We start from the raw sequence: 51,423 nt of genomic DNA, 5'->3' as shown, positions 1-51,423 counted from the left end.
GCAAAGCTGCTGAATGCACGGTGTTCAGTAACCAGAACTCGTGTGGACTCAGGCACGGTGCGGATCTGGGCACCGGTCCAGGTGCCGAGGGCATCGAGCACGCTGCGGGCGGCCTGGCTGCGCTGCTTCACGCCGGCGGCGGCCGGGGCGGGCAACACGGCCACCAGGCGACCCTCCACCACTGACACCATGGCGGCGACCTGGCTGCTGTTGTGCCAGACGTGCGGATCACGGCCGGGGCTTTCCGGCACAGCCAGCTCCGCCACCGCCACCCGCGGAGCCGAGATCTTCACCCGTTGCAGGGCAGGGGTAAGTCCATAGCCATTGACCAGCACCAACTTGGCCTCGGCCAGGGCCTGGCGATCCCGGGGGCGCAGGACCGCCTGATGGGGATCGGCGCCGGCCGGGATCAGGCAGAGCACCCTGACCTGCTCGGCAGCGAGGGTGCGGGTGAGGTCACACAGCACACCATCAGCGGCTACCACCATCGGAGCCGGGGCAGCAGCGGCAGGGGGCAGGCAAGCAAGCAGGGCGACGAGAGCCGTCGCCGGCGCACCCAGCAGCCCCGGGCGACACACCCGACTGACAAAAACTACGGACATCAGCACCCTGCAGCACAAAGTGAATGATAACGATTCTCATTCATTGCCAGGCACAATGGGTGCCACATGGGGCGCCGGCCCCGCTGTTTCTTGGCTCCGCCCGTGGATGCGCCCTTGCTTCAGGCTCGCCAGCTCGCCTTTGGCTACGCCAAAACCGCCGTTCTGCGGTCCATCAACCTGGATGTCACGAACGGTTCATGCACCCTGATACGGGGTGACAACGGGGCTGGCAAATCAACCCTGCTGCAGCTGCTGCAAGGCAAATTGCAGCCCACCGCAGGCTGGGTGCGCCTATGCGGCCGCCCCCTTAAAGGCCAGCGGAGGCGACTGGCCCTGGTGCCCCAGGCCCCAAGCCTGCGCTGGCATTACCCAATCACCCTGGCCGGCCTGGTGGGCCTGGGCTGCGGCGGCCACCCCCAACGCAGCCACACCGCCCTGGAGCAGGTGGGTCTGGCCGCCTTGGCAAAAGCCCCGATCGCAAGCCTCTCGGGCGGCCAGCGACAGCGGGCCCTGATTGCCCGCGCCCTGGCCCGTCAGGCGGCCGTGCTGCTGCTCGATGAACCCTTTGCCTGCCTTGACAACCGCAGCCGCGAGCAGCTCGGCGCCCTGATCCAGGCGCTGGCGGCTGATGGAACGGCGGTGGTTCTTACCGCCCACGGGGATCTACCAAGCAGCCTGGAACAGGTGCCGCAAATGCACCTGGAGCACGGCCAGCTGGGGCCTGGGGATCGGCTATGAACGTGTTGATGGAGCCCTGGTGGCTGATTCCCTTCCTCCTGGCCGGGCTGTGTGGCCTGGTGTGCCCCCTGCTGGGCACGCTGTTGGTGGTGCAGCAACGAGTGCTCACTACGAATCTGATGGCCTACGCCGTATTGCCCGGCGTTGTGATAGCCAAGGCCCTGAGCTGGCCGGAGCTGCTGGGGGGCATGGGCGGGGCCATGGGTGCGGTGCTCCTGGCCGAGCTGCTGATGGCGGGCCGCCCCTCCGGCAGCGGCCAGGCGGAGGCCGTGCTCAACACCGTGTTGGCGGCCAGCCTCGGACTGGGGGTGCTCCTGGTCCAGGGCCTGGAATTGCCGGTGGATCTCGATGGCCTGCTGTTCGGCGATCTGCTGGTGGCAGGCCCGGCAGACCTGCTTCGCCTGCTAGCGGCCCTGGCCCTACTCCTTCTGGTGCTGCGGCTGCGCTTCCACCAGCTGCAGTGGCTGGGGCTCGACCCGGAGGGCGCCGCTGACATCGAACTGCCGCTGCGCGGCCTGCGGCTGACTATGGCCGCTCTCACGGCCCTGGTCGTAGTCAGTGCCACCGCCGCCGTGGGCCTAGCCCTGGTGATGGCGCTGATCTGCGCCCCTTCTCTGGCAGTTCTTTCACGCGCCCAGAGCTTGGCTCAGGCCCTACGCCTGGTAGCCGGGCTGGGCATGGTGGTAGGCGTCACCGGCTGCGGCCTAGCGCTGGGATTCAACCTGCCTCCCGGGCCCCTGATGGCTTGCTTCTGCTTGCCACTGCTGTGGCTGAAGCCAGCACCCCGCTCCTGGGACTGAGCTGGCTCACCAGCAGCGCCGCCAGAAAGCCCAGGAATTGCACAATCACCACACACGGACCGGAGGGCAGGTTGGTGAGGCCGGAGCCCAGTAGGCCCAGCAATGCACAGCCACCGCCCAAGGTGGCTGAGGCGAGGGCATAGAGCGGGAAGTGGCGGCTCACGAGCCGCCCACCGCAGGCCGGGATCACCACAAAGGCGCTGATCAGAAGCACCCCCACCGCTTTGATTGACACCGCCACCACCACCGCCAGCAGCACGATGAAGATCAGGCGGTGACGGTTAGCCCCCACCCCGAAGGCTCCGGCGAGATCGCTGTTGAGGGTGAGCAGCACCTGGGCACGCAGGCTCAAGGCGAGATAGCCCAATGCAATCAGCAGCAGCAGGCAGATCACCACCAGATCGCTCCAGCTGATGCCGAGGATGTCGCCGAACAGCAGCTGCTGGATGCCGCCGCGGTAGGTCTCCACCAGGCTCAGGGCCACCACCGCAAAGGCCAGGGAGGTGGAATACACGATGTTCAGCAGGGCGTCTGCCGGTAGGCCGCTGCGGGCCACCAGCTGGTTCACCAGCAGGGCGAACACCACTGCGAAAGGGATCAGCACCAGGGTGGGATTGACCCCCAGCAGGATTCCCAGGCTGATGCCCAGCAGGGCGGAATGACCGAGGGCATCGCTGAAGAACGAGAGCTGACGCAGCACTGCGAAGCTGCCCAGCAGCCCGCCCAGGGCGCCGGTAAGCAAGCCGCCGAGCAGGGCCCGCTGCATGAACGGCTGGCCAACAATTTCCAGCAAGCCTGCGGCATCAGCCATGGCCAGCAATCCCGGCATGGTTATGGCGGTAAGGCACCACATTGGGGCCGTAGAGCTCGGCCAGCCGCGCTGGGCTGAGGGCATGGTCGGGGGCACCGCTGCAGCGCAAGTGGCGATTCAGGCACAACACCTGATCACAGCTGCGGCGCACCATCTCCAGATCGTGCGACACCTGCAGCACGGTCCAGCCTTCCTGGCGGCGCAGATCTAGCAGCAGCTCCTGGAACTGCTCGCTGCTGGGAGCATCCAGACCCGCCTGCGCCTCATCGAGCACCAGCAACTGGCGGGGCCGCACCACACAGAAGGCCAGCAGCACCCGCTTGAGCTGACCGCCGGAGAGCTCGCTGAGCCGGCGTTCCACCAGGTCCTGGCAGCCAGTGCGCTGCAGGGCGCGCCGCATCGCCGCGGTGCGGCGCGCCCTGCCCAACCAGGCCAGGCTGAGGCCTGGTGCATCAGCGCCAAAGCCCACGAATTCGCCCACGGTGAGTGGAAAGCGGCCCTGCAACGCCAGGCTCTGGGGCAGATAAGCGATCTGCGCACGCACCGCACGGGGCAACTCGCCCGCCGGGCCGAGGGAGTGGCCCAGGATCCGCACGGCCCCTGCCGCCCTGGGCAGCAAACCCAACAAAGCAGCTACCAGGCTGCTCTTGCCAGCACCGTTGGGCCCCACCAGGGCCGTGTCGGTTTCGCGGGCGAGCTGAAAGCTCACCTGCTCCACAGCCAGCTGCTCGCCACGGCGAACGCTCAGGCCTTCAACCGACAGCACTGGGGCGCTGTCTGTCATTGGCCGAAGGCCTGGCGCAGATCAGCCACGTTGCGTCGCATCAGCTTCAGATAGGTCGAGGGATCGCGCGAGGCTTCCTCCGTGGCCGTCTCCATCGGATCAAACACCACCACCTTCACCCCTAGATCCTTAGCCAGGGCATTAAATGAGCGGTTGCCCTCCTGGGGTTCGCTCAGCAAGGCCTTGAGCTGGCTGGTCTTCACCTCGACCGCCACCCGCTGCAGATCGGCCGGGCTGGGATTCAGTTCCGGCACATCCACCAGGAACTCGGCCTTGAGGCCATAGCGCTCGGCGAAGTAGGGGGCGAAATCGTGGAAGGCGATGAAGGTTTTGCCGCTGTAGGGCTTCAGCTGGCCGGCGATCTCGCTGTTCAGTTGCCGCAGCTGGGTGATGTAAGCCGCTGCGTTGCGCTTGTAACCCTCTGCGCAGTTGGGGTCAGCCTTGATCAGCCCGTCACGGATGGTTTCCACCTGCTGCGCGGCCCGCAGTGGATCCAGCCAGATGTGGGGGTTCACCGCCCCATGGGCATGTCCATGGCCCTCGTCCTCTCCATGCTCATGGCCATGCTCATGGCCGTGTTCCGCTTCTTCTTCTGGCGAGTCGATGGTGGTGATGCCGCGGCTGGAGTCGATCACAGCCAGCTGGCTGTTGCCGGCGGAGGCCACCAGCTTGTCGAGGAAGCTCTCCATCTCCAGCCCATTTTTGACGAGCACGCGGGCCTGGCGCAGCGCCGCCAGATCTCCTGGCTTGGCCTGGAAATCGTGGGGGCCTGTGCTGGGAGGGATCAGGGCCGTGACCGTGGCGCAGTCGCCCGCCACGGCGCGGGTGAACAGGGTGATCGGCAGGAAGGTGGTCACTACCGGCAGCTTGGCGCCGCTGGAGGAACTCTCAGCCTTCTGCTGCGGCGCTCCGCAGGCCGCCAGAAGCAGCGAGAGGGTGATCGCCCCTGCGCGGGTCAACAGGACGTGGATGGGTGCCATCAGGAGAAACGACGGAGACAACGGGGAAGCTCGGGTGGCAGCGGGCCACAAAGGATGAGAATCATTCTCACCGTAGCGGTGAATGGCGGGCCTGTCGCAAGACCTCTCGCCATGGGGTTCCGCGCGCGCTCAGGCCGTCCTGCAGGGCATCCAAGAGCGCCAGGGCGCAGGCCAGGTCGTCCGGCTCTGGTGGCTGCTGCCACTGCCGGACCAGCGCTTCGGATGCCTGCATCAGCTTCGGCATCGGCTCCTGCATGGGGTTGGTGGCTGGATCCAGCCGGCGCTGTTGGGCGCGCTCGCTCAGGGCATCGGCCGGTGGAGCGAGTGCCGCCGGCCCACCGGCTGTTGGGGTGGCACCGGTCTCGTAGAAACAAGCTCTTGCCCCGGTATGGCAGGCCACATCGCCAACTTGCTCCACGCTCAGCAGGAGGGCATCGGCGTCACAGTCGTAGCGAAATCCCCGCAGCAGCTGGAGATGGCCGCTGGTGGCTCCTTTGTGCCACAACTCCTGGCGCGAGCGACTCCAGTAGTGCACCTGGCCGGTCTCAAACGTGGCCAGCAGCGAGGCCCGGTTCATCCACGCGAGCATCAGCACTGCACCATCGAGCCAGTCCTGGGTGATGGCAGGGATCAAGCCATCGCTGTTGAAGCGCAGGTGGTTGATGCAGGCGACGGGCCACTGTTCCCTGGTACTCATGGCCTGGCCTCCTCGCCTGGATCGAGGGGCCACATCACCCAAGCACCCTCCTCTCCACCAGCGGCCAGGGCCTGGCCGTCGGATCGCCAGGCCACGCTGGTGAGCGGCTGGCCATCGAGTTCGAGCACCTGCATCAAGGTCCCGGCTTCGCTCCACAGCGCCGCGGATCCATCCCGCGATGCCGTGACGATCGGGGCCTCGGCAGGGCCACAGGCCAGCGCCACGATCCGATCCAGATGAAAGGGCAGCAGCACGGCGTTCCAGGCCTTGAGGGCATCTCCCTGGCCCGACCACACGACGGCGGCCTCCGCCGCTGCCACCAGCAGCGCTTGCTCTCCACTGGGTAAGCGCGACAACGCGAGGGCGTGGATCTTGCCCGGCAGGTCACCGACGCCAAGCATGGGTTGCTGCAGATCTCGCCACAGCACCAGGCGCCGATCCACGAGGCCCGCCGCCAGCCAAGGCGGATCCACGCCCCACACCAGCTGGAGCACGGCCGAGCCCGTTGCCAGCTGCTGGGGGCGTTGTGTTTGCGCTGATCCCAGTGGCAGGCTCCAGATCCACACGCCCTGGCCGGTGCCCGCCGCCAGTTGATCGCCCGCTGGGCTCCAGCTCAGGGCCATCACCGCGCCGCCCGGGCTGCACAGCGGCGGCAACCAGACCTTGTCCTCGCTGTGCCAGATCCAGAGTTCTGATCCCCTGGCCACGGCCAACAGGGGGCCAGCCGGCTGCCAGGCCAGCTGATCGATCCATCCCCCGACTGCCGGCACGGTTACCTGCAGCGGCACCTCACCGTCCAGGCACCAAAGCGAAAGCGCGCCGGATTCGCCGCCAGCGGCCAGCCAGCGGCCACAGCTGGAGAATCCCAGGGCATCGAAGCCCTGAGCAGCAGTTTCACCGGCTTCGTGCAGGGGCCAATCCACGCCAGCGGTGAAATCAACGAGGATGAAGTCTCCAGATGAGCTGGCGACAGCCAATTGGGCTGCCCGGGGTCTCCAGGCCAAGCCAGTGACGCAGCCCTGAATCGTGCCGCGAAGCTGCTGGCTCACCGGCCCCTTGGTCGTCGGCTCCGCCAGACCTGAGCATTCAGTCATCACGGCTCATCGTGCTGTGCTCCAGCAATTGATTCAGTTGCCACCGACGGGCGTCGTGGGGATCGGGGGCCAGTTCGCCGACCAGCTCTCGGGCCAGGTTCTCGACCATCGGCGACCACTCCACCTGGCCGGTGCGCTCGAGCAGAACCTCCACCGAGAGCAGCCACGCCTGCAGCACCCGCAGATCGCTCAGAATCTGCTGCCGGCCCAAGATCCGCCGCTCCAGAGAGGGTGGCTCGCTGGCCAGTTGTTGCTCAACGGCCGTCGTCAGGCTCCGCATCGCCTGGATGCAGGCCCAGAGCTGCTCCTGCTGCCCCCTCAGGCTGGCCCCGCGGCGTAGCAAGCCATCGTGGAGCCGATCGAACCGTGCCTGCTCTTCGGCTGAGGGCTGCTGCTCCCAAGGGTCCTGTCCAGCAAAGTCCCGCGCATCCAAGGTCATCAGATCAGCAGTAGGTCAGACCCTCGCCGAAGGGGCAAGACTCGCACGAAGGAACGAGAATCGTTCTCATAGAGTACGACGCTGATTCCAGTCGGCCCAGGCGATGCAGCAAGCGATGCCCTCAAGCCAGGGCCAAGGCCCCAGCGCTGTTGCAGGAGCAGCGCCTGTGCTGACCGTGGCGGTGCGGGCCGCCGAACTGCGAGGCGGGCGGCGAACGGAACGGCAGCTCCTCTCCTTGGCCGTGGGCCAGGGCGTCCTGTCCCCCTGGCTTGAACGGGAATTGGCCTCCATGAAGCCCGGCACGCTGAGGCGCTGGCGCCTGGGGCCTCGCGAGCGGCCACCCATTCTGGCGGGCCATCCCTGGCTGTCTCGCAACGGCCTGATCTGGCTGGAGGTTGAAGTGCTGGAGGCTCGCCAGCCGTCGCTGCCGGGTCAGGGGCCCAGCGGCTGCGCTCTGATCAGCCAGAGCGACGTTCAGATGTTGTTTGAACGCTGGAACAAGGCGTTGCAGAGCGACGATCCAGAGCAGGTGGCGCGCCTTTATAGCCGTGATGCGGTGCTGCTTCCCACGCTCTCGGATGAACCACGCACAGACCACGACAGCATCGTGAATTACTTCAGTCACTTTTTAGAGAAGCGACCCCATGGCGAAATCAGCCAACGAGAAATCCTGATTGGCTGCAACATGCTTCAGGATGCGGGGCTCTACACCTTTCGTTTTGCCGATGGCAGCAGCGCGGAAGCGCGCTACAGCTTTATCTACGTTTTTGAGGACGGGGAGTGGAAGATCTCGCATCATCACTCCTCGTTGCAGCCCGAATCGGCTGACTGACACCCGCGACTGATGGTGACGTCACCCTTGCGTACGTGGCTGGGGCAGCTGCTGTTGCTGCTCATCCGTGGCTATCAGATCCTGATCAGCCCGCTGCTGGGGCCGAATTGCCGCTTCACCCCCAGCTGCTCTCAATACGCGATCGAAGCAATTGAGATCCATGGACCCTGGCGGGGCTGTTGGCTGGCGCTCTGCCGGCTGGGTCGCTGCCACCCGTTTCACCCGGGTGGCTACGACCCGGTACCACCTGGTGCGGATCAGCCAAAGCCGCTGCCGGAGGAACGTCGCTGACGCTCGCGCGCCGGCACCGCCACCGGCCACAACCACCAGCGTCCATGGGCATCGCCGGCGGCCAGATGCCGTCCATCCGCTCGCCAGGACAAAACATTGAAGCCGCTGCCCTGCCCCTCGATGGGCTGCATCAGCTGACCCCGCCCATCCCAGAGCGCCACAGTGCCGTCGCTGGAGGCACTGGCCAGCAGGGTGCTCCCTGGCGCAAAGGCCAGTGCATTGACGCGTTTTTCGTGCCAGAGCAACGGTTCGGGTTGCCAGGCCTTTGCAACCTGCTTCACCTGCGTCCACAGGATCACGGCCTCTGCGGCGGCACTGGCCAGCAGTGGGGCCAGGCGGCCGGGCTGCTCGCTCCAGGCCAGCTGACGCACCTTGGCGGGGAAACCGCTGAACTGCCAGGGCTGGCCATGGCAGCCCTGCGGCCACACCAGCAGGGAGCGATCCAGCATCCCGCAGGCCAGATGGTGCCCCGGCCCTGAAAAAGCCAGGGCAAGACCCGCAGATGCGATGGCATGGCGCAGCGGCGGATCCGACGGCGAGCTCAGACAAGGGTGCCACAGCACCACTTCACCGTGGCAACTAGCGGCTAGCTGTACCCCATCGGCGCTCCAGGCCAGGGTCTGGATCGTGCCGGGCAACGGCAACGGTGGCTCACGCCATTGGCGGTTGGCCCCATCCCAGAGCCGCAGCTCACGCCCGGCCGCCACCGCCAGCAACAGGCCACCCGGCTGCCAGGCCGCCGCATCAATCCAGCCGCCGCCCAACCGGATCGGATCCATGGCCAGCGGGCGCACCCCGGTGCCGCCCAGCTCCCAGAGCAGCAGCTCACCGTCCTGGCCGGCGGCCATCAGGAACTGGCCATCGCTGCTGAAGCCCAACACATCGAGGCTGCTGTCGCGCTCTCCCCGCAGCAGCTCCTCACAGCCGGCGCGGAAATCGAGCAACAGCAGTTCGCCGCCGGCGCTGGCGATCGCCAGAAACTCGCCATCCGCCGACCAGGCCAAGGCTGTGATCGGCTGCTGCAGATCGCCGCAGAGCCGTTCGCTCACCAGGGGTGCTGCCGGTGCCATCGCCAAGTCAGGCCACGCAAGCGTGGAAACCGGCTCGCAGGCCATCGGCATCGAGATCGCGGCCGATGATCACGAATTCAGTGCGGCGCCTTTCACCCGGCTTCCAGGGGCGATCGAAATCCCCGTCGATCAGCATGTGCACCGACTGCAGCACGTAGCGCTCGTCCTTGCCGTCCAGCTGGATGATGCCCTTCATCCGGAACAGATCCGGACCACGGCTGGCCACCAGATCGGAGATCCAGCGGCCCAGCTTCTCGAGGTCCATGGGACGCTCCTCCACCAGGGCCAGCGAACCGACCGCATCGTCGTGCTCATGGTCGTGCTCCTCGGCCAGAAAGCCCGGATCGAGGCTCAGGGCCCGCTCCAGCTCAAAGGCTTCCACCCCCAGCAGCTCCTGCATGGGCACATCAGCTTTCTCACTGGTGAGCAGCCGCGCTACCGGGTTGATGGCACGCACGCGGCGCTCGATCGCCGCTCGATCGGCGTCGCTCACCAGATCGGCCTTGTTGAGCACCAACACATCAGCGAAGGCCAGCTGCTCCTGCACCTCTTCTGTGTCCCAGTGCTGCTCGACGTGCTTGAGATCCACGAGCGTCACCACGGCATCCAGCCGCAGCTCATCGCGCAGATCCTCATCCACAAAGAAGGTCTGGATCACAGGCGCCGGATCGGCCAGGCCGGTGGTTTCGATCACCAGATGGTCGAAGCGGTCGCGCCGTTTCATCAGGTTGCCGATGATTCGGATCAGATCACCCCGGACGGTGCAGCAGATGCAGCCGTTGTTCATCTCGAAGATCTCTTCATCGGCATCCACCACCAGCTGGTTGTCGATGCCCACTTCGCCGAACTCGTTGACGATCACCGCCACCTTGAGGCCATGCTCATGGGTGAGGATCCGGTTCAGCAGGGTGGTCTTGCCGGCACCCAGGTAGCCGGTGAGCACGGTCACCGGCAGGCGCTCGGCGGCGGGAACGGGGCTGGAGAAGGCCATGGCCAGGCTGGGTCGGGCCCAAGAGTGAGAATGGTTGTCGTTCTAGCAGCGGCGGCAGCCCGGGTCAGTGCCGATGGCTTCCACGATTCCCCTCCCCAGACAGCAGCGTCTGCTCCAGCTGCTCCGGCTGGCGGAAGGCGAACTCAGCGCCCAGGAGCTGCATCAGCGGTTGAGGGATGCCCAACAAGGCACGGGGCTGGCCACCGTGTATCGGGGGCTCAAACTGCTGCAGCAGGCCGGCCTGGTGCGCTGCCGCAAGCTCTCCAGCGGCGAAACCGTCTACGCCCCGCTGGAACGTGACGAGCATCACCTGATCTGTGTGCAGTGCGGCTCCAGCCAGCCCTTGCCGCTCTGCCCCCTTGGCACTAGCAGCCTGGGCCTAAATGCGGTGCTGCTGCAGGGGTTTAGGCCGTTGTTTCACACCTTCGAAATCCACGGACTCTGCAGCCGCTGCCAGCAAGTCGAGGTTGGGCTGGATGGCTGACCTAGTGATTGTCGGCGCCGGTCCCCAGGCTCTCACCCTCTGCTGTCTGTTGCTGCAGAAGCGCCCCAGATGGCGGCGCCGACTGCGAATTGTTGATCCCAGCGGCACCTGGCTGACCCGCTGGCAACAGCAGATGGAGTGCTACGAGATCCCATGGCTGCGCTCACCCTCGCCCCATCACCCCCATCCGAACCCCCATGCCCTGAGGAACTTTGCGCACTTGCAGCAGCGCAACCGCCAGCTGGAGGGTCCCTATGGCCTCCCCCACACCGGTCTCTTTGGGGACTTCTGCCGCCAGGTCACCAGCGAGTACCAGCTGACGGATTGCATACGGGCCGCGAGCGTGGAGCGCATCCGGCTTCCCAAGGTGCGAGGCGGCCCGATGGAGCTGGCACTCAGCGATGGCACCACCATGGCCGCCGGCAGGTTGGTGATCGCCACGGGAAGTGGCACGCCTCAGATGCCCGCCTGGGTCGGGGCGATCGCAGGCGACCCTCCGCCAGACGCACTGCAGCACAGCGACAGGATCCATCTGCCTTCGCTGCACTCACTGCTGGGCCAACGGATCCTGATCGTGGGGGGCGGGCTCACCAGCGCCCATCTGGCTCTGGGCGCGCTGCGTCGAGGTGCGCGGGTGCATCTGCTCTGTCGGCGGATCTTGAAGCACAAGCCCTTCGATGCCGATCCAGGCTGGCTCGGGCCCAAATACCTCAAGGCCTTTCATGCCGAACCCTGCATGCGGCGGCGTCAGCGGCAGGTGCTGGAGGCCCGCGACGGTGGATCCATGACGCCGGAGACAGCCGCCCAGCTCAGGCAGGCCCAACGAGGAGGCGCGCTGCACCTCCACGACCACTGCGAGGTGAGTTCCGCCCGATGGTGCGCCAGTCACTGGACTGTGGTCTGCACCGATGGCCATGGTCTTGAGGTCGATCGGATCTGGCTCGCCACAGGGCACCGCCAAGGCGTCAGTCAGCACCCGCTTTTGCGACACTTGCAGCAGCAACAGCCGAACGAGCTGCTCGACGATTGGCCAGTTCTCGAGGCAGATTTGCGTTGGCCCGGGACACTGGTCCATGTCATGGGAGGTCTTAGTGCCTTGCAGATTGGGCCGGCGGCACGGAATCTCTTTGGCGGGCGTTTAGCGGCTCAGCGCATCTGCCAGGCGGTCATGAAAACCTGATGAATCAAGCACACACTCTGGCGCCAGCTTGTTGACCTCAAACAAGCTTTCAAACCCAAGGACTCAGGAGGAGTAAAGACCTACTCAGTCCTGCTAGGTGTTCAGCAGGTGAGCCAACTTTGCATCCATGGCAAATCAAGACAGGCACTCGCCAATGGAGCGGATGGGTTCTGAATTCCACTCTTCAAAGTAGCATTATCGCAGCGGCATCATTTCCCAAAGTCGGTTGTAATTTAGTCGGTGTCGCTGCCCATCACCAGGCCGCCGAGCACAAACCAGAGGATGTTGAGCAGAAAGGCCATGGCTGCAAATTGCCAGGCTTGGGGCAATCCTGCAGTCATGGCCCACAAGGGCCTCAGCGGCGCAGCGCCGGCTCAGGCTCTGGTGCGCTGGCTGAGCACTGCTGCTCAACTTCAAGGGCCGTGTCGATCTCATCGATGCGGCGCAGCAGTTTCGCCAGCACCGGCATCAGCTCCTCCTCGAGCAAGGTGAGTTCTTCCTCCCCGTAGGGGTGATCGATCCAGCAGCGAGGGATGGGCTGGTGCCGGTGCTTGTAGAGGATCCACTCCAGAGTCCTCTGGCAGGACTCCAGCAGGGAGAAGGGATCCTCCGGCGAATAGGAGAGTGCGGTGGTGACCATGGCAAGCAGCGCCGGTTGGCGCAGCGACGGGACGCACCAGAGCCCGCCCCGCTTGGCAAGGGCTGGCCGCCAGGCCAGCTCGCGCAGCCCTTGCCAGGGGCGGAGACTGGGGCAGCCTGTCGCGACATCGTTTGCGGTGCCGCAAGAGCTTGCAGCTGGCGGGACTTGAGCAGAGCTGCCCACAAGCAAGATCACTTCTAGAGTTCAGGCAGGTGAGGGCGCAGGATGACGTTCAACTTGGAAGTGGAGCAGGAAGAGGACGGACGCTGGTTGGCCGAGGTCGTTGAGCTACCGGGTGCCATGGCTTACGGATCGTCGGCAGCTGAGGCCATGGCCAAAGCAGAAGCCCTTGCTCTCAGGGCTCTGGCAGAACAGTTGGAGCACGGAGAAGCGGCTCCTCGCAACATCAACATTGCTGTTCCGACGGCAGCATGAGTGTCTGGCCAGCGGTCAAAGCCAAATTGGTCTTGGCTGCCCTCCGACGTCTTGGCTGGCAGCAAAGCGACAAAGCGGATCCCATCGAACCTTGAGCCGTGATGGGTGGGCCGATGTGGTGTTCGCCTTCCATGACAGCGATGAGATTGGTCCGCGATTGCTGGCGCGTATCGCCAGGAACACCGGTCTGAAACCGGACGACCTTTGACCAACCAGCGATCAGGACTCAGGGCCACCGCGGTTGCGCTTCAAGGCTGTCGCACTCAGGAGGGCCAGGGTTGTGGCCAGGGCATCTTCAAAGGTGTCTTTCAGCGCGCTGGAGAGATCGGCGCACAGGGGCCTGACCTTCTCGCCTCTGAGGCAGTTGCTGAGGGTGAGAAGGTTGAACAGCAGCTGGGTTGAGAACAACACCGCGAGCGCCCGCAGCAGAAAACGCTCCTTGTTGAACGGTGCAGGGCCGGCCATGGCAACAAGCGCCCTTGGCCCTATTGCCGTGGCGCTGACATACGCCAGCTCCCTTCAGAGAGCGCGCTTGAAAAGGGTTCAGGCGCCGTGCGTGGATGGTGGTTCTTGCGATGCCATGACGCCAGAGCTCGCAGCCTGCGTTCTCGAGGGGCTCTTGCTGCTCCACGAGGAACTCTCGGTCGATCCGGATGCACCTTGGTACGTGGGCACGCCGGATCAGACCCAGGTGCTGCATGACGAGCTCTGGCTGCTGGCTGGCGAGCAGGTGATCAGCAACAGCATTGACCTTGTCGAAGCCTGGTATGGGGCCGGCCGCTCAGCCTTGCTGCCCGTGCAGTGTTGCGGCGAACTGGTGAGCAGCAGGCACCAGCACGCGGCTTGATCGCGCCTTTCGCTGTTCTCAGAACCACTCCGCCACGGCCTCGGCTGCCGTGTTGACCCGGGCCTCGGGGGTGCGGCGCTCGAACTCCAGGCGGATCGAGCGCTGCTGCTCGCCATCGGCGGCAATGGCGCGGATCGGGTAGAGCTGCTGCCCATCGCGGAAGGGCACATGCATCCGGAAGGTGCCATCGGCTGAGAGCGGCACCTGCTCATCACCGATGAACAGGCTGGCGCTGGGTTCGGTGGCGCCGTAGACGATCAGCTCGGCATCCGCCACCAGCCAGAACGAGCGTTGCCGCACCACGCCACTGCCGGATTCGTTGCGGCCGCTGGCCCACAGGCCGGCGCCGGAGGCATTGAGCAGGCCGCTCTGATCGTTGATGAAGTCATGCTCATGCAGCACCTCGGAACCGATGCGGCGGCTGCGGGCGCTACCGGCTATGGCCCGCTGATACAGGCGCTCGTGCTCGACCCCGCCGCTGCTGATCGGCTCTGGGAGTGCCACCGGCAGGGTATCGAGCGAGAAGGGCACAAACACATCGGCCACCACGGCGCTGGGCTCATCGGCCGGCACCCGTGCCACCGCCGAGTGGGCCAGCGACAACCAACCGCCCCCGCTCAGGCGATAGCCGAGCTCCACGCGGTACTCGCGATCGCTGAGTGGCACAGGCAGATACCACTCCTTGCCTTGGGCATCGACGACAAGTTCCTGCAGGGCATGGGGATGGCTGGAGCCCTGGGGCAGACCGGTCACATCGGCCACCCGCAGGCAGAGCTGCCCGGCCCCAGCGGCTGCAGCGCGCTGGCGATCGGCGCTGCTGATCTCCCAGAACACATAGGCCCACTGCGGATCGCGCGGCAGAAACACCACCTGGGTGCTGGTCTCGGGCCTGGCCACGGCAGCCGGCCTGGTGCGATGCCCGTCTCCGCTGGGTTCTGTTGCTGGAGCGGAAGCCCCCGCGATGGATGCAATCAGATCGCTCTTGCTCAGTGCCGCGTAGCTCTTGAGGCCAAGGCGCTGGGCCAGCTCCCGCAGCTGCAGCACAGAGGTCTTGGCCAACTCAGCGACCGACAACGATTCACCAGCCATGCCAAGAACCTTTTCGAATTGTGAAGCCATGTTCACCCTGCGAGGGCGCGATCTGGCCTCATGTGTCAGCAGACCTGGACTCAGCGGGATCGCTGTGGGATCGCTCTGGGCTGTCCAGGCGCGCCGATTGCAGTGCCTGTAAACAGAACTGGAGCCTGCTTGCTGATCTCGTGGTCTACAAAGCCTTGCCGGCGGCTGTGATCTGTCAGTGGACACAAACAGTGGCCGGACGATTGCCGGCGTTGGATGGATTGACTCCTCCCTCAACGCGATGGTCGCCCCATGACTCAGACGACCTCTCGGGAACCCGCTGCGTTCTGCATCGGAGAGCTTGAGGCTCAGTACCCGCTGTATTGCAAAGCGCTGCGGATGCTCGTGCGCGATGGTTCCTCACTCATCAAGGTGAAGCGCACGGTCTGCTGGCAGCGGCTTGAGCTGTTGCACCACAGTCTGCCGAGGCAGTACCGGGATCCCGAACTCCTATATCTGCACCTGCGGCGCGAGTGGCTTGATCAAACAGCCCTCAGTGACAAGGCCGGCAGCGCAGAGCTTGCCAGCCCGCTACGGCAGATCAGAAGACCTGCACCCTGTTGATCAAGCTGAGACAGGGCAACTGAGCAGGGAGCTGCTGATGCTGCGCTGCAGCGTTACAGAGTGCCTGGCCAGCTCTGATGGGCGGCAGGCCGCAGCAGCTGAGAGGTGTCGGATTCCCATTGACGGGTGAGCAGCTGCAGGAGCCTCTGATCCAGATTGCGGCGGATCGCCTTTGGACCTGCGGTGACCTGACCTGCGGCGTTGCTCGATCGAGCATCCATGGCCGATTCCGCCCGTGGGGCGATCACGATGGCTGCCCTCATCGCCTGCTGATACCCCCGGATGGGGAGGAGCTGCGCACTGGCATCACCCTGACCCTGCCGTTGCTGTGGATCTGCTGCATGGTCCCTCTATCAGATCTCAGCAGAATGAGGGGGTGGGCACCTGATCCCAGTTGCTTTGGTCGTGGGCGGCGACAGAGCGATCTTCCTGGGCCAGCCGTTCCATGACCAGGGCCAGATCGTTGGCGGGCTGGCGAGGGGCTCCACACTTCCATCAGGGGGTCATCACCGGCCGTACCGCGGTTCAAGCAGAAGCGCTCAGGCTGGAATCAGGCTTTCAGCGCTGACGGATGGGCCCGTCGCGATCGGAGCGGTAGCGCAATTCGATGGCCGGCAACTGCTCAGCCAACAGCGCCAACACCTGCTCAAAGCAGGCCCGGCTCTGCGGGGCCCCTTTGCCCATGCCCTCGCGGCTGCTGAGCAGGCAGGTGATCTCGCCGTGGCCGCGAAACTCCAGCAGCAGCTGCACGCTGATGCCCTGCGGTGGCAACAGCTGTGCCATCGAGGCGTTGCGCTGGTCCAGCCAGGTCAGCTCAACTCCAAGCGTGTCGGCAAGGCGATTGAGCTGCTGTTGAAAGCTGGCAAGCTCCAGGCCTGGGCAATGCAGGTGGGCTTCATAGCGGGCCATGGCTGGACCCTACAGAAAACCCCTGGCCGTTTGGACCAGGGGTTCGCTGGAGCAGCCGGGCAAGGGAAGCGCTGGCGCTCAATGGGGCACCACTGCTGCTGGTGCTCTGCAGTCAATGTGACTGGCCTGAGCGATCAGCACGCATCGGCGCAACAAACGATCACTGCGCTGATCACTCCTCGTCGGCGCTGCCGGCCGGGATCAGCTTGATCTGCTTGCGGCCCAGCTTGATCTCGAACTCATCGCCGGGATTGAGATCCAGCAAGGCAGTGTAGGCCTTGCCGATCAGCAGATTGCCGTTGAACTGCACCCTTGTGTTGTAGCTCAGCTTGCGGCCACCTTTGCCGCGTCCCTTACCAGCGCCATCGCCAAAGCTCAGGCCCTTGGCTTCCAGCAGCGCCTCATAGAACGCGGTGAAATTCAGGCGCTCACTGCCGTCTTTCTTGCTGCTGACATAGCCGCACTCACGGACCATGTCCGACTTGGAAGTATCGCCCAGTTCTTTGACCTTGGCGAGCAGTTCAGATCCGCTTAGCGGCATGGATCCCCATCCAAAAACACCAGCGCAAGATAACGGCTCGGCCCAATCTGACCAGGGGGCTGGGGTTTGGTCTGTTGCTGGCTTCAGTGCAACGGATTCAAGGCCCGGCAGATGCTGTCATCGACGCTGGTGACGGCACCACTCCAGCCGGGGCAAACAAAAACGTTGTCTCGCCCAGACGCTCGGATTGGCCCTCGAGTGCATGGACCGCACCAGAGACGAAGTCGATGACCCGCTGCGGCTCGAGCTGATCGAGATGCAGCACCACCGTTCGCTGCTCGCGCACAGCCAGAGCGATGGAGCGGGCATCGTCAAAACCCCGGCAGTGGAACACTTCCAGCTCTTGAAAGCCTTGGGCAGAGCCGAGGTCCATGCAGCCAGCATGGCCGGCTTGACCTGGCTGTCCAGTGCCGGTTGAACGTGAACCGCTGCTGATCAAAGGCGTCTTTGCCAACGGCGCGGGTCCTGTCTTCCGTGCACGGCAAGAACAATGATTGCCGTTGACTCAATGCGGAAGTAAACGGCGTAAGGGAATCGCTGCAGGATGATTCGCCGAACGTGGGCATGGACAACGGGATATTTCAGGGGCTGCGCCTGCAGTCGCTCAATGGATTCAGCCAGAGCCTGAGCGAATTGAGCTCCCAATCCAGATTGCCGTCGTTCGTACCAGCCGCGGCACTCAATAGCCTCCTGCCTGGCTTCTGGCAGAAATCTGACCGGCAGGGTCATGCCAGATCGAGGTCTTGGCGCACGACCTCCCAGTCGAGCGCGTTCTCAGGATTCTGTTGATGCCTGGCCCAGCGCTGCTCAAGCTCAGCGCAGAAGGCTGCATCGACAGGCAGAGCCTCGTCCTGCTCAGCAGCATCCAGGCTCTGCCAGAGCGTCATGGCCAGTTCGAGCCGCTCAGGACCAGGCAGGGCCAGCAGCTCCTGGAGTGTGGTGGTGCCCATGCCCAAACCCTGCTGCACTGCCCATTGAGGCTACTCATGGCAGCTCGGCAATAGCAGCTGGCGGTAGGCGGCCTGGCCGCGCAGGTGCTCGATCACCCAGCAGGTGGCATCAGCCTTGGCCGCTAGGGCTGCCTTGTTGCCCTCTTCTGCCAAAGGGGCGGCTTCCAGCTCGGCCAAAGCTGAGGCACGTTGCTCAGGGTCATCGGTTTCCAGCTGCTCAGCCAACTGGCCGATCGCGGAGGTGAGTTCCTGGGCCTCGATGCCCAGCTGCCAGAGCGAGCCGGAGCGCTGCAGCGAGCAGGCAGGGCCTGCCGCTGGAGCTGCCGTGTCAAAGGCAGGCGCATAGATGGGAGTGAGAGCAGCCATGACGGGTGAGGTGAATGGAGGACGTGGGAACAGAACGCAGCGCCGATGGCGCCGAAAGCTTGTGCTGTGAACTCAGCAACGGGAAGCAGAGGGAACGACCCAAAGCCCGGCCGATGGACTGACCTCTGCAACGGAGATCGACGCCGGAGAGCGGGAGGCCATGCGGCGCGCCTGCTGCACAAGCGAGGCCGTGCCGGCGCCACCGGGGAACGCCACCACCAACACCGAGACCTGACGGCCGGGGGATGAGTGAACCAAGGCCCGGCCGTGGAGCTGCCACTGGGCTGGCATCACCAGAGAGGCCCAGCCCAGCTGATGAGCAGCCCGGCCAATGGCGGCATCAGCGCCGCGGGCGCCGCCGTGGAGCAGCAGATGCACCGGCCGGCCGCCAGTGCGGGCCAACAACTCAGCGGCGACCCGCTGATGGGGCCAGGCCAGATCACGGCCGCCACCGGCTGCGATCACCAGAGATCGAGCCGGCACAATCTCCGGCCTAGATGGAATAAGAAAAGCCATGGATTCAGTTGCCATAAGTGACAACTGATCGGGGCATCACAACCCCTCATCGATACGCAGCGGTGATGGCGAGACCAGGGGATGAGGTTGCCGCAGGCGATGGACTTGGGGCCTTTGGCGCAGCCCTTATTCTACCAGTACAAGTGCATTAATATTCCAGCTAATGCCAGCTAAATCAGAGGATCTGGCGGAATCTTTGCCGACAGATGCAGGCCAAAATCCGGCCGGCCGGACATAACCAAAGACCACGGCTTTCACTCGCATCTCAATCATCAGCCGGCCTTCTGGAATATCTGGCACCGCAGCCGCGGGCATGCCCCCATGCCTTCCATCCCTTCACACCCCAGGGCAGGGGCGGAGGGCGGCGGCGGCTGTCTGACCTCAGCCACGGCGCAGCTGTGGCAAGTTCAGGACAGCCGACGACGCCTGGAGCCCTCTCTGCGCTGTCTCGTAAGCCCCAGGGCACATCCAGGAACTCCACCAACAGCACCCCCCCCCCCCCCGGCGGGCGCCATGCTGCTTGCACAGGCCCTAGCGGGTGGCCTGCTCCATCCCGGCCCGGCCCCAGGACAGCTGTTCGGGTGTGACGAGCACCCGAGATCAGCCGCCGGCCATAAAGGCTTCTCTGGTGGCTTCCAAGGCCTGCAGGCGCTTGTGGCAGTTGCAGCTGCGCTCGTAACAGGGGTTGCCAGGCTTGTCGTGGTGCTGGAAATGATTAGGCGCTGGCCCGTGGTGGTGCTTGCTGGCCGTTAGGCGAAGTCAAAAGACTCCAGCAGCGCTCGCAGCAACGAGATCCGTTTCAGATCGCCAATGCGGGGCTGGGGAAGCCATCCACACCGCCGACTTGTCCGCCAGCTCAGACCAGAAAAGCCATCAAGATTTTCCAGGTATGTACCCGACGCGGAATGGGGATACCAAGAACTGGCAACTCGACCACTCCAGCGCACCAAAAGAAACTGGGCCAAACCAGGTTTTGCGCTCATTTTGCGCTCAACCCGGAGGGCCATTCGGTGAAAAGTCAGTCGGGGCGACAGGATTCGAACCTGCGACCTAGTGCTCCCAAAGCACCCGCGCTACCAAGCTGCGCCACGCCCCGTTCTCGGAGCTTAGGGGGCGACGGGATGGAGCAGAAGCGGCAAGGGCTCAACCGCCCAGGGAACGGATCGCATCCCAAAGACCGCCGCCAAGGGCAGGGGGCGCCACGCCTCTATCGAGAAACCACAGGCCACCGGCCAGAGCATTGAGCACGAGCACCAGCAACCAGACACCCCAGCCCTCGGGCAGTTTCACGGCGATTCCAAGGGCATCAGACCGCCATCTTCGCCGAGATGACGGCAGGCATTGACGCCGCAGCCAAATACGACTAGTACGGGTGTATTGCTATCTATCGCCATGCTCGTCGCCTCCCCCTACGCGATCTTCAGAGCCGATCACACCCTGCACGCCCAGGCAGGCCTAGGCGCCAACGCGGCTGTCGTCCAGCGCCGGGTCAGCAAGACCCTGGCACCCATCCAGCCTCCCGCCGCCTGGACAAGCCTGATCCAGGGGGATCTGTTCGACTCGCATCAGCCCCTCTGAAGCCGCGCTGCGCGGAGGAGACAGATCCCCGCTGCCTCGCTAGTGTTGAAACCAACACAGGGAGGATTCGGCTATGGCGATGCACTCCAGCAATGGCGACTCCACGGACATCGGCCGCTCCGTCATGAAGTGGGGGCGAGATGGGGAACTTTCAGCGCTCGACCTGCAATCGATCCTCGAGCGCCTCAGGGCCGTCGACGACCAGGCCGCCAACCTGATGGACTGTCCCCTCGATCTGCCGGGTTGAGCGGCATCCGCCTTTCTGGAATCAGGCGCTGAGGGCGATGGCGTCGATCTCCACCCGGGCGCCCTTCGGCAACGCTGCCACCTCGACGCAGGCCCTGGCCGGCGACACCCCATCGCCAAACATCTCCGCATAAATCGCATTCACCCGTGCGAAATCGCCCAGATCGGCCAGAAACACCGTGGTGCGCAGCACCTGCTGGGGGCTGCTGCCGCCGGCTTCCAGCACGGCCTTGAGGTTGGTGAGCACCTGGCGGGTCTCGGCCTCCACGTCACCACCGCCCACCATGGCCCCGGTGGACGGATCCAGGGCGATCTGGCCGGAGCAATACAGCACACCTGAAGCCTTCACGGCCTGGTTGTAAGGGCCCACGGGTGCCGGGGCTTGGGCGGTGATGACGGCTTCCAGCTGCATCGATCGACTCATGCCAGGTCAGGATGGTGGCCGAGCTTATGGCCATTGCCGGCCCTGCGCCGATCGCCAGTCCCCTCACCGAGCTAATTCCTGCTGAGTTGCCGCTGCGCGAGCACGTGCAGCTCAAAGACATCTGGCACCGCTACGCCAACGCCGCCCCCGACGAGTGGACCCTCCAGGGCATCGATCTGGCCCTTGGCCAGGGGGAGCTGGTGGGCCTGCTGGGCCCGTCGGGCTGTGGCAAGACCACCCTGCTGCGGCTGATCGCCGGCTTTGAGCGGCCCGAGCGCGGCTCGGTTTCGATCGATGGCCGCACCGTCGCCGGACCTGGCCGCTGGCTGCCGCCCGAGCGCCGCGGCGTTGGCATGGTGTTTCAGGACTACGCCCTGTTCCCCCACCTCGATGCCTGGCGCAATGCCTGCTTCGGGCTGCGGCGCGGCCAGGACAGCAGCCGGGCCAGCTGGTTGCTGGAGTTGCTCGGGCTCAAGGGGCTTGAAAGCCGCTATCCCCACGAACTCTCCGGGGGCCAACGCCAGCGCCTGGCCCTGGCCCGCGCCCTCGCTCCTGGGCCATCGGTGGTGCTGCTCGATGAACCCTTCTCCAACCTCGATGTGGAGGTGCGGCTGCGCCTGCGCAGCGAGCTGCCCGCTGTGCTCTCCCGCTGTGGCGCCAGCGGTCTGATCGTCACCCACGACCCGGAAGAGGCGCTGGCGATCTGCGATCGGGTGGCGGTGCTGCGCGATGGGGTGCTGCACCAGTGCGCCAGTCCACGGCAGCTGGTGCAGCAGCCCGCCACGGCCTTCGTGGGACGGTTCGCGCTCCAAGGCAACCTGCTGCCAGCCGAGCGCCAGGGCGATCACCTCCATACAGCCCTCGGCTGCCTGATCGCCAGCCCAGGCGAAGCGAGCCTGGCGACCGGCGCGTCACAGCAAGCCCAGGAGCCGCTGGAGGTGCTGATCAGCCCCGAGGCCATCCAGCTCCGCCCCGACCCCGATGGCCAGGCCTGGGTGCAGGGGCGTGAGTTTCTGGGCCGGGAATGGCTCTATCAAGTGCAGCTCGATCACCTGCGGCTTCGGCTGCGGCTGCCCCTCGACGCCGAATACAACCGCGGGGTGCGCTGCCAGCTGTCCCTACGGCCCGGGGCCCAAGTGGTGCTCTTCCCCACCCGCGTGCCGCTGCAGGTGGTGGCCGCCCCCCAGCCCTGATCCGCCCCTAGGCCGCCCAGTGGTCCTTGCTGCTGCGCAGGGCAGCCAACTGCTCCGCGCTGCCAGCACGCAGAAACAGGTTGGTGGCGCGCTCCAGCCCCACCGTGCTCGGGATGGTGGGCTCCCCCTGAGCCCGGGCTGCCAACACCTCCGCAAGCCGCTGCTGGATCGCCGCCGCGCTGGGATCGCCTGGCGCCACGGTGGCGGCGGCCCAACGCAGGTTGGAGGCGGTGTACTCGTGGGCGCACCACACCCGGGTGGCCTCGGGCAGCTGGCCGAGGCGCTGCAGCGAGGCCTGCATCTGGGCCGGGCTGCCTTCGAACAACCGCCCGCAGCCGGCGGCAAACAGAGTGTCGCCACAGAACAGATGCCCCGAAATGGGCAAGTAGTAGGCGATATGGGCGCGGGTGTGCCCCGGCACGGCCAGCACCTCCACCGTCTCACCCAACAGGTCAAACCGGTCGCCATCCACCAACCCCTGGGTCTGGAGCGGGATGCGCGCCTGGTCGTCGCGGCTGGCCAGCACCGCCGCACCGGGCCAGCGAGCCAGCAGCCCCGGCGTGCCGCCAATGTGATCGCTGTGGTGGTGGGTGTGCAGGATCGCCACCAACTCCAGCCCCTGCTGCTCCAAGGCGGCCAATACCGGCTCAGCCACAGCGGGATCCACCACGGCGGCCTGGCCCTGGCGCTGCACCACAAACACGTAGTTGTCGTGCAGCACCGGGATCAGGCCGACGCGGAGTTGGGGCATCGTTAAAGTCCAGCCTGTGGCGTCCCCCCATGATCACCGCTGCAGCCCAGGCATGATCACCGTCGCCCTGGCCAAAGGCGCCCTGCTGAAGGATTCGGTGGCCCGCTTTGCCGCCACCGGCTTGGATTTCTCGGCCCTGCTCGAGCCTGGCAACCGCCAACTGATGGTGCCCAGTGCCTGCGGTCAGGCCCGGGCCCTTCTTGTGCGCAATGCGGATGTACCTGTGTATGTGGCCTACGGCCAGGCCCAGCTGGGCGTGGTGGGCTACGACGTGATCCGCGAGCACCAGCTGCCGGTAGCCCAGCTGCTGGATCTGGGCTTCGGCGGCTGCCGCATGAGTGTGGCGGTGAAGGCCACCAGCGGCTATCGCCGCGCCGCCGATCTGCCCGCCCATTGCCGCGTCGCCAGCAAGTTCACCGGCTGTGCCCAGGCCTTCTTCGATGCCCTCGATCTGCCGGTGGAGCTGATCCACCTGGCCGGATCGGTGGAGCTCGGCCCGATCACTGGCATGAGTGAGGCGATCGTCGACCTGGTGGCCACCGGCCGCACCCTGGAGGAAAACGGCCTGGTGGCGATCGAAGATCTGTTCCACAGCACCGCCCGGCTGGTCGGCCATCCCCTGGCCCTGCGGCTCGACGACGGCCCACTCCAGGGGATCGTCGATCGTCTCGGACTGGTGGCCGCAGCACCCCAGGGCCGCTGATGGCGCGCCTCAACCGCCAGCGGCTGCTGCGCCTGCTGCCCTACCTGGGCCGGGATCGCCGACGCCTGGGCCTCACCCTGCTGCTGCTGATTCCGGTGACCTTCGCCGCCGCCGTGCAGCCCCTGCTGGTGGGCCAGGCGATCGCCGTGCTGCGGCGCGAGCCCACCCTCGGCTGGCTCACCGGCCTGCCGGTGCCCGAAGCCCTGCGGCTGCTGGTGCTGCTGCTGCTGCTGGCGGTGCTGCTGCGCCTAGGCCTTCAGGGCATCCAAACCTTCAACGTCCAGGCCGTCGGCCAGCGGCTCACCGCCCGGATTCGCAACGACCTGTTCGCCCACGCCATGGCGCTGTCGTTGCGCTTCCACGACCGCACACCCGTGGGCAAGTTGCTCACCCGGCTCACCAGCGATGTCGACGCCCTGGCCGAGGTGTTTGGCAGTGGCGCCGTGGGGGTGCTCGCCGATCTGGTGACCCTGCTGGTGATCGCGGTCACGATGATCTCGATCGAGTGGCGCCTGGGCCTGTTGCTGCTGGTGAGCCAGGTGCCGGTGGTGCTCGGCATCCTCTGGCTGCAGGGGCGCTACCGCAAGGCCAACTACCGCGTGCGCGAGGAGCTCAGCCAGCTCAACGCCGATCTGCAGGAGAACCTCCAGGGCCTCGAGGTGGTGCAGATGTTCCGGCGGGAGGCCACCAACAGCGCCCGCTTTGCCCAGGTCACGGCCGCCTACCGCGAAGCAGTCGGCGGCACGATCCTCTACGACAGCGCCATCTCGGCCTTCATCGAATGGGTGGCCCTCAGCGCCGTGGCGGTGGTGCTTGCCCTCGGCGGCTGGATGGTGCTGGGCAGCGCCATGGGCCTGGGCACGCTCACCACCTTCATCCTCTATTCCCAGCGCCTGTTCGACCCCCTGCGCCAACTGGCCGAGCGCTTCACCCAGATCCAAGGCGGGCTCACCGCTGTGGAACGCATCGGCGAATTGCTCGAGCAGCCGATCGAGATCGCCGAACTTCCCTCGGCGGAGCGCACGGCGGCGGCGATTGCCAGCGGCAACCAGCGGGCCAGTGCCGGCGAGGTGATCTTCGAGAACGTGTCGTTCTCCTACCGCGATGACGACCCGATCCTCACCGACCTTTCGTTCCGCATTGCCCCCGGGGAGCACGTGGCCCTGGTGGGCCCCACCGGCTCCGGCAAAACCACGGTGATCCGCCTGCTCTGCCGGCTTTATGAGCCCCAGCGCGGGCGCATCCTGCTCGATGGCATCGACATCCGGCAGCTGCCCATCCCCACCCTGCGCCAGCGCCTGGGGGTGGTGTTGCAGGACACCTTCCTGTTCAGCGGCAACGTGGCCGACAATCTGCGCCTCGATGCCGAGATCAGTAGCGACGAGCTGCAGCGGATCTGCGGTGAGCTGGGCCTCGAACCCCTGCTGCGGCGCCTGCCCGACGGCCTGGCCACGGCGTTGCGCGAACGGGGCGGCAACCTCTCCTCGGGCGAGCGTCAGCTGCTCTCCGTGGCGAGGGTGGCGATCCGGGATCCATCGGTGCTGGTGATGGATGAGGCCACCGCCTTCATGGATCCCTCCACCGAGGCGACCCTGCAGCGAGATCTGGCGCGGCTGCTCCAGCAGCGCACCGCCATTGTCATCGCCCACCGCCTGGCCACAGTGGAAGCCTCCGACCGCATCCTGGTGCTGCGCAAGGGCCACCTGATCGAGCAGGGAACCCACGCCGAACTACGTCGGGCAGGAGGTCTCTATGCCCAGCTGGCCGACCTGCAGGAGCGGGGGCTGGCGGCCCTCTGACTCAGCAGGCCTGAGCGAGCCAGGCGCGGATCGGGGCGGCGAGCTGCGCAGGCATCTGACGCATCGGCAGGTGCCCGGCCCCGGCCAGCTCCACAACCTGGTGCTGGTCGGCATAGCCGGCCAGGTGGCGCACGTAACTGGGGGCCATCACCTGGTCGCGGCTGCCGGAGATCCAGAGGCTGGGCACCTGCAGCCGGGCGGTGAGCATGGGGATCTGGCGCACGGCGCCGCGGTTGGTGCTGCAGGCCAGCAGACCCTGGGCGGCACGGCGGTCGGCCAGCAGCGGGCTGCGCAGGGGATCAGTGCCCGGCAGCTCAGCCAGCCAGCCCGGCCGCCAGCGCAGGAATAGGGCCCCACCGCGCCGCACCTGGGCGAAAGCCCGCGGTTGGTAGACACCGCCACCGGCCGCGATCTGCACCAGGCCGACCAACTGATCACCCAGATGGGGCGCGGCGTGCAGGGCGACGCTGCCGCCGAGGGAATGGCCCACTAACACGATGAGCCGCTCTCCCGCCTGCTCCCGGGCCGCCTGGGCCAGCCAGCGGCCATAGCTGGCCAGGTTGGCGTGCAGGCCCCGCGGCCGCGCCCGCTGGCCGAAGCCCGGCAGATCGGGCGCCCAAAGCTCCCAGTCGGGGGCTAGGGCGGCGGCCAGGGGGGTCCACAGGCGCCCCGCCAGCAGCCAGCCATGCAGGGCCACCAGCAACGGACGTGAGACGTCGTGCTCCAGACAATTGACAATCGGGGGCACCAGGCTGGCCTGTCGAGCGCCACCCTGGCCGGCCATCGGGCAGGATCGTGCCATTGCGTTGCACCCGCCCGTCGTGGCCTCGGCCGAGCTCCTCACCAGCCTCTACGGGGAGCAGCACAGGCTCTGCCCCACGCCCAATCCCCAGCTCAGCCTGGTGCTCAGCTGCGATCGCGAGATCGACCTGATCGAGCTGGAGCAGCTCTGTGACGCGGTGGGCTGGAGCCGCCGCCCCCTGCGGCGGGTGCGCAAGGCGCTGCAACACAGCCTGCTGCGGGTGGGCCTATGGCGCCACGACCCACGCCTTCCCAAGCTGGTGGGCTTCGCCCGCTGCACCGGCGATGGCGTGGTGGAAGCCACCGTCTGGGATGTGGCGGTGCACCCCCTCTACCAGGGGGCCGGGCTGGGCAAGCAGCTAATGGTCTACGTGCTCGACCAGCTGCGGCAGATGGAGGTGGATCGGGTCAGCCTGTTCGCCGACCCCGACGTGGTGGACTTCTACGCCGCCCAGGGCTGGGAGCTCGAACCGCTACAGCGGCGCTGCGCCTTCTGGTACGCCCCCTAACCCCGCCGCCGCTCCCGCACTGCGCTGCCGTAGTAGCGCTGAGCCAGGAGCTCGGCTGGCAAGCCCCGCCGCCAAGCGCGCCGCAGGCGGGCATTCGCCAGGGCCGTCTGCCAGATGCCCAGGGTCCGCCAGCGGCGGCCATCCACGCGCAGTCGGGCCTCGAGGGGCCGCAGGTGTGTGTGACGCTGCAGGCGCTGCACCAGATCCAGATCTTCCATCAGCGGGATCGGAGCCAGCCCACCGGCCCGGTTCAGCAGCAGGCGCGGCAGCAGCAAGCCCTGGTCGCCGTAGGGCAGCTGGCGCCACCGGCTACGCAGGGCCACCGCCCCTTCCACCAGACGCAGAGCGGGATGACCGCCGTCGATCACCAGGTCGAAATACCAGGCGGCCTCCGGCAGGGCAAGGGCCGCAACCACAGCAGCGCGCCAGCCGGTTCCGAGGCGGGCATCGGCATGCAGCAGCATCAGCCAGGTGCTGCTGCTGCTGCATGCGATCCCCCGGGCCAGCTGCAAGCCACGGCCGGGGGTGTTGGCCAGCACCCGCGCCCCGGCCAGGGCTGCCACCCGGACGGTGGCGTCGGTACTGGCGCCATCCACCACCAGTACCTCCGCCACCAGCTCCGGCGCGACGGCTAGATCGGCCAGCAGCAGTGGCAACCGGGGTGCCTCGTTACGGGCCGCGATCACGACAGAGATCGGTGGAGCCACTGGCACCGATGGAGGGCTCATCGCCAGAGCCGCAGATCACCGACCCGGTCGAGGTCGCCCCGGCAAGACAACATCACCGGTTCGAGGCCCCGCTGTGCCATGGCCGCCAAGGTCTGCTCCAGAACGAGAGCCGTGCCCCAGGCGATGCCGCCCATCAACCAGGGATCAGGCTGGCGCAGGCCAACGAGCCAATAGCCACCATCGCGGGCCGGCCCAAGCACGGCAAGCCGGCTGTTCAGGGCCCCAAAAGCCGCCGCCAGATCGCTGGCCTCGAGCTGGGGCAGGTCGCTGCCGATCATCACCATCCGCTCGGCCCCCTCGCGCGCCGCACGCACGAACTGACGCTGCATCCTCAAGCCCAGGCTGCCCGGGCCCTGGAGAAGGCAGCGGTCGGCCCCCAAAGTGGCTCCCCAGCGGCGGGCTGCTCGCGGGGCCACCCCATCGACGGCCAGCACTAATTCCACACCCTGAGGGCTGCTTAGGCCGCGGGCAACCGCCAGGGTGTGGCTGGTGAGCCGAGCCTGGATCCGGGCCGCCGCCGCCGCGCCGAGAGAGCCCGCCAAACGGCGCTTGCAACGCCCCGGGGCTGGCCAACGGGCCATCACGATCAATTGGCTGCCAGATGGTTGCCCCATCCCCGCCCTCATCCCTGGCGCGGCAGCTCCGCGGGCTTGAGCTGCAGAGTCAGCCGCGCATTGCCACGGCGCAGCGACACGGGCAAAGGCTGGCCCACCCGGCCCTGATCCACCGCCAGCTGCACCTCGGAGGGGTTCTTCACCGCTTTGCCGCCGACCTGATCGATCAGGTCGCAGGGCTTGAGGCCGCCGTTGGCGGCCGGGCTGCCGGGCATCACCTCCACCACCACAACGCCATTCACCTCCGGGAGGCGGCACTCATCGGTGCTGGCGTTGATCTCCCGTGCGAGCTGGGGCGTGAGGGCCTGCAGGCGCACGCCGATATAGGGATGGCTGGCGGCCCCCTTCTCCAGGATCTGCGCCGCAATCTGGCGGGCCACATTGATCGGAATCGCGAAGCTCAGGCCCGCCCCAGGTGCCTGGCGAATCGCCGTGTTGATGCCGATCACCTGACCGCGGTCGTTGATCAGGGGCCCGCCGCTGTTGCCGGGGTTCACGGCTGCGTCGGTCTGGATGTAGGGCACCCGCTGGCCTTCACCCACCGCATTGGTGCGCTGGATGGCACTGATGATCCCGGCGGTCACCGTGTTGTCGAGGCCGAGGGGGTTGCCGATGGCGATGGCCCACTCGCCAGGACGCACCTTGGCGGAATCGCCCAGGGGAGCCACCGGCAACTTCGAGGCCACCACCTTCACCACGGCCACATCGGTGAGCGGATCACTGCCCAGCACCTTGCCGTTGAAGCTGCGGCCATCGGGCAGGGTCACCGTCACCTCGCTGGCCCCCTCCACCACGTGGGCATTGGTGAGCAGCACCCCATCGGAGCGGGTGATGAAGCCCGAACCCTGACCCTGCTGCTGCTGGATGGTGGGCCCGCGGCCGAACAGCCCGCCCAGGGGATTCACCAGGCGCTTGACGGTGTCAATCCGCACCACCGCCGGCCCCACCTTGGCCACCGCATCAACGATCAAGGTGTTGCCCTGCTGCAGCGGCGGCGTAGGAGCCGCATCACTGATCGGCGTCTGGGCACCGGGACGGCCCGGCAGACCAGGCAGACCCTGGCTGCAACCCACCAGCAGCAGCGCGACGGGAGCAATCAGCGCAGCTCGGCACGGGGGGAAAAGGCGCGGCATGGGGGGCGTGCGGCCAGGTCGGAATCCGTTTCATTAAAGACGGCTCGGGCGCAACGCCACGCGTAGATTCGGCACCCACGAGAAGGCATGGTCGGTGCAGCAGGGAGACGAGCTGTGGCACCAGGTTCAGCAGGCGCTCCAGGCCAACCTCAGCAAACCCACCTTCGAGACCTGGATCCGCCCGGCCCGCTGCGAGAGCTTCAGTGCCAACCAGCTCCAGCTGGAAGCGCCCAACAGCTTTGCCTGCGGCTGGCTGCGCAAGAACTATCTCGGCACGATCGAGGCCGTCGCCAGCGAGATCGCCGGCCGGCCGGTGCAGGTGCTGGTCAGCGCCGCCAGCGGCGATGACGTCATCGCCCCCCCTGGCAATGGGACCCATGGGTCCGCCACCCCCGTGATCCCCGCCGGGCCATCTGCCACGCCCCGCGCCACCGGCGAAACGCCCCGCAAGCTGGCCCCAGGCCTCAACCCCCGCTACGTCTTCAACCGCTTCGTGGTGGGACCCAACAGCCGCATGGCCCACGCCGCCGCCCTGGCGGTGGCCGAGGCCCCCGGCCGGGAGTTCAACCCACTGTTTCTCTGCGGTGGGGTGGGGCTGGGCAAGACCCACCTGATGCAGGCGATCGGCCACTACCGCCTGGAGATCAACCCCGAGGCGCGGGTGTTCTACGTGAGCACCGAAACCTTCACCAACGATCTGATCCAGGCGATCCGCAAGGACGGCATGCAGGCCTTCCGCGACCGCTACCGGGCCGCTGATCTGATCCTGGTCGACGACATCCAGTTCATCGAGGGCAAGGAATACACCCAGGAGGAGTTCTTCCACACCTTCAACGCCCTGCACGAGGCGGGCCGTCAGATCGTGATCGCCTCCGACCGGCCCCCGTCCCAGATCCCCCGGCTGCAGGAACGGCTGATCTCACGGTTCTCGATGGGCCTGATCGCCGACATCCAGGCCCCGGATCTGGAAACCCGCATGGCGATCCTGCACAAAAAGGCCGAGCAGGAGCAGATGGTGCTGCCCCGCGACCTGATCCAGTTCATCGCCGGCCGCTTCACCTCCAACATCCGCGAGCTCGAAGGCGCCCTCACCCGCGCCGTGGCCTTCGCCTCGATCACCGGTCTGCCAATGACGGTGGAATCGGTGGCGCCGATGCTCGATCCTGCCGGCGGCGATGTGGAAGTGAAACCGAGCCAGGTGATGGAGAAGGTGGCCGAGGTGTTTGGCGTGGGCGTCGAGGAAATGCGCAGTGCCAGCCGCAAGCGGGCCGTGAGCCAGGCCCGTCAGGTGGGGATGTACCTGATGCGCCAGAGCACCAACCTCAGCTTGCCGCGCATCGGCGAGGCCTTCGGCGGCAAGGATCACTCCACGGTGATGTACGCCGTCGAGCAGATCGACCGCAAACTCAACAGCGATCCAGCCCTCTCCCGCCAGGTGCAGCAGGTGCGCGACCTGCTGCAGATTGATTCCCGCAAGCGGCGTTAGTCAGGCCTTAGGTGAGCGGCCGGGCAGGATCGAGCCCTTCCACTTCACCGGCAAACACTCGGCTGGCGGTGATGTCATCGGCCTCGATCGTCATCAGATCGAGCTTGGTGAGCGGAGTGCCCATGCGCGTGAACAGCCGATTGGCCTGGCGCATCCGGGCCCGGTCGATGGCGTTGCGGATCGAGCGCGCATTGGCAAAAAACGGCAACTGCATGCGCCGCTGGATGTAGTCGGCAAAGGCGGCTGCCGCCTCCTCACTGAACCGATAGTTTTCAGCGGCCAGAATCAACTGGGCGATGGTCAACAGTTCAGCGGCGCTGTAGTCGGGGAAATCAATGTGATTGGCCACCCGCGAGGAGAGGCCGGGATTGGACTGATAGAACACATCCATCCGCTCCTTATAGCCAGCAAAGATCACGACCAGATCGTCGCGGTTGCTCTCCATCACTTGCAGCAGGATTTCAATCGCCTCGGCGCCGTAGTCACGCTCATTTTCAGGGCGATAGAGGTAGTAAGCCTCATCGATGAACAGCACCCCACCCATCGCTTTTTTGAGCATCTCCCGGGTCTTGGGAGCGGTGTGGCCGATGTACTGACCCACCAGGTCGTCGCGGGTGGCGGTCACCACGTGGCCTTTGCGCACGTAGCCCAGCCCATGCAGGATCTTGCTCATCCGCGCAGCCACGGTGGTTTTGCCCGTACCCGGCCGCCCCGTGAACGACATGTGCAGGCTGGGCGGGGTGGTCTCCAGACCCACCTGGTGGCGGGCCCGATCCACCACCAGCAGGGCCGCGATCTCGCGGATGCGGGCCTTGACGGGCCGCAGACCGATCAATTCCCGATCGAGCTGATCGAGCATTTCCTGAATTCCGGCACTCTCATAGGCCAACTGCAGATCGATGGCGGTGTCATCCGAGACTGCCGGAGCGGCAATCGGGCAGTCGGGATCAGATCCCATGGGGGTTTCAGGCGATCAGGGCATCGATGGCGGCGCTGAAGGACCACTCGGGCGCTCCGATCAGGCTGCCTTCGGCCTCCGCCCGCAGCGTGAGATTGACGTAGGTGCGCCCGAAGCTGATATCCGGGAAGCGTTGCTGGGCATCGCAGAGGGCATTGAGCCGCTCCAGAAAATCGCGCGTGATGGCGTAATCCTCGAATTCCAGGCGCCGCTCCAGCCGCTCAGGCTGGTCGGGCTTGGGACGTGCAATCCAGGCTTGATCCATACCTTCGACGCTACGCCTCCAAGCAATCCGTGCGGGCGATGCCCAGGCGCTGGGCCCAGGCGCCTGCATAGGCCTGATTGGCCGCCCGGGCCTCAGGATCGCTGCTGTCGAGCGGATGCGGCATGGTGCCATTGATGGCCGCGTTGGTGACGCAGAACATCGATTTCTGAAAGCTCATGCAGATCTTCACGCGCACGTCGCCTTCGCCGCGGGTGCGCTGCCGATACCACTGGTGCAGGCGCTCCGGCAGGTGGCGGTACATATCCTGCATCAGCAGGCTGGGCGGAATGCCGGAGCCCATGCTGGGCAGCGGATCGGCGTAGAGCGCTCCATAGGTGAACTGAGCCTGGTCGGGCGAGATCTGCTGAGCCTGGGCGTTGAAGCTCACCGTGCCCAGGAAGGGCATGCCTCGTAGAAACACCGCTTCCACATAGGGCACCGCCACATCCACCAGGAAGGTGAGCTGTGCTTCCGGCGGCAGCACCCAGTAGCTCTGGCCGCCAACCTCCACGGCATATTGGATCGGGTTGGCGGCTGCGGCCACCAGGCCGTTCTTGATGAACTCCACCACATCGGCAATGGTGCACACACGTCCGTCGGCTTCAGCTGCGGCCAGATCCAGGAACAGATCGCTCATGACCCGCCAGAACTGCCCCAGGGCATGGGTGGTGGCGGCCGAGCGGATCAGTTCGGGCAGGAAGCCGGGGAACAGCGGGTTGAGGACGGCCAGCAGCGGATCACGCCGGCTCTTGGCCGCAATGATGCAGCGGCAATTGGCTGCAAAAACCTCGGAATCAAAGTAGGCATCCATGCCACCGGTGGCATGCCAGAACATTGCCTTCTGGCAATACTCCGCATATTCAAAGTTGATGCGGTCGTGGTTGAGATGGCGCCAGATCTTGGCAGGGTTCAGATCCCCATCAAGGTATTTGAAGATCGGAAATGGATTGAGAAATTGATGCTCGGCCTGGTAGATCAGGTTGATGCTGTAGGCATCCAGCACCTCGCCATAGCTCTTGAGCACATCCACCACCTCCACCAGGTGGTCGGCGCTTTCACCCAGAAGGGTTTCACCGGACAGCAGGCGGCGCTGCACCTCCTCTCGGTCGATCGAGAGGTTGGCATGCACCAGCTCGGCGGGAACGATCGGCATCTCAGCCCAGCCCTCCCGGTATCGCGGTGATGCTGGCCAGAGCGGTGGTGGCCACCTCGCTCAGCCGGCCGAGGCTGCTGGGCACCAGGCCCAGCACCACCACCGCGGCCGCCAGGGCCACGGCGGGGACGGTTTCCCGCGGCGCCACCGGCGCTAGCTGCACATCCAGGCGAGCATCAGCCACCGCATCCGTACTGGGGGGGGTGATCGCCAAGCGACCGAAGAAGGCGCGGTTCACCAGCAGCAGGAAATAGACCGCCGTCAGACCGGAGCCCACCATCGACAGCAAGGTGGCCAGGGGGTATTCAGCGATGCTGCCGCGGAACACCAGAAACTCCGAAATGAAGCCGGCCATGCCGGGCAGACCGGCACTGGCCATCACCGCCACGATCATCAGCGAGCCGGTGAACGGCAGACCCCTCTCCGGATTGAGCAGGCCGCGCAACACCGCCAGATCGCGGGTGCCCGTCTTGCGATACACGATCCCCACCAGCAGGAACAGCAGAGCCGAGATCAGACCGTGGCTCACCATCTGGAACACCGCGCCCAGCAGGCTCACGGGCGTGTCAGCTGCAGCTGCCAGCAGCACATAACCCATATGGCCCACGGAGCTGTAGGCCACCATCCGTTTCATGTCGGTCTGGGCGATGGCGGCGAGCGAGCCATACAGCACCGAAATCGCCGCCCAGATCGCCAGCACCGGCGCCAGCTTCGCCCAGGCCTCAGGGAACAGCTGCAGGCCGAAGCGCAACATGCCGTAGGTGCCCAGCTTGAGCAACACGCCCGCCAGCAGCACCGACACCGGCGTGGAGGCCTGGGTGTGGGTATCGGGCAACCAGTTGTGCAGCGGAACCAAGGGAATCTTGATGCCGAACCCGATCAGCAAGGCCCCCAGCAGCCACAGCTGGCCGCCCATGGCCAGGCGGTCGCTGAGCACCGGCGTGAGGCTGAAATCCACACTGCCGGTGAGAAGGGCCAGCCCCAGGAAGGCCCCCAGGATCAACATGCCTGAGGCAGCGGTGAAGATCAGAAATTTGGTGGCCGCATAGGCGCGGTTCGCCCCACCCCACACCGACACCAGCAACCAGAGCGGAATCAGCTCCAGCTCATAGAAGAGGAAGAACAGCAGCAGGTTTTCCGACAGAAAGGCCCCGTTCACCGCGCCGCTGATCAGCAGCAACATGGCGAAGTAGATGCGTGGTCGCTTCTCGATGTCGCGGGTGATCACCGCTGACACCAGGGTGAGGGCGCCGTTGATCAGCACCAACGGCAGCGACAGCCCATCCACGCCCAGGGCATAGTCGAGGCCGATCCCCGGCAGCCAGGCGTGCCGCTCCTGCAGCTGCATGCCGGCCTGGGCCGTATCAAAGGCCAGGGCCACCGCCACACTCATCCCCAGTTGCAGCACCAGGATGGCGATGGTGATCAGCCGGAGCCGCGAGGGGCTGGGGCTGCCTGGCCAGAGCAACAAAGCCAGGGTCCCGGCGAAGGGAATCAACAAAAGGCTGGTGAGCAGCATGATCAGCCCACTCCTGGCCACAGCTGGAGCGAACACAGCAGCAGCACGATCGCCACGATCACCGTGAGCACGTAGCTCTGCAGTTGACCACTGATGCTGAGCTTGAGCCCTTCCGCCGTGGTCAACGACAACCGGCCGACCCCATCCGCCAACCCCTTGATCACGGTGATGTCAAACCAGCGGGTGAGGCGGGCCAGGGAAGCCACCAGCAAGACAACGGTGCGCTGGTAGATCTCAGGGGTATAGAAGTCGTAGGCGAGCAGGTCCTGCAGCACGCGCAGGCTGGACTTGGTGGAGCGCGACCAGAGCTCATCAAGGTGCACCACAGAGCCGATCAGCAGGCCCACCAGGCCGCTGCCAGCCACCGCTAGACCCACCGGCAGCGGGAAAGCGGCAATGCCGGGCACCGTATCGATGCGCTGCATGATCCAGGGCAGCAGCACCACCAGCACCGAAAGGCTCACCATGGGCAGGGCCATCAACCAGTTGGCCTCAGGTGCCCGTTTGGTTTTGGGCAGCACAGGGCCAAGAAACACCGAGCGGAACACCCGGGTGACATTGGCGGTCGCCAGCAGATTGGTGAGCAGGAAAACCAGGGCAAACAGCGGCTCTTCGGAGCGCAGGTTTTCCACCATCAGCCCAATGCACCAGAAGCTGCCTAGGGGCACCAGCCCCAACAGGCCGGCACTGCCCAGCAGGAAGGCCATGGTGGTGGCGGGCATGCGGGTGCCCAATCCTCCCAGCTCGGTCAGGTCCTGGCAGTTGCTGGTGGCGATGATGCTGCCCACGCCCATGAACTGCAGGGCCCTGGCCAGACCGTGGGCAAACAGCAGCAGCAGGGCGATGCCGGGGAGTTGCAGGGCGATGGCGATGAACACCAGACCCAGAGAAGAGGTGGTGGAGTAGCTGAACGCACGCTTGATGTCCACCTGGGCCAGCGCCACCAGGGCACCGCCCACGGCACTGATCGTGCCAACCGCCAGCAACACATCCGTGGCCAGGGGGGAGAGGGCCACGATCGGCATCAGCTTCATCAGCACGATGGCACCACAGGTCACCACCACTGAGTTGCGCAGAATCGAGGCGGGGTTCGGACCCTCCATCGCCTCATCCAGCCAGAGGTGCATGGGGAACTGGGCGCACTTTCCCATCGGGCCTGCGATCAACCCCAGACCCAGCAGGGTGCCGGCCAGGGGTGTGATCAGGTGCTGCTCTCGGGCGTTGCCGGCCCAGGCATAGAGATCGTTGAATTCCATCGAGCCCGCCCAGGCCGACAGGGCCACCACCCCCATCAGCAGCAGCACATCACCCACCCGTTTGGTGAGGAAGGCATCGCGGGCAGCGGTGACCACCAGGGGCTGGGCATACCAGAACCCCACCAGCAGATAGGTGGAGAGGGTGAGCATCTCCAGCAGGAAATAGCTCATGAACAGGTTGCTGCTTAGCACCACCCCGCTCATCGCCCCTTCGAAGAAGCCAACCAGGGCATAGAAGCGGGCGAGAGACCACTCCTTGTCCATGTAGCCCAGGGCGAACACCTGGCAGACCAGGCTCATGGTGGTCACCAGCTCCAACGCCGCCAGGTTGGTGAGGGAGAGATCGAAACCGATGCGGAGGTTGAGATCGGCCGCCTGGAACCAGGGAAACTCGAGGTGCTGGGGACCGAGGGTCCAAACCTGGTGCAGGATCACCGAGCTGTGCCCCACGGCCAGCAGGGTGACCAGAAGATTGAGGTAGGCCGCCGGCCTCGGACCGTTGCGCTTGAACCATCCCGCCGCCCAGGGAATAGACAAGACCATGCCGCTGAACCCATACAGGGGGAGCATCCAGGCCAGCTGGATCGGGAGTGGCAGGGGAGGAGCGAACAAGGGGGGAGGGTGTCGATCGGCAGTGTTCGAAATGAACAGATCAGCCGGCAGCGGACTCTAGGCAACAGCCGCGGAATCCTGGAGCTAGAAGGTGGCCCGCTCCATCGACGGATCATGGCTGGGGCCAAAGCTGCGCAACCAGTCGCCCAGTTCGTCTCCGTGATGTTGTTCGTCTGTCCAGAGGTCCTGGAAGAAGGCCTGGCTGTCGCCGTCACCCACCAGCACGCAGAAACGAACCGCTTCGGCGTAGAGATTGATCAGGTCGGCCTCGAGGCTGAGGTTGAGCCGGAGCAGCCCCACAAGATCGGGGGCATGGCCGACGGGACGAAGCTGGGAGGCGGCCGGTGCCACCCCCAGGGCCAGCATGCACTGAACAATTCGCTCAGCGTGTTGCATCTCCTCCACGGTTTCGCGGCGGAAACGGGTGGCGGCTTCCTCCAGCCCCCAGAGCTCCGCAAGGGAGGCATGGGTCATGTACTGCTGGACAGCAGAAAACTCAAGACTCAGTGCGCGACCGAGGTATCCCAGGACGCGCGGATGAACGGCGCCCATGGGAATCAGAGACGACGGGTGGCAGCAGTGGCGATCAGGGCAGGCTCCACTTCGCTGTGGGGACGGGCAATGATGTGGGCCGCAACCAGGCCGTCACCCACGCGCTCGCAGGCATCGGCACCAGCCCGCACGGCGGCGTTCACAGCGCCGGTTTCACCGCGCACCATGACGGTGACGTAACCGCCACCAACAAATTCCCGGGAGATCAGGGTCACTTCAGCGGCCTTGGTCATGGCGTCGGCGGCTTCGATCGCGGGCACCAGGCCACGGGTTTCGATCATGCCGAGGGCGATGCCCTGAATGGAAGGAGCCATGGCGTTGCTGCGCGAAGGAGTGGTGGGGGGTTTGGTGCCGGCACCGCGGCCGCCGCTCCCGGAACGGGAGCTAGCGGAGGTGGCACTGGAGCGGCGGGTGGTGCTGGAGGCACGGGGCGTCGCCTTGGCGGCCGGCTTGGCCACGGCTTTCGCCGCGACGGGCTTGGCCGCCGCCGCCGGCAGCGCCTTGGTGGCAACTGCTGGTACGGCTGAGCCTGCCACCACTGCCGTCGCCGGCGTGGCGCTGACTGCCGCTGCCGCCGGGGGGGCGGGTTTGGCAGCGGACGCCGCGCTGGGGGTGGGTCGGGGAGTTGGGGTGGCCATGGCTCAGGGGGGTGGGGGCTGGTGAGAAGACAGAACGGGTGGATCGCGAACGATCCGAGCCGCCCTAACCGTCGGGCTCCCAGAAGTCGATGATTCCGCCGATCGTCAGATCGGTCTGCACCTCAGGGTTGCCGCAGGCGAAACGGGCTGCTGAACCGCTGGCGGTGAACACCCAATTGCCTGGGGAGGCACCCACCGGATCAACGGCCACGCTGAGCTTGCCCTTGGCCGTGCGCAACACGCGCAGGTTGGAGTGGTCGAGGCCAGGCACGCGCTGGGTGCACACCAAAGAGCCCGTGACCTGCATGATCTCCATTACTTGGGTCCTCCCGCTGGGGCTGGGGCTTTGCCGGCATCGGGGTCCCAGTGGTCAATGATGCCAACGATGGTCAGGTCGCTCGGATACGACTTGCTGCCGGCCGCCTCACGAGCGGCGGAGCTGCCCACGCAGATCACCCAGTCGCCCGGCACGCAGCCGACAGCATCGACAGCCACCTTCTGGGTGCTGCCGTCAAGCACCACCTGCAGGTGCTTGTGCTCGAAATCGGGAATGCGGTTGGTGGAGACCAGGGGCTTGACCACCTTGCAGATCAACATGTCAGTGCCCTCCTCCGCTCGCGAATGTGATGGTGGAACCTACTGCCTCGGCAGGGATGTGGCGGTCCTGATCCCGGACGGTGAGCAGGGCGTGCAGCAGGCCCTGATTGAAGAGGTCCGGATAGCGGTTTTCCATGGCGGACTGCACCCGCTGACAGTTGCGGATGGCTCGTTCACGGGCGCCCGGCACCTGACTGTTGTAGTCAAAGCGGACCACCACAGGCACCGGCAGTCCGCGGGAGACATTCAGTCCCTTGAAGATCTTCACGCCAACATCGAGGTCGGGCGCACCCTCCTCGACGGTGTCCATATAGGCGAAATAGGTGAGATTGCGCAGGTGAATCTCCTTGAAGCCGATCCCCACGCCGATGAAGCGTTCGGCATGGCCGGCATCGCCGTAGCTCCCACCGTGAACCTGACGCACATAGTCAATCTGGGACAGGTTGTGCTCGAACAGGCGGGCGATCAGGCGCACCATGCCGGGATCGGGGCTGCTGGCGGCAGCCTGCTCGACCAGGGACAGGATGCGAGTACGGCCCTCGTCGGGATTGAGATGACGGGTCGCGTCATACACCGCCTGGGCATCCAGCCAGCGCTCCAGGTTGGTGCTGCCATCCATGCCCGGCACATGCACGCGGATGGCGTCGGTGTCGGTGTCGATGCCCATCAGCAGCAGATCAACGGAGGCTCCGCAGCAGAAGCTGTTCTCCACGGCCTGCTGAAAATCGCGCAACCTGGAAAAGCCACAGGAGGCCGCCAGGGCATCATCGCTGCCGTGTGCTGCACAGCCTTCGTGCTGGGGATCCCTGGAGCTGAAGTGGTAGAGCACCACCTTCAGGTAGCGGGTGTCGTCGTGGGCGGGGTTGGGTCGACCTTCGCGGTAGCGGCGGTGCTCCGTCTTGACCCAGCGATTCACCGTGTTCTCGACATCGAACAGGGCGCCGGCATGGGAACGGCGACGCACCGAACTGAAGGGAACCCGCAGGGCATAGGCCACCGCATGGGCGAGGCGGCCATCGGCGCAGGGGGTGATGTCGAGCAGGTGAAAGCCGCAGGACAGCAGGAAGGCGTTGAAGGCTTCACCGGCGGGGCTGCCGGGCTGGCCCTGCAAGGGATCGTGCTGGAAGAAGGAATCGCTGGTCTGTTCGTAGGTCTCGAAGACACACCAGGCGAACAGAGTGCGCATGTCGAGCTGGCTCACCCAGGCCTTCTCGAGAATCGGCAACGGCAGTTCAAAGCCAAGTTCAGTTCGGGCCAGCCGCTGAGCCTGGTCGATGAAATCGGCCTCATGCTGGAGCGCTGAGAGCCGCTTGAGCACGGGCACGATCCGGTCGAAGGAACCCTTGACCTGCTGGTCGTAGGCCTGCAAACCAGCGTTGCCCTGGCGATCGGTGAGGGGATGGAGGGCCACCCCAGCAGAGCCGCCCGCCTGTCGGCCACCCAAGGACAGGGAGGACTCGCCCGTGGTGGCCCCGGCAGGACGACGACGGGGAGCCGTCGGAGCCTGGGGGCGATAAGGAGTGGGCGAGCGACGGGGGGGCATCAGGGATTCAGCCGCGGGCTCCGCCGGAGACGGTGATCAGGGAACCGGCCGTGGTGTTGCCACTGGAGCCAGTGACACGGCTGACAGGTTCAGGGCGCTCCTCATTGCGCTTGGCCTGAAAAGCAGGCATGGCGGCCATCGCACCAGGACGGGTGGGATTACGGCGGCGAGCGGAAACGCCCTCCGTACCGGTCACCCGCTCACCACGGTCCCAGTCGTCGCCGGTGATCTTCAGACCGGCCGAGATGCCTTCACCGGTGACCCGGGACGTGGGACGTGCATCCTCGTCGACGCTCACGGGAGCATCGATCGGGCTGGGCTGAATTGGGGAGCGCTGAATCGAAGCACGCTGGATCGGACCGCGGGAGAGCTGGGTACCGCGGCGGTCGAAGCGGAACTGCTCGGTGCCGGTGACTTTGTCACCGGCCATGTCAAAAGGGCCGGTAATCCTGCTGCCCTGCTCGTAGCTGTTACCTGTGACGGAGCCGCTGCGTTCTCGTCCCACCTGGGCCGCCCGGGCCGGCGACTGGATGCTGAACTGCTGCCAGGGCTGGCTGCCAGCCAGTGCCTGGGGGAAATCAAGCTCCTGGCCTGAGGCGGCACCACAGGCCTCCACCAGCTGATCGTTGCCGATGTAAGGCGTGCCGGTCACCGCCTCGCAGGCGCCGCGCTCAGCGCCCGTCATCACACCACCGATGCCGGGCTGAATGCCGCTCATGCGGTTGGAACCACGCACCGGGGTGCGTTGGCGAATGTCCGAGACGGCCTTGCCATTGCAGAAGTCGCCGGCCTGCTCAAGACCGGCATAGGGAGTACCGGTAACGGCCTTGCAGGTACCCGGCTCATCCCCGGTCACGTTGGTGGACCGGCCGGTGCGAGTGCCACTCACCACCTGGGCTTTGTTGGTGACGCTGAAGCCCACCTTGGGAGCCTCAGGTGCGGGCTTGACGCCACAGAAATCTGAGTACTGCTGGCTGCCGACGTATTCATCGCCGGTCACCAAGCGGCAGCTGCCGGGTTCGTCCCCGGTGACGTGCTCACTACGGCCCACATGGGTGCCGGTGATGCCGGTGCCCCGCAGGGTGTGGAGACTGGCCACCTTGGTCGGGGCACGGCCGATCACCTGGCTCTGGTCAGCGACGTATTGCGTACCTGTGAGCTGCTTACCGGAACCGGGCTCATCGCCGGTCACCTTGCTGGAGCGACCCACCATCACGCCGGAGACGGGCTGACCACCGGTCGTCTGGCTGCGGCCCACCTTGCGGGGGCTGGGGGTCGTGCCACCGCAATAGGCGGCGGACTGATTCGCCGACACGTATTCAGTGCCCGTGACGTTCTTGCAGGTGCCGGGTTCATCGCCGGTCACCTTCTCGGAGCGACCGACCTCATTGCCGGTGACACGGTTGCCGTGGCTGGTTGCCGTGACGCGCACCTTGGCGGGCTGGGAGTTCAGGGGGCCGCTCTGACAGAAGGTCTGGAACACCTCCGCTCCCAGATATTCGGTGCCGGTGATGCTGCGGCAGGTGGCGGCTTCGTTGCCCGTGGTTTTGACGGAACGGTTGGCCTGGGTGCCGGTGACAACCTGGCCAGAGGTGGTTTCACTGACGCCCACTTTCCAGTGCGCGTCACTGGCTGCAGCCTGCTTGGCCCCATGACGGTTGGGACCCGAGGGGCGGGTGCCTCCGCTGCGACTGCTGCCGGCACTACCAACCTTGGCGCGCAGTTCACGCACCTTCTGGGAGAGCTCCCGCGCACTCATGTCGGGGTTGGCCTGGCGGGACACAGAGGCCGACGTGGTGCTCTTGGGTGCATTGGCCGACTTGCCCCGCTTGGAGAGGGCTTCGCGACGGGCCAGCACAAGGGCACGACTGGGATCGCGCTGGGCGGTGCGCTTGGGGGTCGAGCGACGCTCGGCACTTTGGCCGCCGCGGCTGCTCAGGCTGCTGAGGGCCGGTGCGGCCTGCCTGGATTCACCCTGACATTTGCAGGGTTTCTCGGCAGCAGGTGCCGGGGCTGGGGCGGCGACCTGAGCTTTCGGAGCAGCCTTAGCCAAGTCCGTGCGGGTGCGGTCGCTGGAGTTATCGGCCCGCTTGCCACGCTTCGAAAGGGCTTCGCGACGGGCCAGCACCAGATCCCGGCTGGGGTTGGCGATCGGCCGGGCCTGGCTGCGGTGGCTGGCGCCCGAAGGAGCCGAAAGGGTCCGGCTCGGAGCTACAGCCGGGGCGGGCGCTGCAGCGGCCACGGCCGGCTCTGCAGAGCCAGCGGCAGTGCGGGTTGGCCGCGCATCGTCGACCGAGCGCACCCGGCTCGGCGCTGACGTAAACCGGCTGGCGGCTTTTTTGCCACCGTTGGTGAGGGCCCTGCGGCGCTCCAGAGCTGCTTCCCGGCTGGATGTGCTGGCCATGTCCGCCCGTCGAATGGAATATCTGAAAAGGTGCTGATCCACCCGCAAGGCGAGCAGATCAGCCAGAGAACAAGAGGTGGGGTTCCGCCATCAGCAAGAACCCCCTGAAGGCCGCTGATCAGCGACCTTCAAACACCACGAAGCAAGCACCCTGGCTTTGGGTGTAGGCGTCGTAACCCACCAGACGCACGTGGTGGTCGGGATAGGCGCGGTGGCAAGCCTCCAGCTCGCTCACGATCACACCCAGATCCTTCTCGCCGAAGAAGGGCAGTTTCCAGAACGACCAATAGGTCGCCATGGAGTTGCTGGGATGGACGTGCTCAACGAGCGGGCTCCAACCCTGGGCAATGATGTAAGCAATTTGGTCGTAGATCTCGTCCTGGGTCATCGGCGGGAGGAAGCCGAAGGTCTCCAGGGTGGCGACTGTTTGGTAGTCACCCACGGTGCTCTTGAAAGGCATGGGGATCCTGTTGTGGATGGAATGGTTGAACCCTGAAGGAGAGGGCTCTTGTCGCGTTCACTGAAGAGTTTCAGGAGAGAAAGGAGGAGTCGTAAAAACGACGCCTCACTTTCTGCACCAAGGGACTTCAGTTGACGTCGAGCTTGTCGACGGTGTCGAACTCGAACTTGATTTCCTTCCAGGTCTCCAGGGCGATCGCCAGCTCAGGGCTGTGCTTCGCAGCTTCCAGAAGGATGTCGCGGCCTTCGCGCTCGATCTCACGACCGGCGTTACGGGCCTTGACGCAGGCCTCAAGAGCCACACGGTTGGCAGCGGCACCAGCAGCGGAACCCCAGGGGTGACCGTGGGTACCACCACCGAACTGCAGCACCGAGTCGTCGCCGAAGATGGCCACGAGGGCAGGCATGTGCCACACGTGGATACCGCCTGAGGCCACAGCGAACACGCCGCCCATGGAACCCCAGTCTTGGTCGAAGAAGTTGCCACGGCTGCGATCTTCGGGAACGAATGATTCGCGCAGCTGGTCGATATAGCCGAGGGTCGACTGGCGGTCGCCCTCCAGCTTGCCGACCACGGTCCCGGTGTGCAGCTGGTCACCACCAGAGAGGCGCAGGCACTTGGCCAGCACACGGAAGTGGATGCCGTGCTTGGGGTGACGGTCGATCACCGCGTGCATGGCGCGGTGAATGTGCAGCAGCATGCCGTTCTTGCGGCACCACTTGGCAAGACCGGTGTTGGCGGTGAAGCCACCGGTGATGTAGTCGTGCATGATGATGGGCTGGCCCAGTTCCTTGGCGAACTCGGCGCGCTCATACATCTCCTCAGGAGTGGCGGCGGTGCAGTTGAGGTAGTGCCCCTTCTTCTCGCCGGTTTCCTGCTCGGCCAGCTTCACAGCTTCGGCCACGAACTCGAAACGGTTCTGCCAGCGCTGGAAAGGCTGGGAGTTGATGTTCTCGTCGTCCTTGGTGAAGTCAAGACCACCGCGGAGGCACTCGTACACCACCCGGCCGTAGTTCTTACCGCTCAGGCCGAGCTTCGGCTTGATGGTGCAACCCAGCAGGGGACGGCCGTACTTGTTCATCCGGTCGCGCTCCACCACGATGCCGTTCGGCGGACCCATGCAGGTCTTGATGAACGCCATCGGGAAGCGGATGTCTTCCAGACGCAGGTTGCGCAGGGCCTTGAAGCCGAACACGTTGCCGACCAGGGAGGTCAGCACGTTGGTGATGGAGCCCTCCTCGAACAGATCGAGGGGATAGGCGATGAACGCATAGAAAGCGTCCTTGTCACCAGGAACGTCTTCAATCCGATAGCAACGGCCCTTGTAGAAGTCGAGGTCGGTGAGGAGCTCGGACCACACAGTGGACCAGGTGCCGGTGGAGGATTCAGCAGCCACAGCAGCGGCGACTTCTTCCTTGGGCACACCTTCCTGGCCGGTGCACTTGAAGCAGGCCAGCAGGTCGGTGTCGAGGGGGACGTAATCAGGAGTCCAATACGTGTCGCGGTACTCCTTGACCCCGGCGTCGTACTTCTTAGCCATGAGTGATTCTCCGGTTGGGTCGAAAAAGGTGAATGGTTGCGGGTGCCGAACGTTTCAGCGCTCAGGCCTCAAACCATTCAGTCCTTGGAACCCGTGAAACCGGCGCTGCCGTTCAGAGCAGGCTCAACCTCACGGTGGGGGCGAGCAATGATGTGAGCAGCCACGAGGCCATCACCAACGCGCTCGCATGCATCAGCGCCGGCGCGCACAGCTGCGTTCACAGCACCGGTTTCACCGCGCACCATCACGGTGACGTAACCGCCGCCGACGAATTCGCGGGCGATCAGGCGCACTTCTGCGGCCTTGGTCATGGCGTCAGCCGCCTCGATCGCGGGGACCAGACCCCGGGTTTCGATCATGCCGAGGGCGATGCCCATGGTTTCAGTTGCCATTACCTGCTCCTGGAGGAGGGGGGTGGAATGTTCGCTCGCAACCATGGTCGGCAGCCAAACCCCCCGTCAAGCCATTTGGGGCCGTCTGGCCATCACCGTTACCGCGGCTTCAGATAAGCCGCGCTGATCAGTGCATCACAAAACGTTAGGCAATGCTTGCCGATGTAGTGCTGGCAAGGGTTTTGCGGGACGCACCTCAAAGAGGATCGGCGCTGGTCACGTACGCCACTCCGCCGTAGTAATTGAGCAGCGGTTGCAGGCCCTGGCGCAGGTTGGGCAGAAGGGCGTCCTCACAGAAGACGATCACGTGGGCGTTGGCTCCCAGGCCGCTGAACCCCAACCCATCGGACACGGCGCCATGGGGCCCCCGACCGCTCACGTGTTTGATCACGGAATAGCCCGCAGCGCCGGCGGCATCGATGGCTTTGAGCACCCCGTCGAGTTCCCGCTCACTGACAATCAGATCCACACGTTTCATCGGGTCAGCCAGGAGCGGAGAGAATGGTATTAACCAGCAGCATGTACAACGGAATCCCCAAAATGATGTTGAAGGGGAAGGTGATCCCCAACGCCGTCGAGATGTAGAGGCTGGGATTCGCTTCAGGCACCGTCATCCGCATCGCCGCCGGCACAGCGATATAGGAGGCGCTGGCACACAACACCACAAACAGCAGGCCATTGCCGGGGCTCAGCTGCAGGCCCCAAACGATCAAGGCCCCTAGGAGGGCATTGAACAGGGGCATCAGCACCGAAAAGGCGATCAGGAAAGGTCCTGCCTCCCGCAGTTCCCGGATCCGCTGAGCCGCCACGATGCCCATGTCGAGCAGAAAGAAGGTGAGAGCTCCATAGAAGAGCTTGTCGCTGAAGGGCTCCATCTTGCCAATGCCGGCTGGGCTATACGCCGCCACCAGCAGGCCGATCACCAGGCTTCCCACCAGCAGAAACACCGAGCTGTTGAGGAAGGCTTCGCGCAACACCGAACCCCAGCGCATCGGCTGGGCATCCGGCCGTTTCTGGGGAGCCGCCAGCTTCACCAGAATCAGGCCAACGATGATGGCCGGGGACTCCATCAGCGCCAAGGCCGCCACCATGAAGCCATCGAAAGGTAGATTCTGGGTTTCCAGAAAGCTTTCGGCGGTGATGAACGTGACCGCACTGATTGAACCGTAGGTGGCGGCAATCGCGGCGGCATTGAAAGCATCGAACTGCAGCTGCAGCACCAGAAAGCTGATGATCGGAACCAGCAGCGACATGGCCACGGCGGCACCAATCGTGGGGAGCACCTGGCCGCCCAGCCCGCTGTGCTGCAGCTCCAAGCCCCCTTTGAAGCCGATCGAAAGCAGGAGATAGAGCGAAAAGAGCTTGGGCAAGGGTGCTGGGATTTCGAGGTCGGAGCCCACCAACACCGCTGCAACCCCGAGAAAAAAGAACAGCACCGGAGGGGTGAGCAGGTTCTGAAGGATCAGGCTTGACTCCATCCGCCGACACTCCCGTCTTCAATCGCGTTGGTGGGCTCCGAGAGGCCCGGAGCAACCGTAGGCGTGCTGCCCGCCGCCGCCCCTTGCAGCACAATGGGCTCCCCCGCCCCCTTGTGGATGCCGACCTTGGTGATCGCCAGCGGCAATCCCCACAAGGTGGCCGAAATCAGCGCCATGCTCGAGCTGGTTGAGCTGGAGGTGCTGCCCCAGCCGCCTGGGCTTGAGATCGAGGAAACCGGGGCGACCTACCTCGAAAATGCGCGGCTCAAAGCTGAGGCCGTGGCCCAGCTCACGGGCCATTGGGCCCTGGCTGACGACTCCGGCATCGAAGTGGATGCCCTGGGTGGTGCCCCGGGCATCTACTCCGCCCGCTACGCCCCCACCGACCATGAACGCATCCACCGGCTGCTGAAGGAACTGGACGATTCGCTCTACCGGGGCGCCAGCTTCCGCTCAGCGATGGTGCTGGCCGACCCCTCCGGCATCACCCGGGCCGAAGCTGAGGGCATCTGCCGAGGCCAGATCCTGCCGGCGGCCCAGGGCCATGGGCCGGGCTACGACAGCCTCTTCTACGTGCGCGAGGCGGGCAGCTCCTATGCCCAGATGGGGCCCCACCTCAAGGCCAAGCTAGGCAGTCGCGGTAAAGCCGCCCGCCAGCTGGCGCCCCAGCTGCGCCGCTTGCTGGAGCTTCCCGGCTGAGGGCCTGATCAGCGAGCGCTGCTGTTGATGTGTGCGATGGCCCGCATCGCAGCAGCGGCGGCCTCCTCCACATCCCCTTCCTTCCCAGCCAGAGTGAGACGTCCGAAGGCTCCCACGGCCTTGACATCCACCACAGTGATGTTGGAGGCCTTTTCGGCCTCGTTGGCAGCAATCAACACGTAGCCCGCGGGCTCCGTTTCGAGGATGAACATGCTCATGCCGGCCTGAATCATCGAGCCGCGGCGGTTCTGGCGGTTGATCAGCACCGCATGGTCGGGGGTGATCGCCCGGATGATCTCGGTCCAGCTCACCTCGGCGCGGCTGCGGTCCTCCTTGCGGTTGCCGATGGCTTCCAGCACCACATCACCGGAGTGGAGCACATTGCTCTGGTCGCGGTGGTAGAGCGCCAGCGAGCCGAAAGCCCGCTCCACAATCATCTGGCCGAGCCGCACCGTGCTGGCTTTGAGGGCGATATCGGTGACCCGGTGCACGGCCATACCTGGGGACACCTCCAGCCACAGGCAGGCATCGCCAGGGATCGGCAGGAAGCCCTGGCTCACCGTGCCCATGTAGGCCGCTAGCTGGGGCTGCAGGGAGTCAAGAAAGACGTAGGTGCGCAGTTCAATCGACTGCACCTGGCTCGTCTGGCGTGCCAGACGGGAGCCTTCGCTGTCGGTGGTGATCACGCAGCTGGCCCCGTCGCTGTCGGAGTCCACCTGGGTGCCGGTGATCAAGGATCCTGATCGCGGGGATCCACCAGCCGGCCTCGCCGATCCCATGCCGGTTGAAGGGCCCAACAAACTCTCCCGTCTCCGGCGGGTCGCCAGGTCTTCACGCGATGGCTGGCGGGCTGGCAAGGGAGTGTCCTTCAGGCAACTGCCCGTTCATCGGCTCAGCTACGGCTGGATCTTAACCCTGATGCCCCCACCCCTTGCCCATCGGGATGGAGCCGGTACCGTCCAGCCAACGTTGATGGGACGGGTTCATGGCCACCAGACGCACCACCTCCAGCTCCCCTGCCTCAAGCCCCAGCAGCCGGGCCAAGGCGGCCCAGGCCGAACCCATGCCCCCCGCCGACACCACTGGCGAGGCCACGATCCCCGAGTGGATGGCCCAGGCGGCCGCCCAGGGGGTGAAACCTGAACAGGCCCTGGCGTTCATTGGCCTGGGACTGATGCAGAAGATGGCCGGCTCAGGGCAGGACTTGCCCTGGATCTGGTCGGAGGCCGAAGACGGCGGCCAGGCTGATCTGGCCGCCCTGCGGCAGCGCCTCGAGCTCACCCAGCTGGCCCTGAAGACCGGCGCCCCCCTGACAACGGCAGAAGTCAGCCAGTTGCTCGGGGTGCGGCCCACCAGTGAGGCCGTGGAGCGCGGTGGCCTCAAGGCCCGCCGGCTGAGCCGCAATGTGTGGAAGCTGAGCCGGCTCGACGACACGGACAACCGCAGCGACGACGCGTTCCGTCGCCGCTTCTAAGCCGCGCCGATCAGGGGCTGGATCAGGCCAGCCCCACCAACTTCATCGATTCGGCCCACACCCCCTGGGCGGTGTCCGGGTTGCTGGCTTTGTCCGAAAGCTCCTGGCTGAATTGCTTGCCGCCCTGCTTCTGGCGGTTGCCCCAGCTCCAGTGCACCCCAGACGCGGCGAAGGCAGGGTCGGCCACCACCTGGGCCACCCGCTCACCCGCCAGGGCCTGGCTCACGTAACCGCCGGTGATGTTCTTCTGGAACCAGGGGAAGATCTTCTGGAAGGCCTTGGGGGCATTGCGGAACAGGGGCGTGTCGGCCACGCAGCCCGGATAGAGGGAGCTGAACACAAGGCCGGTGGAGGCATGCAGCCGGCGGTGCAGCTCCTGGGTGGTGATCATGTTGCAGAGCTTGCTGTCCTTGTAGGCCTTGCCGGGCTTGAAGGGCTTGCCATTGGCCATGGCGATCGGCGCCTTGAAGCCGGCCTTGAAGCCCGCCAGATCGCCGAGGTCCGCCGGGGCGGGGATCGGGATCTTGCCGCCCAGTTCCTTGGAGTTGGCGGTGACGGTGCCGAGCACCACCAGCCGCCGCGAGGGGTGGCTGGAGCGCTGCAGATCCGGCAGCAGCAGCTGAATCAGCAGGAAATGACACAGGTGGTTGGTGGCCATCGAAATCTCGTAGCCCTGGGGAGACCGCTCAGGTTGCTTGAGCCGAGGCTTGTAGACAGCGGCATTGATCACCAGGGCATCGAGCGGACGTCCCAGGGACGCCACCAGGGTTTCCACCCCCACGCGCACGCTGTCGAGGTCGCCGAGGTCGATGCGCAGGTGGCTGAGCTGCGACGAAGGAATGCCGAGGGATTCGGCGGCGGCGGCGGCCCGCACCGGATCACGGTTGGCCGTCACCACAAACCAGCCCCGATCCGCCAAGGCTTTGGCCGCATTCAGCCCAACCCCTGAGGTGGTGCCGGTGATCAGAACCGTTCCGGCGCCAGCAACGTCCGCCATCAAACCCGTCTAAACAGCGGGTCCCAACTTACGGGTTGGGCTGGCTGGCTTCAGGGGTTTGCCACACCACCCGCAGGCGGTTGGGAGCAATCCACTGGTTTTGCTCGCGGATCAGACGCTGCTCCCCCTCCACCATGAACAAATGATCAAACCGGTCACGGGCCTTGGACAACTTGGCCTGCTCCAGATCGAGCACGGCGGAGAGCTCACCCTGCCGCTCCATGCGCTCCTGGTAAGCCGAAGCCAGGCGGGCCAGGCTCACGCCCGCCACCAGCACCAGTCCCACCTTCACGGCCAGGCCAATCAGGCTGCAGAGCAGCTCCTGACGCTCGGAAGAGAGGGCTTGCAATGCTGCTGTTTCGCCTCCTGAAGCAACACGGGGCGTCAAGCGATCCAATCCCGTCGATTTGGAGACACGTGGCACGGAGCCTGCTCGTCCGGAATCACGCGAAACAGCTCCCCGAGCGGGCCTGGATGCAGCCGGCCTGGATGCAGCCGGCCTGGATGCAGAGGGGGACGGGGAGGGCATGCTGGCACCGATGGGGCAGGGCCCGGCAGGTCTTGCACGCTTCTAGCGGCCCAGCCCCCGCTTGCCAAGGGGATGGATGCGATGCCTCAAGCCTTGTAAAGACTGAAGCACAGACGAACGGCCAGCACGCCCGCATGGGCGGCCACCACCAGGGCAATCAGAATTTCGGCCTGGCTGAGTGCGGAAACCATCGGGCTGTGAACGCAACAGGATGCACCCCATTCTTTGCCCTGCGGTGGCTACGGTCCAGCCTCACACGCCCTGCTGTCACAGCTCTTGATGGCTGCTGTCTTGATGGATTCCGTGGAGATCACCGCGTCGCAAATCCGCAACCTGGATCTGGGCGGCCTGCAGCCGTGGGCCCGCCTGAACCCTGCCGAGCTGGTGCAGCAGGCCGGCGGCCTCACGCTCAACTTCGACTGGCCGCGCGCCGACGATGACCCTCGGGAGCTCTCGGAGATTCCCGAGCTGCGCCTCTGGTCGCTGCGGGCCGATGCCGAACTCCCCTGGCTGCCGCTGGTGCTGGAGCGCAGCAGCGGTCAACTCACCCGCCATGTCGCGATGCTGGTGCCCCATCACTTCAGCCGCACCGAGGGGATTCGCTTTGCGCCCGAAGCCCTGGAGCTGTGGATCACCCACCGCCTGTTCGGCCTGGATGCCTGGGCCCGCAGCCATGGGCTGCAGTGCCGCCAGGGATTGGGGCAGATGGCGGCCGTGCTCGGCTTTGAGCTGGATGCCGAGTTCTGGGCGCCGCTGCCCCCGAGCTGACATCAGCTGGGCGATCCCAACAGCAGCAACAGGGCGCGGCGGCCGCTGTCCACGGCCAGCAGCAGGGTGAGACCCCGCAGCATCCACACCAGCTGGGCATCGCTGACGCGATCGAGCCGCGCTGCCGACCAGCGGGCTGCGATGGCGGCGGTGGCACCCAGGGCCAGGCCCACCGGCAGCACCCCCCGGCCATCGAGCAGAAACGTGCTGGACGCCACCGCAGCCGAAACCAACACCGCCAAGGTGCTGAAGCGGATCGCCAGGTGGATCGGCACCCGCAGCACCTGCACCATCAGCGGCACCATCACCAGCCCACCGCCCAGCCCCAGCAGACCGGTGGCCAAGCCCGCCACCCAGCCCACCGTGGTGAGTCCGAGCTGATTGAGGTTTGGCGTCTCCACGGCCGCGAGAGCGGACTGGGGGCGGATCGTGAACGCAAGCACCCCGTACATCAGGGCCTGCAGGGCGAGCAGGTGCCAGCCCTGCAGGCCGAGGCCCACCTGGCTGAACAGGCCGGCTCCGAGGCAGGCCCCCAGCCCGATCGCCAGGCTGCCCCGGACCGGGAGACTGCGGCTGCGCAGGTGGGTCCAGGTGCCGCCCAGGGTGGTGGGCACGATCGCCAGGGTGCTGGTGGCAAGGGCCTGGTGCGGATCGAGTCCCGCCAGCAACAACAGGGGGGCAAACACCAACCCGCCGCCAATCCCCAGCAACCCCGAGAGCAGCCCCGCCAGCAGGCCCAAGGGCAGATAGGGCAACAGACTCCACAGCATCCGGGCAATCTGGGGCGATGGAGGTTCCCTCAGCATCCCCCATGCCCCAGGGCCGCCTAAAAGTAATTTCATGTCGTGCTCATGACCACGCCTCCCAGTGCGAGCATTCCCCTGATGTCGTGGCTCAGTTCCTGCTGGCCCGCGTGAACTGAGCGGTAGCCGCCGTAGCGCAGC

Annotated in this window: 68 protein-coding genes and 1 tRNA gene (1 of these 69 only partly in view); 20 read left to right on the top strand and 49 right to left on the bottom strand. The window is 65.8% G+C overall.

Translation table 11 applies throughout. From position 1 onward, the window contains the following. Positions 1-602 carry the 5' portion of a metal ABC transporter solute-binding protein, Zn/Mn family gene (locus KBY57_RS12155; RefSeq protein WP_254996139.1) on the bottom strand. The gene continues 343 nt to the left of window position 1, outside the view, so 602 of the gene's 945 nt are visible here — the first part of the coding sequence; it begins with the start codon at positions 600-602; the stop codon falls past the left edge of the window. Positions 603-692: 90 nt separating this feature from the next. On the opposite strand from KBY57_RS12155, the gene KBY57_RS12150 reads away from it, so the two are divergent. Then, entirely contained in the window at positions 693-1,340 is a 648-nt protein-coding gene (locus KBY57_RS12150; protein ID WP_254996138.1) for a metal ABC transporter ATP-binding protein, read from the top strand. Continuing rightward, the gene (locus KBY57_RS12145) at positions 1,337-2,140 is read left to right on the top strand and encodes a metal ABC transporter permease (RefSeq protein ID WP_254996137.1); all 804 of its coding nucleotides are present in this window, start codon (positions 1,337-1,339) and stop codon (positions 2,138-2,140) included. The genes KBY57_RS12150 and KBY57_RS12145 overlap by 4 nt, the downstream gene beginning before the upstream one ends. Here the strand turns inward: KBY57_RS12145 and KBY57_RS12140 are convergent. The 6 genes from KBY57_RS12140 to KBY57_RS12115 all read right to left on the bottom strand — a co-directional run bounded on the left by KBY57_RS12140 (position 2,058) and on the right by KBY57_RS12115 (position 6,945). Further along, a complete protein-coding gene (locus tag KBY57_RS12140; protein ID WP_254996136.1) occupies positions 2,058-2,951 on the bottom strand; it encodes a metal ABC transporter permease in 894 nt (297 codons plus the stop codon). The genes KBY57_RS12145 and KBY57_RS12140 overlap by 83 nt on opposite strands. Further along, the gene (locus KBY57_RS12135) at positions 2,944-3,735 is read right to left on the bottom strand and encodes a metal ABC transporter ATP-binding protein (protein WP_254996135.1); all 792 of its coding nucleotides are present in this window, start codon (positions 3,733-3,735) and stop codon (positions 2,944-2,946) included. The genes KBY57_RS12140 and KBY57_RS12135 overlap by 8 nt, the downstream gene beginning before the upstream one ends. Further along, the gene (locus KBY57_RS12130) at positions 3,732-4,715 is read right to left on the bottom strand and encodes a metal ABC transporter solute-binding protein, Zn/Mn family (RefSeq protein WP_254996134.1); all 984 of its coding nucleotides are present in this window, start codon (positions 4,713-4,715) and stop codon (positions 3,732-3,734) included. The genes KBY57_RS12135 and KBY57_RS12130 overlap by 4 nt, the downstream gene beginning before the upstream one ends. A 67-nt stretch (positions 4,716-4,782) precedes the next feature. Next, on the bottom strand, positions 4,783-5,412 hold the full coding sequence (gene hisI, locus KBY57_RS14385; RefSeq protein WP_409996448.1) for a phosphoribosyl-AMP cyclohydrolase: 630 nt from the start codon (positions 5,410-5,412) through the stop codon (positions 4,783-4,785). After that, a complete protein-coding gene (locus tag KBY57_RS12120; RefSeq protein WP_254996133.1) occupies positions 5,409-6,506 on the bottom strand; it encodes a WD40 repeat domain-containing protein in 1,098 nt (365 codons plus the stop codon). Before KBY57_RS12120 ends, hisI begins: the two co-directional genes overlap by 4 nt. Continuing rightward, complete coding sequence (locus KBY57_RS12115; protein WP_254996132.1) at positions 6,499-6,945, bottom strand: hypothetical protein; 447 nt, start codon at positions 6,943-6,945, stop codon at positions 6,499-6,501. The genes KBY57_RS12120 and KBY57_RS12115 overlap by 8 nt, the downstream gene beginning before the upstream one ends. A gap of 115 nt (positions 6,946-7,060) precedes the next feature. On the opposite strand from KBY57_RS12115, the gene KBY57_RS12110 reads away from it, so the two are divergent. Beyond that, complete coding sequence (locus tag KBY57_RS12110; protein WP_254996131.1) at positions 7,061-7,777, top strand: SgcJ/EcaC family oxidoreductase; 717 nt, start codon at positions 7,061-7,063, stop codon at positions 7,775-7,777. 39 nt (positions 7,778-7,816) lie between these two features. After that, the gene (gene yidD / locus KBY57_RS12105; protein ID WP_254996161.1) at positions 7,817-8,068 is read left to right on the top strand and encodes a membrane protein insertion efficiency factor YidD; all 252 of its coding nucleotides are present in this window, start codon (positions 7,817-7,819) and stop codon (positions 8,066-8,068) included. Here the strand turns inward: yidD and KBY57_RS12100 are convergent. Both KBY57_RS12100 and KBY57_RS12095 read right to left on the bottom strand, forming a co-directional pair. After that, on the bottom strand, positions 8,035-9,138 hold the full coding sequence (locus KBY57_RS12100) for a WD40 repeat domain-containing protein (RefSeq protein ID WP_254996130.1): 1,104 nt from the start codon (positions 9,136-9,138) through the stop codon (positions 8,035-8,037). The genes yidD and KBY57_RS12100 overlap by 34 nt on opposite strands. 7 nt (positions 9,139-9,145) lie before the next feature. Then, positions 9,146-10,129, bottom strand: a complete 984-nt coding sequence (locus KBY57_RS12095; protein ID WP_254996129.1) for a CobW family GTP-binding protein — start codon at positions 10,127-10,129, stop codon at positions 9,146-9,148. Between the two features lie 73 nt (positions 10,130-10,202). Between KBY57_RS12095 and KBY57_RS12090 the strand changes: the two genes are divergently transcribed. Together KBY57_RS12090 and KBY57_RS12085 are read left to right on the top strand one after the other, a co-directional pair. Continuing rightward, on the top strand, positions 10,203-10,613 hold the full coding sequence (locus KBY57_RS12090) for a Fur family transcriptional regulator (RefSeq protein ID WP_254996128.1): 411 nt from the start codon (positions 10,203-10,205) through the stop codon (positions 10,611-10,613). Then, positions 10,606-11,793, top strand: a complete 1,188-nt coding sequence (locus KBY57_RS12085) for an FAD/NAD(P)-binding protein (protein ID WP_254996127.1) — start codon at positions 10,606-10,608, stop codon at positions 11,791-11,793. The genes KBY57_RS12090 and KBY57_RS12085 overlap by 8 nt, the downstream gene beginning before the upstream one ends. A 355-nt stretch (positions 11,794-12,148) precedes the next feature. On the opposite strand, the gene KBY57_RS12080 is transcribed toward KBY57_RS12085, so the two are convergent. After that, positions 12,149-12,433 (bottom strand): hypothetical protein, encoded by a 285-nt coding sequence (locus tag KBY57_RS12080; RefSeq protein ID WP_254996126.1) that lies wholly within the window; start codon positions 12,431-12,433, stop codon positions 12,149-12,151. Between the two features lie 225 nt (positions 12,434-12,658). Here KBY57_RS12080 and KBY57_RS12075 point away from each other — a divergent pair, with 225 nt between their 5' ends. Together KBY57_RS12075 and KBY57_RS12070 are read left to right on the top strand one after the other, a co-directional pair. After that, positions 12,659-12,868, top strand: a complete 210-nt coding sequence (locus KBY57_RS12075) for a type II toxin-antitoxin system HicB family antitoxin (protein WP_254996125.1) — start codon at positions 12,659-12,661, stop codon at positions 12,866-12,868. A 115-nt stretch (positions 12,869-12,983) separates the two neighbouring features. Then, positions 12,984-13,076 (top strand): hypothetical protein, encoded by a 93-nt coding sequence (locus KBY57_RS12070; RefSeq protein WP_315859799.1) that lies wholly within the window; start codon positions 12,984-12,986, stop codon positions 13,074-13,076. Between the two features lie 11 nt (positions 13,077-13,087). Here KBY57_RS12070 and KBY57_RS12065 read toward each other — a convergent pair whose 3' ends face one another. Beyond that, complete coding sequence (locus KBY57_RS12065) at positions 13,088-13,333, bottom strand: hypothetical protein (RefSeq protein WP_254996124.1); 246 nt, start codon at positions 13,331-13,333, stop codon at positions 13,088-13,090. A gap of 115 nt (positions 13,334-13,448) precedes the next feature. Here KBY57_RS12065 and KBY57_RS12060 point away from each other — a divergent pair, with 115 nt between their 5' ends. Next, the gene (locus tag KBY57_RS12060; protein WP_254996123.1) at positions 13,449-13,715 is read left to right on the top strand and encodes a hypothetical protein; all 267 of its coding nucleotides are present in this window, start codon (positions 13,449-13,451) and stop codon (positions 13,713-13,715) included. An 18-nt stretch (positions 13,716-13,733) separates the two neighbouring features. On the opposite strand, the gene KBY57_RS12055 is transcribed toward KBY57_RS12060, so the two are convergent. After that, positions 13,734-14,804 carry a DUF4912 domain-containing protein gene (locus tag KBY57_RS12055; RefSeq protein ID WP_254996122.1) on the bottom strand — a complete coding sequence of 357 codons (1,071 nt, stop codon included), beginning with the start codon at positions 14,802-14,804 and terminating at the stop codon, positions 13,734-13,736. 282 nt (positions 14,805-15,086) lie between these two features. On the opposite strand from KBY57_RS12055, the gene KBY57_RS12050 reads away from it, so the two are divergent. Beyond that, entirely contained in the window at positions 15,087-15,398 is a 312-nt protein-coding gene (locus tag KBY57_RS12050; RefSeq protein WP_315859798.1) for a DUF3136 domain-containing protein, read from the top strand. A gap of 53 nt (positions 15,399-15,451) precedes the next feature. On the opposite strand, the gene KBY57_RS12045 is transcribed toward KBY57_RS12050, so the two are convergent. From KBY57_RS12045 to KBY57_RS12005, 10 genes are all read right to left on the bottom strand, one after another. Next, the gene (locus KBY57_RS12045; protein ID WP_254996121.1) at positions 15,452-15,661 is read right to left on the bottom strand and encodes a hypothetical protein; all 210 of its coding nucleotides are present in this window, start codon (positions 15,659-15,661) and stop codon (positions 15,452-15,454) included. 295 nt (positions 15,662-15,956) lie between these two features. Then, complete coding sequence (locus tag KBY57_RS12040) at positions 15,957-16,307, bottom strand: hypothetical protein (protein WP_254996120.1); 351 nt, start codon at positions 16,305-16,307, stop codon at positions 15,957-15,959. A gap of 172 nt (positions 16,308-16,479) precedes the next feature. Continuing rightward, positions 16,480-16,848, bottom strand: a complete 369-nt coding sequence (locus tag KBY57_RS12035) for an AbrB family transcriptional regulator (RefSeq protein WP_254996119.1) — start codon at positions 16,846-16,848, stop codon at positions 16,480-16,482. Between the two features lie 97 nt (positions 16,849-16,945). Further along, the gene (locus tag KBY57_RS12030) at positions 16,946-17,221 is read right to left on the bottom strand and encodes a cell division protein SepF (RefSeq protein WP_254996118.1); all 276 of its coding nucleotides are present in this window, start codon (positions 17,219-17,221) and stop codon (positions 16,946-16,948) included. A 62-nt stretch (positions 17,222-17,283) separates the two neighbouring features. Next, positions 17,284-17,577, bottom strand: a complete 294-nt coding sequence (locus KBY57_RS14380; protein WP_409996447.1) for a type II toxin-antitoxin system RelE/ParE family toxin — start codon at positions 17,575-17,577, stop codon at positions 17,284-17,286. Further along, positions 17,574-17,798 (bottom strand): addiction module protein, encoded by a 225-nt coding sequence (locus KBY57_RS12025; RefSeq protein ID WP_254996117.1) that lies wholly within the window; start codon positions 17,796-17,798, stop codon positions 17,574-17,576. Before KBY57_RS12025 ends, KBY57_RS14380 begins: the two co-directional genes overlap by 4 nt. 30 nt (positions 17,799-17,828) lie before the next feature. Beyond that, positions 17,829-18,164 carry a hypothetical protein gene (locus KBY57_RS12020; RefSeq protein WP_254996116.1) on the bottom strand — a complete coding sequence of 112 codons (336 nt, stop codon included), beginning with the start codon at positions 18,162-18,164 and terminating at the stop codon, positions 17,829-17,831. Positions 18,165-18,236: 72 nt separating this feature from the next. After that, positions 18,237-18,680 carry a DUF2493 domain-containing protein gene (locus KBY57_RS12015; RefSeq protein WP_254996115.1) on the bottom strand — a complete coding sequence of 148 codons (444 nt, stop codon included), beginning with the start codon at positions 18,678-18,680 and terminating at the stop codon, positions 18,237-18,239. Positions 18,681-19,702: 1,022 nt separating this feature from the next. Beyond that, positions 19,703-19,776 (bottom strand) — tRNA-Pro (locus tag KBY57_RS12010). A 47-nt stretch (positions 19,777-19,823) separates the two neighbouring features. Then, positions 19,824-19,970: a hypothetical protein gene (locus tag KBY57_RS12005; protein WP_254996114.1), complete on the bottom strand. Its 147-nt coding sequence runs from the start codon at positions 19,968-19,970 to the stop codon at positions 19,824-19,826. Between the two features lie 102 nt (positions 19,971-20,072). Here KBY57_RS12005 and KBY57_RS12000 point away from each other — a divergent pair, with 102 nt between their 5' ends. Next, complete coding sequence (locus KBY57_RS12000) at positions 20,073-20,258, top strand: hypothetical protein (RefSeq protein WP_254996113.1); 186 nt, start codon at positions 20,073-20,075, stop codon at positions 20,256-20,258. A 73-nt stretch (positions 20,259-20,331) separates the two neighbouring features. Further along, positions 20,332-20,505, top strand: a complete 174-nt coding sequence (locus KBY57_RS11995; protein ID WP_254996112.1) for a hypothetical protein — start codon at positions 20,332-20,334, stop codon at positions 20,503-20,505. 21 nt (positions 20,506-20,526) lie between these two features. Here KBY57_RS11995 and KBY57_RS11990 read toward each other — a convergent pair whose 3' ends face one another. Next, entirely contained in the window at positions 20,527-20,928 is a 402-nt protein-coding gene (locus tag KBY57_RS11990) for a RidA family protein (RefSeq protein ID WP_254996111.1), read from the bottom strand. Between the two features lie 11 nt (positions 20,929-20,939). Between KBY57_RS11990 and KBY57_RS11985 the strand changes: the two genes are divergently transcribed. Then, entirely contained in the window at positions 20,940-22,121 is a 1,182-nt protein-coding gene (locus KBY57_RS11985) for an ABC transporter ATP-binding protein (RefSeq protein ID WP_254996110.1), read from the top strand. 7 nt (positions 22,122-22,128) lie between these two features. Here the strand turns inward: KBY57_RS11985 and gloB are convergent, their stop codons facing one another. Continuing rightward, the gene (gene gloB, locus KBY57_RS11980) at positions 22,129-22,872 is read right to left on the bottom strand and encodes a hydroxyacylglutathione hydrolase (RefSeq protein WP_254996109.1); all 744 of its coding nucleotides are present in this window, start codon (positions 22,870-22,872) and stop codon (positions 22,129-22,131) included. A gap of 52 nt (positions 22,873-22,924) precedes the next feature. Between gloB and hisG the strand changes: the two genes are divergently transcribed. Together hisG and KBY57_RS11970 are read left to right on the top strand one after the other, a co-directional pair. Further along, entirely contained in the window at positions 22,925-23,575 is a 651-nt protein-coding gene (gene hisG / locus KBY57_RS11975; RefSeq protein WP_254996108.1) for an ATP phosphoribosyltransferase, read from the top strand. Then, positions 23,575-25,374 carry an ABC transporter ATP-binding protein gene (locus KBY57_RS11970; protein ID WP_254996107.1) on the top strand — a complete coding sequence of 600 codons (1,800 nt, stop codon included), beginning with the start codon at positions 23,575-23,577 and terminating at the stop codon, positions 25,372-25,374. Before hisG ends, KBY57_RS11970 begins: the two co-directional genes overlap by 1 nt. 1 nt (position 25,375) lies before the next feature. Here the strand turns inward: KBY57_RS11970 and KBY57_RS11965 are convergent, their stop codons facing one another. Next, entirely contained in the window at positions 25,376-26,122 is a 747-nt protein-coding gene (locus KBY57_RS11965; protein ID WP_254996106.1) for an alpha/beta fold hydrolase, read from the bottom strand. Positions 26,123-26,195: 73 nt separating this feature from the next. Between KBY57_RS11965 and KBY57_RS11960 the strand changes: the two genes are divergently transcribed. Beyond that, a complete protein-coding gene (locus KBY57_RS11960) occupies positions 26,196-26,684 on the top strand; it encodes a GNAT family N-acetyltransferase (RefSeq protein WP_254996105.1) in 489 nt (162 codons plus the stop codon). On the opposite strand, the gene KBY57_RS11955 is transcribed toward KBY57_RS11960, so the two are convergent. The 3 genes from KBY57_RS11955 to KBY57_RS11945 are packed head-to-tail and all read right to left on the bottom strand — an operon-like array spanning position 26,681 to position 29,159. Then, the gene (locus tag KBY57_RS11955) at positions 26,681-27,412 is read right to left on the bottom strand and encodes a TIGR04283 family arsenosugar biosynthesis glycosyltransferase (protein WP_254996104.1); all 732 of its coding nucleotides are present in this window, start codon (positions 27,410-27,412) and stop codon (positions 26,681-26,683) included. The genes KBY57_RS11960 and KBY57_RS11955 overlap by 4 nt on opposite strands. Beyond that, complete coding sequence (locus tag KBY57_RS11950; RefSeq protein ID WP_254996103.1) at positions 27,409-28,026, bottom strand: TIGR04282 family arsenosugar biosynthesis glycosyltransferase; 618 nt, start codon at positions 28,024-28,026, stop codon at positions 27,409-27,411. Before KBY57_RS11950 ends, KBY57_RS11955 begins: the two co-directional genes overlap by 4 nt. A gap of 8 nt (positions 28,027-28,034) precedes the next feature. Continuing rightward, a complete protein-coding gene (locus KBY57_RS11945) occupies positions 28,035-29,159 on the bottom strand; it encodes a trypsin-like peptidase domain-containing protein (protein WP_254996102.1) in 1,125 nt (374 codons plus the stop codon). A 94-nt stretch (positions 29,160-29,253) separates the two neighbouring features. Here KBY57_RS11945 and dnaA point away from each other — a divergent pair, with 94 nt between their 5' ends. Beyond that, positions 29,254-30,645, top strand: a complete 1,392-nt coding sequence (dnaA, locus tag KBY57_RS11940; RefSeq protein ID WP_254996101.1) for a chromosomal replication initiator protein DnaA — start codon at positions 29,254-29,256, stop codon at positions 30,643-30,645. Positions 30,646-30,652: 7 nt separating this feature from the next. Here the strand turns inward: dnaA and cbbX are convergent, their stop codons facing one another. The 16 genes from cbbX to KBY57_RS11855 form a co-directional block, all read right to left on the bottom strand. Continuing rightward, positions 30,653-31,603, bottom strand: coding sequence for a CbbX protein (gene cbbX, locus KBY57_RS11935; RefSeq protein ID WP_254996100.1), 951 nt, complete (start codon positions 31,601-31,603; stop codon positions 30,653-30,655). Positions 31,604-31,610: 7 nt separating this feature from the next. Next, entirely contained in the window at positions 31,611-31,868 is a 258-nt protein-coding gene (locus KBY57_RS11930) for a 4a-hydroxytetrahydrobiopterin dehydratase (RefSeq protein ID WP_254996099.1), read from the bottom strand. A 10-nt stretch (positions 31,869-31,878) separates the two neighbouring features. Further along, a complete protein-coding gene (locus tag KBY57_RS11925; RefSeq protein ID WP_254996098.1) occupies positions 31,879-33,021 on the bottom strand; it encodes a CO2 hydration protein in 1,143 nt (380 codons plus the stop codon). Position 33,022: 1 nt separating this feature from the next. Further along, the gene (locus KBY57_RS11920; protein WP_254996097.1) at positions 33,023-34,540 is read right to left on the bottom strand and encodes an NADH-quinone oxidoreductase subunit M; all 1,518 of its coding nucleotides are present in this window, start codon (positions 34,538-34,540) and stop codon (positions 33,023-33,025) included. 2 nt (positions 34,541-34,542) lie between these two features. Beyond that, the gene (locus tag KBY57_RS11915; RefSeq protein WP_254996096.1) at positions 34,543-36,408 is read right to left on the bottom strand and encodes an NAD(P)H-quinone oxidoreductase subunit F; all 1,866 of its coding nucleotides are present in this window, start codon (positions 36,406-36,408) and stop codon (positions 34,543-34,545) included. Between the two features lie 84 nt (positions 36,409-36,492). Further along, positions 36,493-36,960: a ferritin-like domain-containing protein gene (locus KBY57_RS11910; protein WP_254996095.1), complete on the bottom strand. Its 468-nt coding sequence runs from the start codon at positions 36,958-36,960 to the stop codon at positions 36,493-36,495. Positions 36,961-36,965: 5 nt separating this feature from the next. Next, the gene (locus KBY57_RS14320; protein WP_315859797.1) at positions 36,966-37,598 is read right to left on the bottom strand and encodes a BMC domain-containing protein; all 633 of its coding nucleotides are present in this window, start codon (positions 37,596-37,598) and stop codon (positions 36,966-36,968) included. Positions 37,599-37,662: 64 nt separating this feature from the next. Further along, on the bottom strand, positions 37,663-37,914 hold the full coding sequence (locus KBY57_RS11895) for a carboxysome peptide B (RefSeq protein WP_254996093.1): 252 nt from the start codon (positions 37,912-37,914) through the stop codon (positions 37,663-37,665). Next, a complete protein-coding gene (locus tag KBY57_RS11890) occupies positions 37,914-38,195 on the bottom strand; it encodes a carboxysome peptide A (RefSeq protein WP_254996092.1) in 282 nt (93 codons plus the stop codon). The genes KBY57_RS11895 and KBY57_RS11890 overlap by 1 nt, the downstream gene beginning before the upstream one ends. Before the next feature lies 1 nt (position 38,196). Next, the gene (locus KBY57_RS11885; protein ID WP_254996091.1) at positions 38,197-39,738 is read right to left on the bottom strand and encodes a carboxysome shell carbonic anhydrase; all 1,542 of its coding nucleotides are present in this window, start codon (positions 39,736-39,738) and stop codon (positions 38,197-38,199) included. A 7-nt stretch (positions 39,739-39,745) separates the two neighbouring features. After that, positions 39,746-42,142: a CsoS2 family carboxysome shell protein gene (locus tag KBY57_RS11880; protein WP_254996090.1), complete on the bottom strand. Its 2,397-nt coding sequence runs from the start codon at positions 42,140-42,142 to the stop codon at positions 39,746-39,748. A gap of 118 nt (positions 42,143-42,260) precedes the next feature. Then, a complete protein-coding gene (locus tag KBY57_RS11875) occupies positions 42,261-42,602 on the bottom strand; it encodes a ribulose bisphosphate carboxylase small subunit (RefSeq protein WP_094559869.1) in 342 nt (113 codons plus the stop codon). 127 nt (positions 42,603-42,729) lie between these two features. Further along, positions 42,730-44,142, bottom strand: coding sequence for a form I ribulose bisphosphate carboxylase large subunit (locus tag KBY57_RS11870; RefSeq protein ID WP_254996089.1), 1,413 nt, complete (start codon positions 44,140-44,142; stop codon positions 42,730-42,732). Between the two features lie 77 nt (positions 44,143-44,219). Beyond that, positions 44,220-44,534 (bottom strand): BMC domain-containing protein, encoded by a 315-nt coding sequence (locus tag KBY57_RS11865; protein ID WP_190388379.1) that lies wholly within the window; start codon positions 44,532-44,534, stop codon positions 44,220-44,222. Between the two features lie 196 nt (positions 44,535-44,730). Then, positions 44,731-45,012, bottom strand: a complete 282-nt coding sequence (locus KBY57_RS11860) for a P-II family nitrogen regulator (protein WP_254996088.1) — start codon at positions 45,010-45,012, stop codon at positions 44,731-44,733. Between the two features lie 4 nt (positions 45,013-45,016). Next, positions 45,017-46,012, bottom strand: a complete 996-nt coding sequence (locus tag KBY57_RS11855) for a sodium-dependent bicarbonate transport family permease (protein ID WP_254996087.1) — start codon at positions 46,010-46,012, stop codon at positions 45,017-45,019. A 117-nt stretch (positions 46,013-46,129) separates the two neighbouring features. Between KBY57_RS11855 and rdgB the strand changes: the two genes are divergently transcribed. Then, positions 46,130-46,711 carry an RdgB/HAM1 family non-canonical purine NTP pyrophosphatase gene (rdgB, locus tag KBY57_RS11850; RefSeq protein ID WP_254996086.1) on the top strand — a complete coding sequence of 194 codons (582 nt, stop codon included), beginning with the start codon at positions 46,130-46,132 and terminating at the stop codon, positions 46,709-46,711. A gap of 8 nt (positions 46,712-46,719) precedes the next feature. Here the strand turns inward: rdgB and KBY57_RS11845 are convergent, their stop codons facing one another. Further along, positions 46,720-47,490 carry a BMC domain-containing protein gene (locus tag KBY57_RS11845; protein ID WP_254996085.1) on the bottom strand — a complete coding sequence of 257 codons (771 nt, stop codon included), beginning with the start codon at positions 47,488-47,490 and terminating at the stop codon, positions 46,720-46,722. 329 nt (positions 47,491-47,819) lie between these two features. On the opposite strand from KBY57_RS11845, the gene KBY57_RS11840 reads away from it, so the two are divergent. Beyond that, complete coding sequence (locus KBY57_RS11840; RefSeq protein WP_254996158.1) at positions 47,820-48,185, top strand: hypothetical protein; 366 nt, start codon at positions 47,820-47,822, stop codon at positions 48,183-48,185. A gap of 22 nt (positions 48,186-48,207) precedes the next feature. Here KBY57_RS11840 and KBY57_RS11835 read toward each other — a convergent pair whose 3' ends face one another. The 3 genes from KBY57_RS11835 to psaM all read right to left on the bottom strand — a co-directional run bounded on the left by KBY57_RS11835 (position 48,208) and on the right by psaM (position 49,902). Next, entirely contained in the window at positions 48,208-49,182 is a 975-nt protein-coding gene (locus KBY57_RS11835; protein WP_254996084.1) for a protochlorophyllide reductase, read from the bottom strand. Positions 49,183-49,210: 28 nt separating this feature from the next. Further along, positions 49,211-49,531 carry a hypothetical protein gene (locus KBY57_RS11830; RefSeq protein WP_254996083.1) on the bottom strand — a complete coding sequence of 107 codons (321 nt, stop codon included), beginning with the start codon at positions 49,529-49,531 and terminating at the stop codon, positions 49,211-49,213. A 266-nt stretch (positions 49,532-49,797) separates the two neighbouring features. Continuing rightward, positions 49,798-49,902, bottom strand: coding sequence for a photosystem I reaction center subunit XII (gene psaM, locus KBY57_RS11825; RefSeq protein WP_094559878.1), 105 nt, complete (start codon positions 49,900-49,902; stop codon positions 49,798-49,800). A gap of 88 nt (positions 49,903-49,990) precedes the next feature. On the opposite strand from psaM, the gene KBY57_RS11820 reads away from it, so the two are divergent. After that, positions 49,991-50,479, top strand: coding sequence for a CRR6 family NdhI maturation factor (locus KBY57_RS11820; RefSeq protein ID WP_254996082.1), 489 nt, complete (start codon positions 49,991-49,993; stop codon positions 50,477-50,479). 2 nt (positions 50,480-50,481) lie between these two features. On the opposite strand, the gene KBY57_RS11815 is transcribed toward KBY57_RS11820, so the two are convergent. Continuing rightward, positions 50,482-51,249 carry a sulfite exporter TauE/SafE family protein gene (locus KBY57_RS11815; RefSeq protein ID WP_254996081.1) on the bottom strand — a complete coding sequence of 256 codons (768 nt, stop codon included), beginning with the start codon at positions 51,247-51,249 and terminating at the stop codon, positions 50,482-50,484. Positions 51,250-51,423: the final 174 nt, after the last annotated feature.

Origin of the sequence: Cyanobium sp. Aljojuca 7D2 (assembly GCF_024346415.1) — a bacterium.
In the GTDB taxonomy this organism is placed as follows: Bacteria; Cyanobacteriota; Cyanobacteriia; order PCC-6307; family Cyanobiaceae; genus Cyanobium_A.
This window is presented reverse-complemented; position numbering and strand designations above follow the sequence as displayed.

Excerpts from the sequence above, each read along its gene's own strand:
- KBY57_RS12120 (WP_254996133.1), bottom strand. The coding sequence starts at position 6,506 with ATGACTGAATGCTCAGGTCTGGCGGAGCCGACGACCAAGGGGCCGGTG.
- KBY57_RS12140 (WP_254996136.1), bottom strand. The coding sequence starts at position 2,951 with ATGGCTGATGCCGCAGGCTTGCTGGAAATTGTTGGCCAGCCGTTCATG.
- rdgB (WP_254996086.1), top strand. The coding sequence starts at position 46,130 with ATGCCGACCTTGGTGATCGCCAGCGGCAATCCCCACAAGGTGGCCGAA.
- KBY57_RS12090 (WP_254996128.1), top strand. The coding sequence starts at position 10,203 with ATGGCTTCCACGATTCCCCTCCCCAGACAGCAGCGTCTGCTCCAGCTG.
- KBY57_RS11990 (WP_254996111.1), bottom strand. The coding sequence starts at position 20,928 with ATGAGTCGATCGATGCAGCTGGAAGCCGTCATCACCGCCCAAGCCCCG.
- KBY57_RS12025 (WP_254996117.1), bottom strand. The coding sequence starts at position 17,798 with ATGGGCACCACCACACTCCAGGAGCTGCTGGCCCTGCCTGGTCCTGAG.
- hisG (WP_254996108.1), top strand. The coding sequence starts at position 22,925 with ATGATCACCGTCGCCCTGGCCAAAGGCGCCCTGCTGAAGGATTCGGTG.
- KBY57_RS14380 (WP_409996447.1), bottom strand. The coding sequence starts at position 17,577 with ATGACCCTGCCGGTCAGATTTCTGCCAGAAGCCAGGCAGGAGGCTATT.
- KBY57_RS11845 (WP_254996085.1), bottom strand. The coding sequence starts at position 47,490 with ATGGGATCGGCGAGGCCGGCTGGTGGATCCCCGCGATCAGGATCCTTG.
- KBY57_RS11945 (WP_254996102.1), bottom strand. The coding sequence starts at position 29,159 with ATGCCGCGCCTTTTCCCCCCGTGCCGAGCTGCGCTGATTGCTCCCGTC.
- KBY57_RS11885 (WP_254996091.1), bottom strand. The coding sequence starts at position 39,738 with ATGCCCCCCCGTCGCTCGCCCACTCCTTATCGCCCCCAGGCTCCGACG.
- KBY57_RS12065 (WP_254996124.1), bottom strand. The coding sequence starts at position 13,333 with ATGGCCGGCCCTGCACCGTTCAACAAGGAGCGTTTTCTGCTGCGGGCG.
- KBY57_RS14320 (WP_315859797.1), bottom strand. The coding sequence starts at position 37,598 with ATGGCCACCCCAACTCCCCGACCCACCCCCAGCGCGGCGTCCGCTGCC.
- KBY57_RS11995 (WP_254996112.1), top strand. The coding sequence starts at position 20,332 with ATGGCGATGCACTCCAGCAATGGCGACTCCACGGACATCGGCCGCTCC.
- KBY57_RS11855 (WP_254996087.1), bottom strand. The coding sequence starts at position 46,012 with ATGGAGTCAAGCCTGATCCTTCAGAACCTGCTCACCCCTCCGGTGCTG.
- cbbX (WP_254996100.1), bottom strand. The coding sequence starts at position 31,603 with ATGGGATCTGATCCCGACTGCCCGATTGCCGCTCCGGCAGTCTCGGAT.
- KBY57_RS11920 (WP_254996097.1), bottom strand. The coding sequence starts at position 34,540 with ATGCTGCTCACCAGCCTTTTGTTGATTCCCTTCGCCGGGACCCTGGCT.
- KBY57_RS11955 (WP_254996104.1), bottom strand. The coding sequence starts at position 27,412 with ATGAGCCCTCCATCGGTGCCAGTGGCTCCACCGATCTCTGTCGTGATC.
- KBY57_RS11895 (WP_254996093.1), bottom strand. The coding sequence starts at position 37,914 with ATGGAGATCATGCAGGTCACGGGCTCTTTGGTGTGCACCCAGCGCGTG.
- KBY57_RS11875 (WP_094559869.1), bottom strand. The coding sequence starts at position 42,602 with ATGCCTTTCAAGAGCACCGTGGGTGACTACCAAACAGTCGCCACCCTG.
- KBY57_RS11950 (WP_254996103.1), bottom strand. The coding sequence starts at position 28,026 with ATGGGGCAACCATCTGGCAGCCAATTGATCGTGATGGCCCGTTGGCCA.
- KBY57_RS11815 (WP_254996081.1), bottom strand. The coding sequence starts at position 51,249 with ATGCTGTGGAGTCTGTTGCCCTATCTGCCCTTGGGCCTGCTGGCGGGG.
- KBY57_RS11870 (WP_254996089.1), bottom strand. The coding sequence starts at position 44,142 with ATGGCTAAGAAGTACGACGCCGGGGTCAAGGAGTACCGCGACACGTAT.
- KBY57_RS12080 (WP_254996126.1), bottom strand. The coding sequence starts at position 12,433 with ATGGTCACCACCGCACTCTCCTATTCGCCGGAGGATCCCTTCTCCCTG.
- KBY57_RS12100 (WP_254996130.1), bottom strand. The coding sequence starts at position 9,138 with ATGGCACCGGCAGCACCCCTGGTGAGCGAACGGCTCTGCGGCGATCTG.
- KBY57_RS11970 (WP_254996107.1), top strand. The coding sequence starts at position 23,575 with ATGGCGCGCCTCAACCGCCAGCGGCTGCTGCGCCTGCTGCCCTACCTG.
- KBY57_RS12075 (WP_254996125.1), top strand. The coding sequence starts at position 12,659 with ATGACGTTCAACTTGGAAGTGGAGCAGGAAGAGGACGGACGCTGGTTG.
- KBY57_RS12030 (WP_254996118.1), bottom strand. The coding sequence starts at position 17,221 with ATGGACCTCGGCTCTGCCCAAGGCTTTCAAGAGCTGGAAGTGTTCCAC.
- KBY57_RS12040 (WP_254996120.1), bottom strand. The coding sequence starts at position 16,307 with ATGGCCCGCTATGAAGCCCACCTGCATTGCCCAGGCCTGGAGCTTGCC.
- KBY57_RS12015 (WP_254996115.1), bottom strand. The coding sequence starts at position 18,680 with ATGGCTTTTCTTATTCCATCTAGGCCGGAGATTGTGCCGGCTCGATCT.
- KBY57_RS12055 (WP_254996122.1), bottom strand. The coding sequence starts at position 14,804 with ATGGCTGGTGAATCGTTGTCGGTCGCTGAGTTGGCCAAGACCTCTGTG.
- KBY57_RS12020 (WP_254996116.1), bottom strand. The coding sequence starts at position 18,164 with ATGGCTGCTCTCACTCCCATCTATGCGCCTGCCTTTGACACGGCAGCT.
- KBY57_RS12035 (WP_254996119.1), bottom strand. The coding sequence starts at position 16,848 with ATGCCGCTAAGCGGATCTGAACTGCTCGCCAAGGTCAAAGAACTGGGC.
- KBY57_RS12135 (WP_254996135.1), bottom strand. The coding sequence starts at position 3,735 with ATGACAGACAGCGCCCCAGTGCTGTCGGTTGAAGGCCTGAGCGTTCGC.
- KBY57_RS12060 (WP_254996123.1), top strand. The coding sequence starts at position 13,449 with ATGACGCCAGAGCTCGCAGCCTGCGTTCTCGAGGGGCTCTTGCTGCTC.
- KBY57_RS11840 (WP_254996158.1), top strand. The coding sequence starts at position 47,820 with ATGGCCCAGGCGGCCGCCCAGGGGGTGAAACCTGAACAGGCCCTGGCG.
- KBY57_RS12130 (WP_254996134.1), bottom strand. The coding sequence starts at position 4,715 with ATGGCACCCATCCACGTCCTGTTGACCCGCGCAGGGGCGATCACCCTC.
- hisI (WP_409996448.1), bottom strand. The coding sequence starts at position 5,412 with ATGAGTACCAGGGAACAGTGGCCCGTCGCCTGCATCAACCACCTGCGC.
- KBY57_RS11985 (WP_254996110.1), top strand. The coding sequence starts at position 20,940 with ATGGTGGCCGAGCTTATGGCCATTGCCGGCCCTGCGCCGATCGCCAGT.
- KBY57_RS11860 (WP_254996088.1), bottom strand. The coding sequence starts at position 45,012 with ATGAAACGTGTGGATCTGATTGTCAGTGAGCGGGAACTCGACGGGGTG.
- KBY57_RS11930 (WP_254996099.1), bottom strand. The coding sequence starts at position 31,868 with ATGGATCAAGCCTGGATTGCACGTCCCAAGCCCGACCAGCCTGAGCGG.
- KBY57_RS11910 (WP_254996095.1), bottom strand. The coding sequence starts at position 36,960 with ATGGGCGCCGTTCATCCGCGCGTCCTGGGATACCTCGGTCGCGCACTG.
- KBY57_RS12045 (WP_254996121.1), bottom strand. The coding sequence starts at position 15,661 with ATGAGGGCAGCCATCGTGATCGCCCCACGGGCGGAATCGGCCATGGAT.
- psaM (WP_094559878.1), bottom strand. The coding sequence starts at position 49,902 with ATGGTTTCCGCACTCAGCCAGGCCGAAATTCTGATTGCCCTGGTGGTG.
- KBY57_RS12145 (WP_254996137.1), top strand. The coding sequence starts at position 1,337 with ATGAACGTGTTGATGGAGCCCTGGTGGCTGATTCCCTTCCTCCTGGCC.
- KBY57_RS11880 (WP_254996090.1), bottom strand. The coding sequence starts at position 42,142 with ATGGCCAGCACATCCAGCCGGGAAGCAGCTCTGGAGCGCCGCAGGGCC.
- KBY57_RS11865 (WP_190388379.1), bottom strand. The coding sequence starts at position 44,534 with ATGGCAACTGAAACCATGGGCATCGCCCTCGGCATGATCGAAACCCGG.
- KBY57_RS12085 (WP_254996127.1), top strand. The coding sequence starts at position 10,606 with ATGGCTGACCTAGTGATTGTCGGCGCCGGTCCCCAGGCTCTCACCCTC.
- KBY57_RS12000 (WP_254996113.1), top strand. The coding sequence starts at position 20,073 with ATGCTCGTCGCCTCCCCCTACGCGATCTTCAGAGCCGATCACACCCTG.
- KBY57_RS11890 (WP_254996092.1), bottom strand. The coding sequence starts at position 38,195 with ATGTTGATCTGCAAGGTGGTCAAGCCCCTGGTCTCCACCAACCGCATT.
- KBY57_RS12110 (WP_254996131.1), top strand. The coding sequence starts at position 7,061 with ATGCCCTCAAGCCAGGGCCAAGGCCCCAGCGCTGTTGCAGGAGCAGCG.
- KBY57_RS12115 (WP_254996132.1), bottom strand. The coding sequence starts at position 6,945 with ATGACCTTGGATGCGCGGGACTTTGCTGGACAGGACCCTTGGGAGCAG.
- KBY57_RS11820 (WP_254996082.1), top strand. The coding sequence starts at position 49,991 with ATGGCTGCTGTCTTGATGGATTCCGTGGAGATCACCGCGTCGCAAATC.
- KBY57_RS11835 (WP_254996084.1), bottom strand. The coding sequence starts at position 49,182 with ATGGCGGACGTTGCTGGCGCCGGAACGGTTCTGATCACCGGCACCACC.
- KBY57_RS12095 (WP_254996129.1), bottom strand. The coding sequence starts at position 10,129 with ATGGCCTTCTCCAGCCCCGTTCCCGCCGCCGAGCGCCTGCCGGTGACC.
- KBY57_RS11925 (WP_254996098.1), bottom strand. The coding sequence starts at position 33,021 with ATGCCGATCGTTCCCGCCGAGCTGGTGCATGCCAACCTCTCGATCGAC.
- KBY57_RS12050 (WP_315859798.1), top strand. The coding sequence starts at position 15,087 with ATGACTCAGACGACCTCTCGGGAACCCGCTGCGTTCTGCATCGGAGAG.
- gloB (WP_254996109.1), bottom strand. The coding sequence starts at position 22,872 with ATGCCCCAACTCCGCGTCGGCCTGATCCCGGTGCTGCACGACAACTAC.